The sequence below is a fragment of the Pseudomonas sp. KK4 genome (genome assembly GCF_001984065.1).
Classification (GTDB): domain Bacteria; phylum Pseudomonadota; class Gammaproteobacteria; order Pseudomonadales; family Pseudomonadaceae; genus Aquipseudomonas.
This window is the reverse complement of sequence record NZ_LYVP01000040.1, coordinates 1-47221: the sequence shown is the minus strand read 5'-3', so window position 1 is coordinate 47221 and position 47221 is coordinate 1. Positions and strand designations below refer to the sequence as shown.

56 protein-coding genes and 4 tRNA genes are annotated in these 47221 nt (G+C 56.3%); 52 read left to right on the top strand and 8 right to left on the bottom strand.

Annotation, left to right across the window (positions count from 1 at the left end; all coding sequences use genetic code 11):
- Positions 1-135 precede the first annotated feature (135 nt).
- The 49 genes from birA (at position 136) to bfr (ending at position 35518) form a co-directional block, all read left to right on the top strand.
- Positions 136-1095 carry a bifunctional biotin--[acetyl-CoA-carboxylase] ligase/biotin operon repressor BirA gene (gene birA / locus B0W55_RS15460; protein WP_077046807.1) on the top strand — a complete coding sequence of 320 codons (960 nt, stop codon included), beginning with the start codon at positions 136-138 and terminating at the stop codon, positions 1093-1095.
- Positions 1085-1834 carry a pantothenate kinase gene (locus tag B0W55_RS15455; RefSeq protein ID WP_077046806.1) on the top strand — a complete coding sequence of 250 codons (750 nt, stop codon included), beginning with the start codon at positions 1085-1087 and terminating at the stop codon, positions 1832-1834. The genes birA and B0W55_RS15455 overlap by 11 nt, the downstream gene beginning before the upstream one ends.
- A gap of 7 nt (positions 1835-1841) precedes the next feature.
- Positions 1842-2282 carry a hypothetical protein gene (locus B0W55_RS15450; protein ID WP_077046805.1) on the top strand — a complete coding sequence of 147 codons (441 nt, stop codon included), beginning with the start codon at positions 1842-1844 and terminating at the stop codon, positions 2280-2282.
- A gap of 142 nt (positions 2283-2424) precedes the next feature.
- Positions 2425-2509 (top strand) — tRNA-Tyr (locus B0W55_RS15445).
- 24 nt (positions 2510-2533) lie between these two features.
- Positions 2534-2607, top strand: a tRNA-Gly gene (locus B0W55_RS15440).
- A gap of 26 nt (positions 2608-2633) precedes the next feature.
- Positions 2634-2709, top strand: a tRNA-Thr gene (locus B0W55_RS15435).
- Between the two features lie 172 nt (positions 2710-2881).
- Positions 2882-2957 (top strand) — tRNA-Trp (locus B0W55_RS15430).
- Between the two features lie 45 nt (positions 2958-3002).
- Positions 3003-3371 carry a preprotein translocase subunit SecE gene (gene secE / locus B0W55_RS15425; protein WP_077046804.1) on the top strand — a complete coding sequence of 123 codons (369 nt, stop codon included), beginning with the start codon at positions 3003-3005 and terminating at the stop codon, positions 3369-3371.
- Between the two features lie 9 nt (positions 3372-3380).
- Positions 3381-3914 carry a transcription termination/antitermination protein NusG gene (gene nusG / locus B0W55_RS15420; protein WP_007957598.1) on the top strand — a complete coding sequence of 178 codons (534 nt, stop codon included), beginning with the start codon at positions 3381-3383 and terminating at the stop codon, positions 3912-3914.
- A gap of 117 nt (positions 3915-4031) precedes the next feature.
- Positions 4032-4463 (top strand): 50S ribosomal protein L11, encoded by a 432-nt coding sequence (gene rplK, locus B0W55_RS15415; RefSeq protein ID WP_007933726.1) that lies wholly within the window; start codon positions 4032-4034, stop codon positions 4461-4463.
- Entirely contained in the window at positions 4463-5158 is a 696-nt protein-coding gene (gene rplA / locus B0W55_RS15410; protein ID WP_077046803.1) for a 50S ribosomal protein L1, read from the top strand. The genes rplK and rplA overlap by 1 nt, the downstream gene beginning before the upstream one ends.
- Positions 5159-5356: 198 nt before the next feature.
- Positions 5357-5857 (top strand): 50S ribosomal protein L10, encoded by a 501-nt coding sequence (gene rplJ / locus B0W55_RS15405; protein ID WP_007970413.1) that lies wholly within the window; start codon positions 5357-5359, stop codon positions 5855-5857.
- 75 nt (positions 5858-5932) lie between these two features.
- On the top strand, positions 5933-6298 hold the full coding sequence (gene rplL, locus B0W55_RS15400; RefSeq protein ID WP_077046802.1) for a 50S ribosomal protein L7/L12: 366 nt from the start codon (positions 5933-5935) through the stop codon (positions 6296-6298).
- Between the two features lie 220 nt (positions 6299-6518).
- A complete protein-coding gene (gene rpoB, locus B0W55_RS15395) occupies positions 6519-10592 on the top strand; it encodes a DNA-directed RNA polymerase subunit beta (RefSeq protein WP_008018199.1) in 4074 nt (1357 codons plus the stop codon).
- Positions 10593-10656: 64 nt separating this feature from the next.
- Positions 10657-14856 carry a DNA-directed RNA polymerase subunit beta' gene (rpoC, locus tag B0W55_RS15390; protein ID WP_077046801.1) on the top strand — a complete coding sequence of 1400 codons (4200 nt, stop codon included), beginning with the start codon at positions 10657-10659 and terminating at the stop codon, positions 14854-14856.
- Positions 14857-15072: 216 nt separating this feature from the next.
- Positions 15073-15444 carry a 30S ribosomal protein S12 gene (rpsL, locus tag B0W55_RS15385; RefSeq protein WP_003186084.1) on the top strand — a complete coding sequence of 124 codons (372 nt, stop codon included), beginning with the start codon at positions 15073-15075 and terminating at the stop codon, positions 15442-15444.
- Positions 15445-15563: 119 nt separating this feature from the next.
- The gene (rpsG, locus tag B0W55_RS15380) at positions 15564-16034 is read left to right on the top strand and encodes a 30S ribosomal protein S7 (RefSeq protein WP_002555493.1); all 471 of its coding nucleotides are present in this window, start codon (positions 15564-15566) and stop codon (positions 16032-16034) included.
- Between the two features lie 30 nt (positions 16035-16064).
- Positions 16065-18170 carry an elongation factor G gene (gene fusA / locus B0W55_RS15375; RefSeq protein ID WP_046815908.1) on the top strand — a complete coding sequence of 702 codons (2106 nt, stop codon included), beginning with the start codon at positions 16065-16067 and terminating at the stop codon, positions 18168-18170.
- A 30-nt stretch (positions 18171-18200) separates the two neighbouring features.
- Complete coding sequence (gene tuf / locus B0W55_RS15370; RefSeq protein WP_008065716.1) at positions 18201-19394, top strand: elongation factor Tu; 1194 nt, start codon at positions 18201-18203, stop codon at positions 19392-19394.
- Between the two features lie 156 nt (positions 19395-19550).
- Positions 19551-19862, top strand: coding sequence for a 30S ribosomal protein S10 (rpsJ, locus tag B0W55_RS15365; RefSeq protein WP_003186070.1), 312 nt, complete (start codon positions 19551-19553; stop codon positions 19860-19862).
- 80 nt (positions 19863-19942) lie between these two features.
- Complete coding sequence (rplC, locus tag B0W55_RS15360; protein WP_003186059.1) at positions 19943-20578, top strand: 50S ribosomal protein L3; 636 nt, start codon at positions 19943-19945, stop codon at positions 20576-20578.
- A 12-nt stretch (positions 20579-20590) separates the two neighbouring features.
- Positions 20591-21193, top strand: a complete 603-nt coding sequence (gene rplD / locus B0W55_RS15355; RefSeq protein WP_007924200.1) for a 50S ribosomal protein L4 — start codon at positions 20591-20593, stop codon at positions 21191-21193.
- Positions 21190-21489, top strand: a complete 300-nt coding sequence (gene rplW / locus B0W55_RS15350) for a 50S ribosomal protein L23 (protein WP_002555488.1) — start codon at positions 21190-21192, stop codon at positions 21487-21489. The genes rplD and rplW overlap by 4 nt, the downstream gene beginning before the upstream one ends.
- A gap of 14 nt (positions 21490-21503) precedes the next feature.
- On the top strand, positions 21504-22328 hold the full coding sequence (rplB, locus tag B0W55_RS15345) for a 50S ribosomal protein L2 (protein ID WP_003186055.1): 825 nt from the start codon (positions 21504-21506) through the stop codon (positions 22326-22328).
- Positions 22329-22344: 16 nt separating this feature from the next.
- Positions 22345-22620, top strand: a complete 276-nt coding sequence (gene rpsS, locus B0W55_RS15340; protein ID WP_002555486.1) for a 30S ribosomal protein S19 — start codon at positions 22345-22347, stop codon at positions 22618-22620.
- 11 nt (positions 22621-22631) lie between these two features.
- The gene (gene rplV / locus B0W55_RS15335; protein WP_003103908.1) at positions 22632-22964 is read left to right on the top strand and encodes a 50S ribosomal protein L22; all 333 of its coding nucleotides are present in this window, start codon (positions 22632-22634) and stop codon (positions 22962-22964) included.
- Between the two features lie 13 nt (positions 22965-22977).
- On the top strand, positions 22978-23664 hold the full coding sequence (gene rpsC, locus B0W55_RS15330) for a 30S ribosomal protein S3 (RefSeq protein WP_003176422.1): 687 nt from the start codon (positions 22978-22980) through the stop codon (positions 23662-23664).
- A gap of 12 nt (positions 23665-23676) precedes the next feature.
- Positions 23677-24090: a 50S ribosomal protein L16 gene (rplP, locus tag B0W55_RS15325; RefSeq protein WP_003228729.1), complete on the top strand. Its 414-nt coding sequence runs from the start codon at positions 23677-23679 to the stop codon at positions 24088-24090.
- Positions 24090-24281: a 50S ribosomal protein L29 gene (rpmC, locus tag B0W55_RS15320; RefSeq protein WP_002555481.1), complete on the top strand. Its 192-nt coding sequence runs from the start codon at positions 24090-24092 to the stop codon at positions 24279-24281. The genes rplP and rpmC overlap by 1 nt, the downstream gene beginning before the upstream one ends.
- A gap of 2 nt (positions 24282-24283) precedes the next feature.
- Entirely contained in the window at positions 24284-24550 is a 267-nt protein-coding gene (gene rpsQ, locus B0W55_RS15315; protein ID WP_003176419.1) for a 30S ribosomal protein S17, read from the top strand.
- A 23-nt stretch (positions 24551-24573) separates the two neighbouring features.
- Positions 24574-24942, top strand: a complete 369-nt coding sequence (rplN, locus tag B0W55_RS15310; RefSeq protein ID WP_002555479.1) for a 50S ribosomal protein L14 — start codon at positions 24574-24576, stop codon at positions 24940-24942.
- An 11-nt stretch (positions 24943-24953) separates the two neighbouring features.
- Complete coding sequence (gene rplX / locus B0W55_RS15305; protein ID WP_003186046.1) at positions 24954-25268, top strand: 50S ribosomal protein L24; 315 nt, start codon at positions 24954-24956, stop codon at positions 25266-25268.
- Positions 25269-25288: 20 nt separating this feature from the next.
- A complete protein-coding gene (gene rplE, locus B0W55_RS15300) occupies positions 25289-25828 on the top strand; it encodes a 50S ribosomal protein L5 (RefSeq protein WP_003210069.1) in 540 nt (179 codons plus the stop codon).
- Between the two features lie 13 nt (positions 25829-25841).
- On the top strand, positions 25842-26147 hold the full coding sequence (gene rpsN / locus B0W55_RS15295) for a 30S ribosomal protein S14 (protein WP_003228726.1): 306 nt from the start codon (positions 25842-25844) through the stop codon (positions 26145-26147).
- Between the two features lie 209 nt (positions 26148-26356).
- The gene (rpsH, locus tag B0W55_RS15290; RefSeq protein WP_003228724.1) at positions 26357-26749 is read left to right on the top strand and encodes a 30S ribosomal protein S8; all 393 of its coding nucleotides are present in this window, start codon (positions 26357-26359) and stop codon (positions 26747-26749) included.
- A gap of 12 nt (positions 26750-26761) precedes the next feature.
- On the top strand, positions 26762-27295 hold the full coding sequence (rplF, locus tag B0W55_RS15285) for a 50S ribosomal protein L6 (protein WP_003176412.1): 534 nt from the start codon (positions 26762-26764) through the stop codon (positions 27293-27295).
- A 10-nt stretch (positions 27296-27305) separates the two neighbouring features.
- Positions 27306-27656: a 50S ribosomal protein L18 gene (gene rplR, locus B0W55_RS15280; RefSeq protein WP_003186037.1), complete on the top strand. Its 351-nt coding sequence runs from the start codon at positions 27306-27308 to the stop codon at positions 27654-27656.
- A 3-nt stretch (positions 27657-27659) separates the two neighbouring features.
- On the top strand, positions 27660-28160 hold the full coding sequence (gene rpsE, locus B0W55_RS15275; RefSeq protein ID WP_003186035.1) for a 30S ribosomal protein S5: 501 nt from the start codon (positions 27660-27662) through the stop codon (positions 28158-28160).
- A 2-nt stretch (positions 28161-28162) separates the two neighbouring features.
- The gene (gene rpmD / locus B0W55_RS15270) at positions 28163-28339 is read left to right on the top strand and encodes a 50S ribosomal protein L30 (protein WP_003176408.1); all 177 of its coding nucleotides are present in this window, start codon (positions 28163-28165) and stop codon (positions 28337-28339) included.
- A gap of 3 nt (positions 28340-28342) precedes the next feature.
- A complete protein-coding gene (rplO, locus tag B0W55_RS15265) occupies positions 28343-28780 on the top strand; it encodes a 50S ribosomal protein L15 (RefSeq protein WP_003228720.1) in 438 nt (145 codons plus the stop codon).
- Positions 28781-30109, top strand: a complete 1329-nt coding sequence (gene secY / locus B0W55_RS15260) for a preprotein translocase subunit SecY (RefSeq protein WP_003228718.1) — start codon at positions 28781-28783, stop codon at positions 30107-30109. It abuts the gene before it with no gap.
- 27 nt (positions 30110-30136) lie between these two features.
- Complete coding sequence (rpmJ, locus tag B0W55_RS15255; protein WP_002555468.1) at positions 30137-30253, top strand: 50S ribosomal protein L36; 117 nt, start codon at positions 30137-30139, stop codon at positions 30251-30253.
- A gap of 130 nt (positions 30254-30383) precedes the next feature.
- Positions 30384-30740 carry a 30S ribosomal protein S13 gene (gene rpsM, locus B0W55_RS15250; RefSeq protein ID WP_009045849.1) on the top strand — a complete coding sequence of 119 codons (357 nt, stop codon included), beginning with the start codon at positions 30384-30386 and terminating at the stop codon, positions 30738-30740.
- Positions 30741-30770: 30 nt separating this feature from the next.
- Positions 30771-31160, top strand: a complete 390-nt coding sequence (gene rpsK, locus B0W55_RS15245) for a 30S ribosomal protein S11 (protein ID WP_002555466.1) — start codon at positions 30771-30773, stop codon at positions 31158-31160.
- 18 nt (positions 31161-31178) lie between these two features.
- Positions 31179-31799, top strand: a complete 621-nt coding sequence (rpsD, locus tag B0W55_RS15240; protein ID WP_003176404.1) for a 30S ribosomal protein S4 — start codon at positions 31179-31181, stop codon at positions 31797-31799.
- 22 nt (positions 31800-31821) lie between these two features.
- Positions 31822-32823, top strand: a complete 1002-nt coding sequence (rpoA, locus tag B0W55_RS15235) for a DNA-directed RNA polymerase subunit alpha (protein ID WP_007924176.1) — start codon at positions 31822-31824, stop codon at positions 32821-32823.
- A 42-nt stretch (positions 32824-32865) separates the two neighbouring features.
- A complete protein-coding gene (gene rplQ, locus B0W55_RS15230) occupies positions 32866-33252 on the top strand; it encodes a 50S ribosomal protein L17 (protein WP_024778333.1) in 387 nt (128 codons plus the stop codon).
- A 196-nt stretch (positions 33253-33448) separates the two neighbouring features.
- A complete protein-coding gene (locus B0W55_RS15225) occupies positions 33449-34903 on the top strand; it encodes a catalase (protein WP_077046800.1) in 1455 nt (484 codons plus the stop codon).
- A gap of 150 nt (positions 34904-35053) precedes the next feature.
- Complete coding sequence (gene bfr, locus B0W55_RS15220; protein ID WP_077046799.1) at positions 35054-35518, top strand: bacterioferritin; 465 nt, start codon at positions 35054-35056, stop codon at positions 35516-35518.
- A gap of 104 nt (positions 35519-35622) precedes the next feature.
- Here bfr and uvrA read toward each other — a convergent pair whose 3' ends face one another.
- Complete coding sequence (uvrA, locus tag B0W55_RS15215; protein ID WP_077046798.1) at positions 35623-38457, bottom strand: excinuclease ABC subunit UvrA; 2835 nt, start codon at positions 38455-38457, stop codon at positions 35623-35625.
- A 191-nt stretch (positions 38458-38648) separates the two neighbouring features.
- Here uvrA and B0W55_RS15210 point away from each other — a divergent pair, with 191 nt between their 5' ends.
- Both B0W55_RS15210 and B0W55_RS15205 read left to right on the top strand, forming a co-directional pair.
- A complete protein-coding gene (locus B0W55_RS15210; protein ID WP_077046797.1) occupies positions 38649-40046 on the top strand; it encodes an MFS transporter in 1398 nt (465 codons plus the stop codon).
- A 9-nt stretch (positions 40047-40055) separates the two neighbouring features.
- Positions 40056-40574: a single-stranded DNA-binding protein gene (locus tag B0W55_RS15205; protein ID WP_077046796.1), complete on the top strand. Its 519-nt coding sequence runs from the start codon at positions 40056-40058 to the stop codon at positions 40572-40574.
- A gap of 83 nt (positions 40575-40657) precedes the next feature.
- Here the strand turns inward: B0W55_RS15205 and B0W55_RS15200 are convergent, their stop codons facing one another.
- From B0W55_RS15200 to B0W55_RS15170, 7 genes are all read right to left on the bottom strand, one after another.
- A complete protein-coding gene (locus tag B0W55_RS15200; protein ID WP_077046795.1) occupies positions 40658-41815 on the bottom strand; it encodes a glutathionylspermidine synthase family protein in 1158 nt (385 codons plus the stop codon).
- A 12-nt stretch (positions 41816-41827) separates the two neighbouring features.
- Entirely contained in the window at positions 41828-42538 is a 711-nt protein-coding gene (locus B0W55_RS15195; protein ID WP_077046794.1) for a DUF1190 domain-containing protein, read from the bottom strand.
- Between the two features lie 16 nt (positions 42539-42554).
- The gene (locus tag B0W55_RS15190) at positions 42555-42983 is read right to left on the bottom strand and encodes a DUF350 domain-containing protein (protein WP_077046793.1); all 429 of its coding nucleotides are present in this window, start codon (positions 42981-42983) and stop codon (positions 42555-42557) included.
- A 15-nt stretch (positions 42984-42998) separates the two neighbouring features.
- Positions 42999-43679 (bottom strand): DUF2491 family protein, encoded by a 681-nt coding sequence (locus B0W55_RS15185; protein WP_077046792.1) that lies wholly within the window; start codon positions 43677-43679, stop codon positions 42999-43001.
- A 244-nt stretch (positions 43680-43923) separates the two neighbouring features.
- Positions 43924-44622 carry a PspA/IM30 family protein gene (locus B0W55_RS15180; protein WP_077046791.1) on the bottom strand — a complete coding sequence of 233 codons (699 nt, stop codon included), beginning with the start codon at positions 44620-44622 and terminating at the stop codon, positions 43924-43926.
- A 27-nt stretch (positions 44623-44649) separates the two neighbouring features.
- Positions 44650-45240, bottom strand: coding sequence for a YjfI family protein (locus tag B0W55_RS15175; RefSeq protein WP_256576309.1), 591 nt, complete (start codon positions 45238-45240; stop codon positions 44650-44652).
- A gap of 267 nt (positions 45241-45507) precedes the next feature.
- Positions 45508-46056 carry a cysteine hydrolase family protein gene (locus B0W55_RS15170; protein WP_077046789.1) on the bottom strand — a complete coding sequence of 183 codons (549 nt, stop codon included), beginning with the start codon at positions 46054-46056 and terminating at the stop codon, positions 45508-45510.
- A gap of 101 nt (positions 46057-46157) precedes the next feature.
- On the opposite strand from B0W55_RS15170, the gene B0W55_RS15165 reads away from it, so the two are divergent.
- A complete protein-coding gene (locus B0W55_RS15165) occupies positions 46158-47144 on the top strand; it encodes a GlxA family transcriptional regulator (RefSeq protein WP_077046788.1) in 987 nt (328 codons plus the stop codon).
- Positions 47145-47221: the final 77 nt, after the last annotated feature.

Sequence of the window (47221 nt, the reverse complement as noted above, 5' to 3'; positions counted from 1 at the left end):
ATTAAATTCCGAAACCCCAATTGCGAAAGCAGTTGGGGTTTTGTTTTGTGCGCTAGAAAATCCACTTCATCGCGTTTCTATGCAACTGCTCGGAGCGTGGCTATCATGCGGGCCTCATTGTGAGGCGAGACTTGCATGCTGACGTTGTTAAAGCTTCTTAAAGATGGCCGATTTCATTCGGGTCAAGCACTGGGTGCTGCCCTGGGTGTGAGTCGCAGTGCGGTATGGAAGCAGCTTCAGCAATTAGAGGCTGAGCTGGGGTTATCCATTCATAAGGTTCGAGGGCGCGGTTATCAGTTGGCCGCACCGCTGACACTGCTGGATCCTGTAGAGATCAGGAGAATGGCAGGGGCTTGTGATTGGCCAGTCCTGGTGTTCGACTCGACCGACTCCACGAATGCCGAGGCGCTACGAATGATCGAGCAGCGTCAGGATGCACCCTTTGTCGTACTCGCCGAGCGGCAGACCGCCGGGCGGGGGCGGCGCGGTCGCAAGTGGGTAAGCCCATTCGCAGAAAACCTTTACTACAGCCTGGTTCTTCGTATTGAAGGCGGAATGCGCCAGCTTGAAGGTCTGAGTCTGGTTGTTGGTCTCGCTGTGATGCAGGCTCTGCAGCAGATTGGAGTACCAGGTGTAGGTTTAAAATGGCCTAACGACGTTCTCGTGGGTCGAAAGAAAATTGCTGGAATATTGCTCGAATTAGTTGGCGATCCTGCTGACGTGTGTCACGTGGTGCTTGGTATCGGTATTAACGTAAACATGCGAATGACCAGTGAGGTCGACCAGCAGTGGACGTCAATGCGTTTGGAGGCCGGTCAGGCATTTGATCGCAATCAATTGGCTGCGGAGCTTGGAGTGATGCTTCAGAAGTATTTGGAGCGACACCAGGTCGATGGGTTTTCGGCGATCCAGGCTGAGTGGGAGCGAAATCATCTGTGGCAGGGGCGTGCGGTGTCTTTGATTGCGGGTGTTAACCAAATAGATGGCGAAGTGCTGGGTATCGATAGCCAGGGTGCCTTGCGTTTGAAGGTGGATGGCGTGGAAAAAGTCTTCAGCGGTGGCGAGTTGAGTTTGAGGTTGCGTAATGATTCTTGAGCTCGACTGCGGGAACAGCTTTATCAAGTGGCGCGTGCTTGATGCAAATGCCCGGCTAGTGGTGGGTGAGGGGGTTGTTGATTCGGATCTCGCATTGCTTGAGGCTTTGAACGGATTTGATGGTCTTGCTCTGAATGCCTGCCGTTTGGTAAGTGTTAGGACTGCTGAAGAAACCGGAGCACTGATCTCTCTACTGAAAGATGGGTTCGATGTGGCGGTAGTCTGTGCGGCACCGGTGCGCGAGATGGCTGGAGTCCGTAATGGTTATGAGGAGTTTGAGCGGCTAGGGCTGGATCGCTGGCTAGCTTTGCTTGGAGGCTTCCATCTTGCTCCGGGCGCCTGTCTGGTACTGGATTTCGGCACTGCGGTGACTGCCGACTTCGTTGCGGCTGACGGTGAGCATTTGGGTGGGTTCATATGCCCTGGCATGCCGCTGATGCGTAATCAGCTTCGCACCCATACCCGCAAAATTCGTTACGGCGATCTTGCTGCCGAGCGTGCGCTGGAGAGTCTCATCCCGGGGCGTACCACGGTTGAGGCGGTAGAGCGCGGCTGCTCGCTTATGCTGCGAGGTTTCGTTCTGACTCAGCTCGAGTTGGCGCGTAGCTACTGGGGAAAGGATTTCACGGTATTTCTTACGGGCGGGGATGCGGGTCTGGTGTCGGAGATCGTGCCTGAAGCCAGGATGGTTCCTGACCTGGTGTTTGTTGGCTTGGCCATGGCCTGCCCTTTGTCCTGAGGTCTTTATGCGTTGGTTGTTTCTGCTGCTGGTTGTGCTCAATGTGTTTTATTACATCTGGCATCAACAGGAGGCGCCTCTGCGCGCAAAGGACGTCACTCCCCTGAGCTTGTATCGGGGATCTCAGCAGGACATTCGCCTGCTCAGCGAAGCTCCAGATGCGGCCAAAGACAAGACAAAGGTCGCCCAGGCAGATCCTGGCTGCCTTTTTTTGGGGGGCTTTAGCCGTCAGGATGTGGTTCAGGGGTTGGAGCGCAGATTGGTCGGCATGGACGTCAAGTTTCAGGTGGCATCCAAAGGAGGCCTTGATACAGGTGCCTACTGGGTGCGCATTGCCCCGGAAAGCAGGCGTTGGCTGGATGACACGCAGTTGCAAAACCTTTCTAAAGAATTCAATGAGTTAAAACATAAAATAATGCCTTGCGAGGGGGTTGCACCTGCCGAATAGTTTGCATAGAATGGCGCCCGCTCCACAGTGAAGACCTAAAACGGTAAACAGTGAGGAGTGAGGTCAACGCAGCTAAGCTCAGGTTTTTAATGAGAAAATGCTTGACAGAAGGCTGGCATAATATAGAATGCCGGCTCGCTTAGGAGGGGTTCCCGAGCGGCCAAAGGGATCAGACTGTAAATCTGACGTCTACGACTTCGAAGGTTCGAATCCTTCCCCCTCCACCATTTTAGCGAGAGCTGCAAGCGCTCGCGGGTATAGTTTAGTGGTAGAACCTCAGCCTTCCAAGCTGATGATGCGGGTTCGATTCCCGCTACCCGCTCCAAGTTTGCAGGTTTTGCACAGTGTTGCGCTCTTGTAGCTCAGTTGGTAGAGCACACCCTTGGTAAGGGTGAGGTCAGCGGTTCAAATCCGCTCAAGAGCTCCATATAACAAGGCAGATATGAAAATATCTGCCTTTGTTTTAATGGCCTGAAGTGGTGCTTCGTTATGCGAAAGAGTGTTTGTGAGCTCTGGAAGCAGGTGTGGTGCCAAGGTCATTGGGTAGGTGTTGTAAAGTCTTCTTCAGGCCGGCATAATGGTCGGCCTGATTTTGTTTTAGGTCAGTAGCTCAATTGGCAGAGCGACGGTCTCCAAAACCGTAGGTTGGGGGTTCGATTCCCTCCTGACCTGCCAGATTCACCAGGTGTGTCTGGCTTTCTTTTCACAGGATCTTCATAGATGACTCCTAAGGCTGAAGCTCAAGGCTCTCGCTTCGATCTGCTTAAGTGGCTGGTAGTAGTCGCTTTGGTGGTTGTTGGCGTTGTTGGCAATCAGTACTACTCTGCTTCGCCAATCCTGTATCGAGTGCTCGCTTTGCTTGTCATCGCTGCCTTAGCCGCCTTTGTAGGCTTGCAGACAGTGAAGGGCAAGTCTTTCTTTGTGCTGGTCAAAGAAGCGCGTACCGAGATTCGTAAAGTCGTTTGGCCAACTCGTCAAGAAACCACGCAGACCACGTTGATTGTTGTGGCTGTTGTGCTGGTTATGGCGTTGCTGTTGTGGGGGCTTGATTCCCTGCTCGGCTGGCTTGTTTCCTTGATTGTCGGTTAAGGGTGTCCCGTGGCTAAGCGTTGGTATGTTGTGCATGCTTACTCGGGTTACGAGAAGCATGTCATGCGCTCTTTGATCGAGCGTGTAAAGCTGGCTGGCATGGAAGATGGCTTCGGCGAAATTCTGGTTCCCACTGAAGAAGTGGTTGAAATGCGTAATGGCCAGAAGCGCAAAAGCGAGCGTAAATTCTTCCCGGGTTACGTGCTGGTTCAGATGGATATGAATGAGGGTACTTGGCACTTGGTCAAGGATACTCCTCGCGTGATGGGCTTCATTGGTGGAACCGCTGATAAGCCGGCACCAATTACGGACAAAGAGGCAGAAGCAATTCTGCGTCGTGTCGCTGATGGTAGCGATAAGCCGAAGCCGAAGACGCTGTTCGAGCCGGGCGAGACCGTGCGTGTCAACGATGGTCCATTCGCCGATTTCAATGGCGTTGTTGAAGAAGTTAACTACGAGAAGAGCCGGATCCAAGTGGCAGTGCTCATTTTCGGTCGCTCTACTCCAGTAGAGTTGGAGTTCAGTCAGGTCGAAAAGGTCTAGCTGAGCAAGCATCCCAACCCCGCAGCCCTGGGCTGTGGGGTTTTGTCGTCACTGGGATAAACGCGCAAGTAACCGGGGAGCCTTTCGAGGCGTTTGAACCCGTAATTGGAGTGCCTCATGGCCAAGAAGATTACCGCTTACATCAAGCTGCAAGTGAAGGCCGCTCAGGCTAACCCAAGCCCACCTGTTGGTCCTGCTCTGGGTCAGCACGGCGTGAACATCATGGAATTCTGCAAGGCTTTCAACGCCCGTACTCAGGGTCTTGAGCCAGGTCTGCCGACTCCAGTGATCATCACTGTCTACAGCGACCGTAGCTTCACGTTCGAAACCAAATCCACCCCTGCTTCGGTTCTGCTGAAGAAGGCGGCCGGTCTGACCAGCGGTTCCGCTCGTCCGAACACCGTTAAGGTTGGCACCGTAACCCGTGCTCAGCTGGAAGAAATCGCGAAAACCAAAAACGCGGATCTGACTGCAGCTGATATGGAAGCAGCCGTGCGTACTATCGCCGGTTCTGCTCGTAGCATGGGCCTTAACGTGGAGGGTGTGTAATGGCTAAGCTGACCAAGCGTCAAAAGGCTATCGCCGGCAAAATCGAAGCAGGCAAGGCCTACAACTTTGTAGATGCCGCCGCACTGCTGGCCGAGCTGTCGACTGTCAAGTTCAGCGAGTCCTTCGACGTTGCTGTAAACTTGGGTGTTGACCCGCGTAAATCGGACCAGGTTGTTCGTAGCGCTACTGTGCTGCCACACGGCACTGGCAAGACCGTTCGCGTTGCTGTGTTCACTCAGGGTCCGGCTGCTGAAGCCGCTCTGGCTGCCGGCGCTGACCGCGTAGGTATGGACGACCTGGCTGCCGAAATGAAAGGCGGCGACCTGAACTATGACGTAGTGATCGCATCCCCGGATGCCATGCGCGTTGTAGGTCAGCTGGGTCAGATCCTCGGTCCACGTGGCCTGATGCCAAACCCTAAAGTTGGCACCGTAACTCCAGACGTAGCTACCGCGGTTAAAAACGCCAAGGCTGGTCAGGTTCGTTATCGCACCGACAAAAACGGCATCATTCACACTTCCGTTGGCAAGATCGGCTTCGATGCCGTCAAGCTGAAGGAAAACGTTGAAGCTCTGATCGCTGATTTGAAGCGCATCAAGCCAGCTTCCTCGAAAGGTATCTACGTCAAGCGCGTTACCCTGAGCACCACTATGGGCCCAGGTCTGGTCATCGACCAGAGCACGCTGGACGCGTAAGACACAGATTGGCGCAAGTCATTGTGCCAATTGAAAAATTGGGGTCCCTGCCTGGCGGGGGCTATCCAAGACCGTAGGCGACGCAAGTCTTAAACCACAAGCCTACGCAGATGGTGCTCCCGGTTCCTTACCGAATCAGACACCAAAACGACATCCGGTTTCGACTGGATGAAACGGTAACAAGCAGGAGTTAAACCCGTGGCAATTAAACTCGAAGACAAGAAGGCCATCGTCGCTGAAGTCAACGAGGCTGCCAAAGTCGCTCTGTCCGCTGTCGTGGCTGATGCCCGTGGCGTAACAGTAGGCGCGATGACCGGACTCCGTAAAGAGGCTCGTGAAGCTGGCGTATACGTACGTGTCGTACGTAACACCCTGCTCAAGCGCGCTGTTGCTGACACTGAATTCAGTGTCCTCAACGACGTGTTCACTGGCCCTACCCTGATTGCTTTCTCCAAAGAACATCCAGGCGCTGCTGCCCGGATTTTCAAAGAGTTCGCAAAGGGTCAGGACAAGTTCGAGATCAAGGCAGCTGCGTTCGAGGGCAAGTTCCTCGCAGCTAACCAAATCGACGTACTGGCAACTCTGCCGACCCGTGACGAAGCAATTTCTCAGCTGATGAGCGTGATTCAAGGCGCAACCAGCAAATTGGCTCGTACTCTGGCGGCAATTCGCGACCAGAAAGAAGCTGCTGCAGCCTAAGGCTCGCCAACTTCTCGCGTTTTTTGTTTTTTTCGATGGTCGCGTAGGCCGTCCCCAATATCAGGAATTAGATTCATGTCTATCTCTCAGAACGATATCCTTGAAGCAGTTGGCAACATGTCCGTAATGGAAGTTGTTGAACTGATCAAAGCTTTCGAAGAAAAATTCGGTGTTACCGCTGCTGCTGCATCCGCTGGTCCAGCTGCTGCTGCCGCTGTTGTTGAAGAGCAAACTGAATTCAACGTCATGCTGACCGAAGCTGGCGAGAAGAAAGTTAACGTGATCAAGGCAGTACGTGAGCTGACCGGTCTGGGCCTGAAAGAAGCCAAGGCTGTAGTTGACGGTGCTCCTGCAATGGTTCTGGAAGGCGTTGCCAAAGACGCAGCTGACAAAGCCAAAGCAGCTCTGGAAGAAGCAGGCGCTAAAGTCGAGCTGAAGTAAGCATCGACTTTGCGTTTCCAGCCCGAGCGTTAAGCGAAAGGCTGATGGCTGGTGGCTCTTGCCACCGGCCTTTTTCCGTTATTGGCAGCCGACTGGGTCGGTGTCGATAGCGAGCTGTAACCACCCGATGTGGTGGCGCAAACCATGGGGTTTGCACGATTTTCTGGCCGCTCCCGTCGGGGGAGGCCAAACAAGCAGGTGACCAAGCTGGGGAACGCTGATGGCTTACTCATATACTGAGAAAAAACGTATCCGCAAGGACTTTAGCAAGTTGCCGGACGTCATGGATGTGCCTTACCTCCTGGCCATCCAGCTGGATTCGTATCGTGAATTCTTGCAAGCGGGAGCGACTAAAGATCAGTTCCGCGACGTGGGCCTGCATGCGGCCTTCAAATCCGTTTTCCCGATCATCAGCTACTCCGGCAATGCTGCGCTGGAGTACGTCGGTTATCGCCTGGGCGAACCGGCATTTGATGTCAAAGAATGCGTATTGCGCGGTGTAACTTACGCCGTACCTTTGCGGGTAAAAGTGCGCCTGATCATTTTCGACAAAGAATCGTCGAACAAAGCGATCAAGGACATCAAAGAGCAAGAAGTCTACATGGGTGAAATCCCCCTGATGACTGAGAACGGTACCTTCGTAATCAACGGTACCGAGCGTGTAATCGTTTCCCAGCTGCACCGTTCGCCGGGCGTGTTCTTCGACCACGACCGTGGCAAGACGCACAGTTCCGGTAAACTGCTGTACTCCGCGCGCATCATTCCTTACCGCGGTTCGTGGCTGGACTTCGAGTTCGACCCGAAAGACTGCGTATTCGTGCGTATCGACCGTCGCCGCAAGCTGCCTGCATCGGTACTGCTGCGCGCGCTCGGCTATACCACCGAAGAGGTGCTGGACGCGTTCTACACCACCAACGTATTCCACGTGAAGGGCGAGACCCTGAGCCTGGAGCTGGTGCCTCAGCGCCTGCGCGGTGAAATCGCTGTCCTCGATATTCAGGATGACAAAGGCAAGGTTATTGTCGAGCAGGGCCGTCGTATCACCGCTCGCCACATCAACCAGCTGGAAAAAGCCGGTATCAAAGAGTTGGATGTGCCTCTGGACTACGTCCTGGGTCGCACAACCGCCAAGGTCATCGTGCATCCGGCAACCGGCGAAATCCTGGCAGAGTGCAACACCGAGCTGAACACCGAGATCCTGGCGAAAATCGCCAAGGCCGGCGTTGTTCGCATCGAAACTCTGTACACCAACGATATCGACTGCGGTCCGTTCGTCTCCGACACGCTGAAGATCGACTCCACCAGCAACCAACTGGAAGCGCTGGTCGAGATCTATCGCATGATGCGTCCTGGCGAGCCGCCAACCAAAGACGCTGCCGAAACCCTGTTCAACAACCTGTTCTTCAGCCCTGAGCGCTATGACCTGTCTGCGGTCGGCCGGATGAAGTTCAACCGTCGTATCGGTCGCACCGAGATCGAAGGTTCGGGCGTGCTGTGCAAGGAAGACATCGTCGCGGTACTGAAGACCCTGGTCGACATCCGTAACGGTAAAGGCATCGTCGATGACATCGACCACCTGGGTAACCGTCGTGTTCGCTGCGTAGGCGAAATGGCCGAGAACCAGTTCCGCGTTGGCCTGGTACGTGTTGAGCGTGCGGTCAAAGAGCGTCTGTCGATGGCCGAAAGCGAAGGCCTGATGCCGCAAGACCTGATCAACGCCAAGCCAGTGGCTGCGGCGGTGAAAGAGTTCTTCGGTTCCAGCCAGCTGTCCCAGTTCATGGACCAGAACAACCCGCTGTCCGAGATCACCCACAAGCGTCGTGTTTCTGCACTCGGCCCTGGTGGTCTGACCCGTGAGCGTGCCGGCTTTGAAGTTCGTGACGTACACCCAACGCACTACGGTCGTGTTTGCCCGATCGAAACGCCGGAAGGTCCGAACATCGGTCTGATCAACTCCCTGGCGGCCTATGCGCGCACCAACCAGTACGGCTTCCTCGAGAGCCCGTACCGTGTGGTGAAAGACGCTCTGGTCACCGACGAGATCGTTTTCCTGTCCGCCATTGAAGAAGCTGATCACGTGATCGCTCAGGCTTCGGCCACGATGAACGACAAGAAAGTGCTGATCGACGAGCTGGTAGCTGTTCGTCACTTGAACGAGTTCACCGTCAAGGCGCCGGAAGACGTCACCTTGATGGACGTATCGCCGAAGCAGGTAGTTTCGGTTGCAGCGTCGCTGATCCCGTTCCTCGAGCACGACGACGCCAACCGTGCGTTGATGGGTTCGAACATGCAGCGTCAAGCTGTACCCACCCTGCGCGCTGACAAGCCGCTGGTCGGTACCGGCATGGAGCGTAACGTAGCCCGTGACTCCGGCGTTTGCGTCGTGGCTCGTCGTGGCGGCGTGATCGACTCCGTCGACGCCAGCCGTATCGTGGTTCGTGTTGCCGATGACGAAGTTGAAACCGGCGAAGCTGGTGTCGACATCTACAACCTGACCAAATACACCCGCTCCAACCAGAACACCTGCATCAACCAGCGTCCGCTGGTGCGTAAAGGTGATCGGGTTCAGCGTAGCGACATCATGGCCGACGGCCCGTCCACCGACATGGGTGAACTGGCTCTGGGTCAGAACATGCGCATCGCGTTCATGGCATGGAACGGCTTCAACTTCGAAGACTCCATCTGCCTGTCCGAGCGTGTTGTTCAGGAAGACCGCTTCACCACGATCCACATCCAGGAACTGACCTGTGTGGCCCGTGACACCAAGCTTGGCCCAGAGGAAATCACTGCGGACATCCCGAACGTGGGTGAAGCTGCGCTGAACAAGCTGGACGAAGCCGGTATCGTTTACGTAGGTGCTGAAGTTGGCGCAGGCGACATTCTGGTGGGTAAGGTCACTCCGAAAGGCGAGACCCAACTGACTCCGGAAGAGAAGCTGCTACGTGCAATCTTTGGTGAAAAAGCCAGCGACGTTAAAGACACTTCCCTGCGCGTACCAACCGGTACCAAAGGTACTGTCATCGATGTACAGGTCTTCACCCGCGACGGCGTTGAGCGTGATGCTCGTGCACTGTCGATCGAAAAGTCCCAGCTGGACGAGATCCGCAAGGACCTGAACGAAGAGTTCCGCATCGTTGAAGGTGCTACTTTCGAACGTCTGCGTTCCGCGCTGGTCGGCCACAAAGCCGAAGGCGGCGCCGGTCTGAAGAAAGGCCAGGACATCACCGATGAAGTTCTCGACGGTCTTGAGCACGGCCAGTGGTTCAAACTGCGCATGGCTGAAGATGCTCTGAACGAGCAGCTCGAGAAGGCTCAGGCCTACATCGTTGATCGTCGCCGTCTGCTGGACGACAAGTTCGAAGACAAGAAGCGCAAACTGCAGCAGGGCGATGACCTGGCTCCAGGCGTGCTGAAAATCGTCAAGGTTTACCTGGCAATCCGTCGTCGCATCCAGCCGGGCGACAAGATGGCCGGTCGTCACGGTAACAAAGGTGTGGTCTCCGTGATCATGCCGGTTGAAGACATGCCGCACGATGCCAATGGCACCCCGGTCGACGTCGTCCTCAACCCGTTGGGCGTACCTTCGCGTATGAACGTTGGTCAGATCCTTGAAACCCACCTGGGCCTCGCGGCCAAAGGTCTGGGTGAGAAGATCAACCGCATGGTCGAAGAGCAGCGTAAGGTTGCCGAGCTGCGTAAATTCCTGCACGAGATCTATAACGAGATCGGCGGTCGTCAGGAAAGCCTCGATGACTTCTCGGACCAGGAAATCCTGGATCTGGCTCAAAACCTGCGCGGCGGCGTACCGATGGCCACTCCGGTGTTCGACGGTGCCAAGGAAAGCGAAATCAAGGCCATGCTCAAACTGGCGGACCTGCCAGAAAGCGGCCAGATGCAGCTGACCGACGGCCGTACCGGCAACAAGTTCGAGCGCCCGGTTACCGTTGGCTACATGTACATGCTGAAGCTGAACCACTTGGTAGACGACAAGATGCACGCTCGTTCTACCGGTTCGTACAGCCTGGTTACCCAGCAGCCGTTGGGTGGTAAGGCGCAGTTCGGTGGTCAGCGTTTCGGGGAGATGGAGGTCTGGGCACTGGAAGCATACGGTGCTGCTTACACTCTGCAAGAAATGCTCACAGTGAAGTCGGACGATGTGAACGGTCGTACCAAGATGTACAAAAACATCGTGGACGGCGATCACCGTATGGAGCCGGGCATGCCCGAGTCCTTCAACGTGTTGATCAAGGAAATTCGTTCCCTCGGCATCGATATCGATCTGGAAACCGAATAACACGTGACGCGAATCGAGAGCGGGGCAGGATTGCCCGCTCTCTGCTCCGCCAGGAGGAAAGGCCTTGAAAGACCTACTGAATTTGCTGAAAAACCAGGGTCAAGTCGAAGAGTTCGACGCCATCCGTATCGGATTGGCATCGCCTGAGATGATCCGTTCGTGGTCGTTCGGTGAAGTTAAAAAGCCGGAAACCATCAACTACCGTACGTTCAAACCTGAGCGTGACGGCCTGTTCTGCGCCAAGATCTTTGGCCCGGTAAAGGATTACGAGTGCCTGTGCGGTAAGTACAAGCGCTTGAAGCATCGTGGTGTGATCTGCGAAAAGTGCGGCGTTGAAGTTGCGCTCGCAAAAGTTCGTCGTGAGCGTATGGCGCACATCGAACTGGCTTCGCCGGTTGCCCACATCTGGTTCCTGAAATCGCTGCCGTCCCGTATCGGCTTGCTGATGGACATGACCCTGCGTGATATCGAACGCGTTCTCTACTTCGAGAGCTACGTCGTTATCGATCCAGGCATGACCACCCTTGAAAAAGGTCAGCTGCTCAATGACGAGCAGTACTTCGAAGCGCTGGAAGAGTTCGGTGACGATTTCGATGCCCGCATGGGTGCCGAAGCTGTCCGCGAACTGCTGCACGCTATCGACCTGGAGCACGAGATTGGCCGTCTGCGTGAAGAAATTCCGCAAACCAACTCCGAAACCAAGATCAAGAAGCTGTCCAAGCGTCTGAAGTTGATGGAAGCCTTCCAGGGTTCCGGCAACCTGCCAGAGTGGATGGTGCTGACCGTTCTGCCGGTTCTGCCGCCAGATCTGCGTCCACTGGTCCCGCTCGATGGCGGTCGTTTCGCGACTTCCGACCTCAACGATCTGTATCGTCGAGTGATCAACCGTAACAACCGTTTGAAGCGCCTGCTGGATCTGTCCGCTCCGGACATCATCGTGCGCAACGAAAAGCGTATGTTGCAGGAAGCCGTCGACGCGCTGCTCGACAACGGTCGTCGTGGCCGCGCTATCACCGGTTCCAACAAGCGTCCTCTGAAATCCCTGGCTGACATGATCAAGGGTAAACAGGGTCGTTTCCGTCAGAACTTGCTCGGTAAGCGTGTTGACTACTCCGGTCGTTCGGTAATTACCGTAGGTCCGACCCTGCGTCTGCACCAGTGCGGTCTGCCGAAGAAAATGGCTCTCGAGCTGTTCAAACCGTTCATTTTCGGCAAGCTGGAAATGCGTGGTCTGGCGACCACCATCAAAGCAGCCAAGAAGATGGTCGAGCGTGAGCTGCCGGAAGTTTGGGACGTTCTCGCAGAAGTAATCCGTGAACACCCGGTTCTCCTCAACCGTGCACCGACCCTTCACCGTCTGGGTATCCAGGCGTTTGAACCGGTACTGATCGAAGGTAAGGCTATCCAGCTTCACCCGTTGGTCTGTGCTGCGTACAACGCCGACTTCGACGGCGACCAAATGGCCGTGCACGTACCGCTGACCCTGGAAGCCCAGTTGGAAGCGCGTGCGTTGATGATGTCGACCAACAACATCCTGTCGCCAGCCAACGGTGAGCCGATCATCGTTCCGTCGCAGGACGTTGTATTGGGTCTGTACTACATGACTCGTGAAGCGATCAACGCCAAGGGCGAGGGTCGTGTGTTCGCGGATCTGCAGGAAGTTGACCGTGTGTTCCGTGCCGGCGAAGCCGCACTGCACGCTAAAGTCAAAGTGCGGATCAACGAAACCGTCAACGATCGTGACGGCGGCAGCGTGACCAACACCCGTATCGTCGACACCACTGTCGGCCGTGCGCTGTTGTTCCAGGTTGTGCCAAAAGGTCTGTCCTTCGACGTCGTCAACTTGCCGATGAAGAAGAAAGCGATCTCCAAGCTGATCAACCAGTGCTATCGCGTTGTTGGTCTGAAAGAGACCGTGATCTTCGCTGACCAGTTGATGTACACCGGTTTTGCTTACTCGACCATTTCCGGCGTTTCCATCGGCGTTAACGACTTCGTTATCCCGGATGAAAAAGCCCGCATCATCGGTGCTGCCACCGACGAAGTGAAAGAGATCGAGAGCCAGTACGCGTCCGGCCTGGTAACCCAGGGCGAGAAGTACAACAAGGTGATCGACCTTTGGTCCAAGGCGAACGACGAAGTTTCCAAGGCGATGATGGCTAACCTCTCGAAAGAGAAAGTCATCGACCGTCATGGCGTCGAAGTCGATCAGGAATCCTTCAACTCGATGTACATGATGGCCGACTCGGGCGCACGGGGTTCTGCTGCGCAGATCCGTCAGCTCGCCGGTATGCGTGGCCTGATGGCCAAGCCGGACGGTTCTATCATCGAAACGCCGATTACTGCGAACTTCCGTGAAGGTTTGAGCGTACTTCAGTACTTCATCTCCACTCACGGTGCTCGTAAAGGTCTGGCGGATACCGCGTTGAAAACGGCGAACTCCGGTTACCTGACTCGTCGTCTGGTAGACGTGGCGCAGGATCTGGTTGTAACCGAGATCGATTGCGGCACCGAACACGGCCTGCTGATGACTCCGCACATTGAAGGCGGTGACGTTGTAGAACCGTTGGGTGAGCGCGTATTGGGTCGTGTTATCGCCCGTGACGTATTCAAGCCAGGTACCGAGGATGTCATCGTTCCTGCCGGCACCCTGGTAGACGAGAAGTGGGTCGAGTTCATCGAGCTGAACAGCATCGACGAAGTGATCGTGCGTTCGCCGATCAGCTGCGAAACCCGCTACGGCATTTGCGCCAAGTGCTACGGCCGTGACCTGGCTCGTGGTCACCAGGTGAACATCGGTGAAGCGGTCGGCGTTATCGCTGCCCAGTCCATCGGTGAGCCGGGTACCCAGCTGACGATGCGTACGTTCCACATCGGTGGTGCGGCAAGCCGGACCTCCGCAGCCGACAGCGTTCAGGTGAAGAATGGCGGTACTGTCCGCCTGCATAACCTGAAGCACGTTGAGCGAGTGGATGGTCACCTGGTTGCCGTTTCCCGTTCCGGTGAGCTGGCTATCGCGGATGACTTCGGTCGTGAGCGCGAGCGTTACAAGCTGCCGTACGGTGCTGTGATTTCGGTTAAGGAAGGTGACAAGGTCGACGCTGGCGCAATCGTTGCCAAGTGGGATCCGCACACTCACCCGATCGTTACCGAAATGAAAGGTACCGTGACCTACGTGGGCATGGAAGAAGGCATCACGATCAAGCGTCAGACTGACGAATTGACCGGTATGACCAACATTGAAGTACTCGATGCCAAAGACCGTCCAGCTGCTGGTAAAGACATTCGTCCAGCCGTGAAGATGGTTGATGACAACGGCAAGGATCTGTTGCTGCCAGGCACTGACGTTATCGCTCAGTACTTCCTGCCCGCGAACGCCCTGGTCGGTGTTGCGGACGGTGCGAAGATTGCGATCGGTGATGTTATCGCTCGTATTCCGCAAGAAACTTCGAAGACCCGTGACATCACCGGTGGTCTGCCGCGTGTTGCCGACTTGTTCGAAGCCCGTCGTCCGAAAGAAGCGTCGATTCTGGCTGAAGTCAGCGGCACCATTGCGTTCGGTAAAGAGACCAAGGGCAAGCGCCGTCTGGTTATCACGCCGAACGACGGCAGCGATCCGTATGAAGAGCTGATTCCGAAGTGGCGTCACCTCAACGTCTTCGAAGGCGAACAGGTAAACCGCGGCGAAGTTATCTCCGACGGCCCGAGCGATCCACACGACATCCTGCGTCTGCTGGGTGTGAGTGCGCTGGCCAAGTACATTGTTAACGAGATTCAGGACGTTTACCGTCTGCAGGGCGTTAAGATCAACGATAAGCACATCGAGACCATCCTGCGTCAGATGTTGCGTAAAGTTGAAATCGCTGAATCCGGCGATTCGAGTTTCATCAAGGGCGACCAGATGGAATTGACTCACGTGCTGGTAGAGAACGAGCGTTTGAGCAACGAAGACAAGTTTGTCTCCAAGTTCACTCGCGTTCTCCTGGGTATCACCAAGGCGTCGTTGTCCACCGAATCGTTCATCTCGGCGGCTTCCTTCCAGGAAACCACCCGCGTACTGACCGAAGCGGCGGTAACCGGCAAGCGCGATTATCTGCGCGGCCTGAAAGAAAACGTGGTCGTGGGTCGTCTGATCCCGGCTGGTACCGGTCTGGCGTATCACAGCGAGCGTAAGCGTCGCCGTGATGCAGACAAGCCGTTGCGCGTGAGCGCCAGTGAAGTGGAAGCTGCACTGACCGAAGCGCTGAACTCGAGCGGTAACTGAGTTCCGCGGTAAATGAGCGTGAGGCCCTGGTCGCTCCGCTCATCGAATCGAGACAATTTGTCGAGGTTGGATGAGCGGGGAGGGCGGGGCCTTGCCTTGACTGGGGGCAAGATCCTCTTTAGACTCTTGTACCCCTAAATTTGGCGGGGATTCGTTCCTGCCATTTTGCTTTTCTTGCAAGACAATAGCGTCGCAAGACAACAGTGGAGCTAGTAGATGGCAACTATCAACCAGCTGGTACGTCAGCCGCGTAAGCGTATCGTCGAGAAATCCGACGTGCCTGCGCTGCAGAACTGCCCGCAACGTCGTGGCGTGTGCACCCGTGTGTACACCACTACGCCGAAAAAACCTAACTCGGCACTGCGTAAAGTATGCCGTGTGCGTCTGACCAACGGTTTCGAGGTTTCCTCGTACATCGGCGGTGAAGGCCACAACCTGCAAGAGCACAGCGTGGTGCTGATCCGCGGCGGTCGTGTAAAAGACTTGCCAGGTGTTCGTTACCACACCGTTCGCGGTTCTTTGGATACCTCCGGCGTTAAAGGTCGTAACCAGGGTCGTTCGAAGTACGGTACCAAGCGTCCGAAGTAATAGTCGCTTGCTGCAAAAAACTGATTTCTATTTTTCTGAGTCGATAAGAGTAAGGTCGGAGGCGTCCCTTGAAGGGCACCAATTCCGAGCGAACCTGAAGACCGTTTGAGGGCTTATCCATGCCAAGAAGACGCGTAGCAGCCAAGCGCGAAGTGCTTGACGATCCAAAATACGGAAGCCAAATCCTGGCCAAGTTCATGAACCACGTAATGGAAAGCGGCAAGAAAGCCGTTGCCGAGCGTATCGTTTATGGCGCGCTGGAAAAGGTTAAAGAACGCAAGAACAGCGACCCCCTGGAAATCTTCGAGAAAGCTCTCGACGCCATCGCTCCGCTGGTCGAAGTGAAGTCGCGCCGTGTTGGCGGTGCTACTTACCAGGTTCCGGTTGAAGTTCGTCCGTCCCGTCGTAACGCTCTGGCAATGCGCTGGTTGGTAGACTTCGCCCGTAAGCGCGGCGAGAAGTCTATGGCTCTGCGTTTGGCTGGCGAACTGTTGGACGCTGCCGAAGGTAAAGGTGCTGCAGTTAAGAAGCGTGAAGACGTGCACCGTATGGCTGAAGCTAACAAAGCTTTCTCGCACTACCGCTTCTAATTTTAGCGTCACTAATTTTGCGAGGGCTTTATGGCTCGTACTACACCGATTAATCGCTACCGTAACATTGGTATCGTAGCTCACGTGGATGCTGGTAAAACCACCACCACCGAGCGCGTCCTTTTTTACACTGGCAAAAGTCACAAAATGGGCGAGGTGCATGACGGCGCCGCGACCACAGACTGGATGGTGCAGGAGCAGGAGCGTGGTATTACCATTACTTCTGCTGCTATTACCGCCTTCTGGCAGGGTTCTGCGAAGCAGCACAAAGACCAATACCGCTTCAACGTCATTGACACCCCGGGTCACGTAGACTTCACCATTGAAGTTGAGCGTTCCTTGCGTGTACTCGACGGCGCGGTCGTTGTTTTCTGTGGTACTTCGGGTGTTGAGCCTCAGTCCGAAACCGTATGGCGTCAAGCCAACAAGTACGGTGTTCCACGTATTGTCTACGTGAACAAAATGGACCGTGCTGGCGCCAACTTCCTGCGCGTGATCGCTCAGATCAAGCAGCGCTTGGGCCACACGCCGGTGCCGATTCAGTTGGCCATTGGTTCCGAAGACAACTTCCAGGGTCAGATCGATCTGATGACCATGGAAGCGGTTTACTGGAACGATGCTGACAAGGGCATGACTCCGCGTCGCGAAGCTATCCCTGCTGAACTGCAGGAATTGGCTGAAGAGTGGCGCAGCAACATGGTTGAGGCTGCGGCTGAAGCCAGCGAAGAGCTGATGAACAAGTACCTCGAAGGCGAAGAGCTCTCCATCGAGGAAATCAAGGCCGCTCTGCGTCAGCGTACTATCGCTGGTGAGATCGTTCTGGCTGTTTGCGGTTCTTCCTTCAAGAACAAGGGTGTTCCCCTGGTTCTCGACGCCGTTATCGACTACCTGCCTGCTCCCACCGACATTCCTGCCATCAAGGGTACTGACCCGGATGACGAGGAAAAGCAAATGGAGCGTCATGCAGACGACAACGAGCCGTTCTCGGCTCTGGCGTTCAAGATCGCTACCGACCCATTCGTGGGTACCTTGACCTTCGTCCGCGTTTACTCGGGCGTGTTGGCATCCGGCGACGGCGTGATCAACTCGGTTAAAGGCAAGAAAGAGCGTGTGGGTCGTATGGTGCAAATGCACGCAAACGCCCGTGAAGAAATCAAGGAAGTGCGCGCTGGCGACATCGCGGCCTTGATCGGCATGAAGGACGTCACCACTGGTGAGACTTTGTGCAACGCTGACAAGCCAATCATCCTGGTTCGCATGGACTTCCCGGAGCCGGTTATTTCGGTTGCCGTTGAGCCTAAGACCAAGGATGACCAGGAAAAAATGGGTATCGCTCTGGGCAAACTTGCTCAGGAAGACCCGTCTTTCCGCGTCAAGACTGATGAAGAGACTGGTCAAACGATCATCTCTGGCATGGGCGAGCTGCACCTGGACATCCTGGTTGACCGGATGCGCCGTGAGTTCAACGTCGAAGCCAACATCGGTAAGCCTCAGGTTTCCTATCGTGAGCGCATCACGAAGAGCTGCGAAATCGAAGGCAAGTTCGTTCGTCAGTCCGGCGGTCGTGGCCAGTTCGGTCACTGCTGGATTCGTTTTGCACCTGCTGACGAAGGTCAGGAAGGTCTGCAATTCCTGAACGAAGTAGTGGGTGGTGTGGTTCCTAAGGAATACATCCCGGCTATCCAGAAGGGTATCGAAGAGCAGATGAAGAACGGTGTTGTTGCCGGCTATCCGCTGATCGGCCTGAAGGCTACCGTGTTTGATGGTTCTTACCACGACGTCGACTCGAACGAGATGGCGTTTAAGGTGGCTGCTTCCATGGCGACCAAGCAACTGGCCCAGAAGGGCGGTGGTGAGTTGCTCGAGCCGATCATGGCAGTAGAGGTTGTTACGCCTGAAGACTATATGGGTGACGTGATGGGCGACCTTAACCGTCGTCGCGGCATGATTCTGGGTATGGAAGATACGGTTTCCGGTAAGGTTATCCGTGCTGAAGTTCCGTTGGGCGAGATGTTCGGTTATGCGACCGACGTTCGTTCGATGTCCCAGGGTCGCGCAAGCTACTCTATGGAATTCAAAAAATACAATACGGCTCCGTCGCACATCGTCGAAACCGTTACCAAAAAACAAGGCTGATTCAGTCCTTTAGGCAAGGAGTTAATTGTCGTGGCTAAAGAAAAATTTGATCGTTCCCTACCGCACGTAAACGTTGGCACCATCGGCCACGTTGACCACGGTAAAACCACTCTGACCGCTGCTCTGACTCGCGTCTGCTCCGAAGTTTTCGGTTCGGCCGTAGTTGAATTCGACAAGATCGACAGCGCACCAGAAGAAAAAGCTCGCGGTATCACCATTAACACCGCGCACGTCGAGTACAACTCGAACATTCGTCACTACGCTCACGTTGACTGCCCAGGTCACGCTGACTACGTGAAGAACATGATCACCGGTGCTGCTCAGATGGACGGCGCGATCCTGGTTTGCTCGGCCGCTGATGGTCCGATGCCACAAACCCGTGAGCACATCCTGCTGTCCCGTCAGGTAGGCGTTCCGTACATCGTGGTTTTCCTGAACAAGGCAGACCTGGTAGACGACGCTGAGCTGCTGGAACTGGTTGAGATGGAAGTTCGCGACCTGCTGTCCACCTATGACTTCCCAGGCGACGACACTCCGATCATCATCGGTTCTGCTCGTATGGCGCTGGAAGGCAAAGACGACAACGAAATGGGCACCACTGCCGTTCGTAAGCTGGTTGAGACTCTGGATACCTACATCCCAGAGCCAGAGCGTGCTATCGACAAGCCATTCCTGATGCCAATCGAAGACGTATTCTCGATCTCCGGTCGCGGTACTGTTGTGACTGGTCGTATCGAGCGCGGTATCGTTCGCGTTCAAGATGCACTGGAAATCGTTGGTCTGCGTGACACTACCACCACCACCTGCACCGGTGTTGAGATGTTCCGCAAGCTGCTCGACGAAGGTCGTGCTGGCGAGAACTGCGGCGTTCTGCTGCGCGGCACCAAGCGTGACGACGTTGAGCGTGGTCAGGTTCTGGTTAAGCCAGGTTCGGTTAAGCCGCACACCAAGTTCACCGCAGAAGTTTACGTTCTGAGCAAGGAAGAAGGCGGTCGTCACACTCCGTTCTTCAAAGGCTACCGTCCACAGTTCTACTTCCGTACTACTGACGTGACCGGTAACTGCGAGCTGCCAGAAGGCGTTGAAATGGTAATGCCAGGTGACAACATTCAAATGACTGTTACCCTGATCAAAACCATCGCAATGGAAGACGGTCTGCGCTTCGCAATCCGTGAAGGCGGCCGTACCGTAGGTGCTGGCGTTGTAGCAAAAATCATCGAGTAAGCTCTTTTTGAGTTAGCTTCGATGCTTTGAAAAAGCCCCCGCTCAGCGGGGGCTTTTTTATTGGGTTGACACCTATCTGGGGCGTCTATAGAATTGCGCCTCCTTTTAACGGGCGTATTGCGCCCGGTGGGAATAGCAGCCGGAGTCTGAAATCCAATGCAAAATCAGCAAATCCGTATCAGGTTGAAGGCTTTCGACCATCGCCTGATCGACCAATCAACCCAGGAAATCGTGGAAACCGCGAAACGTACTGGTGCTCAAGTGCGTGGTCCAATTCCACTGCCTACCCGTAAAGAGCGGTTCACCGTTCTGGTCTCCCCGCACGTCAACAAAGACGCGCGTGACCAGTACGAGATCCGTACTCATAAGCGCGTTCTGGACATCGTTCAGCCAACGGATAAAACCGTTGATGCACTTATGAAGCTCGATCTTGCGGCCGGTGTGGAAGTGCAGATCAGCCTCGGCTAAGACTCGGTCTTAGTCGTGTAACGCTCTGAAATGGGCGGCCATAGCGGGTGAAAGCCCCGTACACTCATGAGGTTTACAACATGACTATTGGTGTAGTCGGTCGTAAATGCGGTATGACCCGTATTTTCACCGAAGAAGGTGTCTCCATTCCGGTCACGGTCATTGAGATCGAGCCGAATCGCGTCACCCAGTTCAAAACTGAAGAGACCGATGGCTATCGTGCAGTGCAAGTCACTGTCGGCGAGCGTCGCGCTTCGCGTGTAACAGCAGCTCAGGCTGGCCACTTCGCCAAGGCGAACGTTGCCGCTGGTCGTACCGTAATGGAATTCCGCCTTGAAGAAGGCGAGTACCAGGCCGGCGATCTGATCAATGCTGAAATCTTCGCCGCTGGTCAACTGGTTGATGTAACCGGTCAGTCCAAGGGTAAAGGCTTCCAGGGTACGATCAAGCGTTGGAACTTCCGCGGGCAAGATAACACCCACGGTAACTCCGTATCCCACCGCGTTCCAGGCTCTATCGGCCAGTGCCAGACTCCTGGTCGTGTATTCAAGGGCAAAAAAATGTCCGGTCATATGGGCGCTGAGCGCGTGACCGTGCAGTCCCTCGAAGTAGTGCGCGTGGACGCTGAACGCAATCTGTTGTTGGTCAAGGGCGCTGTTCCTGGCGCTACTGGCGGCAACTTGGTTGTACGTCCAGCAGCCAAGGCTCGCGGTTAAGGGGAAGCTGACATGCAATTAAATGTAAATGACGCTCAAGCGATCGAAGTTTCCGAACTGACATTTGGCGGCGAATTCAACGAGACGCTGGTTCACCAAGCAGTCGTGGCCTACATGGCTGGCGGCCGTCAGGGTAGCAAGCAGCAAAAGACCCGTTCCGACGTTTCTGGTGGCGGTAAGCGCCCATGGCGTCAGAAAGGTACTGGCCGTGCTCGTGCCGGTACTATCCGTAGCCCAATCTGGCGTGGCGGCGGTACCACTTTCGCAGCTCGTCCTCAGGATCACTCCCAGAAGCTGAACAAGAAAATGTATCGCGCAGCAATGCGTTCCATCCTTGCTGAGCTGGTGCGTACTGATCGTCTGGTTGTGGTTCAGGATTTCGCTGTTGAAACGCCGAAAACCAAAGACCTGCTGGGCAAGCTGAACAACATGAGCCTGACCGACGTTCTGATCGTGTCGGACGCTGTTGATCAGAACCTGTACCTGGCTGCTCGCAACCTGCCGCACGTAGATGTACGTGATGTGCAAGGTTCCGATCCAGTTAGTCTGATCGCATACGACAAGGTGTTGATCACCGTGTCGGCCGTGAAGAAATTCGAGGAGCTGCTGGGATGAACCAGGAACGCGTATTTAAAGTTCTGCTTGGCCCGCACGTTTCCGAGAAGGCTACGGTTCTGGCAGACAAGAAAGGCCAGTTCGTTTTCAAGGTTGCTACTGACGCAACCAAGCTGGAAATCAAGAAGGCCGTCGAAAGCCTGTTCAGCGTGAAAGTAGAGCGTGTTACTACCCTGAATGTTCTGGGTAAGAGCAAGCGCACTGCTCGCGGTCTGGGCAAGCGTAATGACTGGAAGAAGGCAGTTATCTCCCTTCAGCCAGGCCAAGATCTCGATTTCAGCAGCAGTGCTGAGTAAGGAAGGGGTGCATCATGGCAATCGTTAAATGCAAACCGACTTCCCCTGGCCGCCGTTTTGTGGTCAAGGTGGTCAACCAGGAGCTGCATAAAGGCGCTCCTCACGCACCGCTGCTCGAGAAGAAATCGAAGTCTGGTGGTCGTAACAACAATGGCCGTATTACCACTCGTCACATCGGTGGTGGTCATAAGCAGCATTATCGTCTGGTCGATTTCCGTCGTAACGACAAAGATGGCATCGCTGCCACTGTCGAGCGTATCGAATACGATCCAAACCGTACTGCTCACATCGCTCTGCTGCTGTACGCAGATGGCGAGCGTCGCTACATCATCGCCCCTAAAGGCGTGAGTGCTGGCGACCAGCTGATCGCAGGTGCTCTGGCACCGATCAAGCCGGGCAACGCTCTGCAACTGCGTAACATTCCAGTTGGTAGCACCGTACACGGCATCGAATTGAAGCCAGGTAAAGGCGCTCAGATCGCTCGTTCCGCTGGTGCTTCGGCTCAGCTGATCGCTCGTGAAGGTGTCTACGTGACCCTGCGTCTGCGTTCTGGTGAGATGCGTAAAGTGCTGGCTGAATGCCGCGCGACCCTGGGTGAAGTCTCGAACTCCGAGCACAGCCTGCGTTCGCTGGGTAAAGCTGGTGCCAAACGCTGGCGTGGCGTTCGCCCAACCGTTCGTGGTGTTGCCATGAACCCGGTTGACCACCCACATGGTGGTGGTGAAGGTCGTACCTCTGGTGGTCGTCATCCGGTATCGCCATGGGGCTTCCCGACTAAGGGCGCGAAGACTCGTGGTAATAAGCGTACCGACAAAATGATCGTCCGTCGTCGCAAGTAAATAGAGGGATACGACAGTGCCACGTTCTCTGAAAAAAGGTCCTTTTATCGATCTTCACCTACTGAAGAAGATCGAAGTGGCGGCGGAAAAGAACGATCGCAAACCAGTGAAAACCTGGTCGCGCCGTTCGATGATCCTGCCACAAATGGTCGGTCTGACCATCGCAGTACACAACGGTCGTCAGCACGTCCCAGTTCTCGTGAACGAAGACATGGTCGGCCACAAACTGGGCGAGTTCGCCGGTACCCGCACTTATCGCGGGCACGTGGCAGACAAGAAAGCCAAGCGTTAAGGGGTTAGGAAATGGAAGTAGCCGCTAAGTTGTCGGGCGCTCGAATCTCCGCCCAGAAAGCCCGCTTGGTCGCCGACCAGATCCGCGGGAAGAAGGTGGGCGAGGCGCTCAACCTGTTGGCTTTCAGCAGTAAGAAAGCCGCCGAGATCATGAAGAAAGTGCTGGAGTCGGCCGTAGCCAACGCCGAGCATAACGAAGGCGCAGACGTTGATGACCTCAAGGTCAGCACCGTTTTCGTCAACGAAGGGCGTTCGCTGAAGCGCATCATGCCACGTGCCAAAGGCCGTGCTGATCGCATCGTCAAGCGGTCTTGCCATATCACTGTCAAGGTTGCTGACAAGTAACGGAGTCGAAGAGATGGGTCAGAAAGTACATCCCATTGGCATTCGCCTGGGAATCGTCAAGGAGCACACCTCCGTCTGGTACGCAGACGGTCGGACTTATGCGGACTACTTGTTCGCTGATCTGAAGGTGCGTGAGTATCTCCAAGACAAACTAAAAAGCGCGTCCGTAAGCCGTATCGATATCCATCGTCCGGCCCAAACTGCACGTATCACCATCCACACCGCTCGCCCAGGTATCGTTATCGGGAAGAAAGGTGAAGATGTTGAGAAACTGCGTCAGGACCTGACCAAGCAAATGGGTGTGCCTGTGCACATCAATATCGAAGAGATCCGCAAGCCGGAGCTCGACGGTATGCTGGTTGCGCAGAGCGTAGCTCAGCAGCTGGAGCGTCGCGTAATGTTCCGTCGCGCTATGAAGCGCGCTGTACAGAACGCAATGCGCATTGGTGCCAAAGGCATCAAAATCCAAGTGAGCGGTCGTCTCGGCGGTGCTGAAATCGCACGTACTGAATGGTATCGCGAAGGTCGTGTGCCACTGCACACCCTGCGTGCCGACATCGACTATGCCAACTACGAAGCTCACACCACCTACGGTGTGATCGGTGTAAAGGTTTGGATCTTCAAAGGCGAAGTAATTGGTGGTCGCCAAGAAGAACTGAAACCACAAGCACCAGCGCCTCGTAAAAAAGCTGCTAAGTAAGGGGTACGCCAAATGTTGCAACCAAAGCGTACGAAGTTCCGCAAGCAAATGACTGGTCACAACCGTGGCCTGGCATTGCGCGGTAGCAAAGTCAGCTTCGGCGAGTTCGCGCTGAAGTCTGTTGCTCGTGGTCGTCTCACCGCTCGTCAGATCGAGTCAGCGCGTCGTGCTCTGACCCGTCACGTAAAACGTGGCGGCAAGATCTGGATCCGTGTATTCCCGGACAAGCCTATTTCCAAAAAGCCACTCGAAGTTCGGATGGGTAAAGGTAAAGGTAACGTCGAATACTGGGTTGCCCAGATTCAGCCAGGCAAAGTCCTGTATGAAATCGAGGGTGTTTCTGAAGAGCTGGCGCGTGAGGCTTTCGCCCTGGCTGCTGCAAAGCTGCCGCTCGCCACCTCCTTTGTTAAACGGACGGTGATGTGATGAAAGCGAATGAACTTCGTGAAAAATCCGCACAGCAGCTGAACGAGCAACTGCTCGGCTTGCTGCGCGACCAGTTCAATCTGCGTATGCAGAAAGCAACTGGCCAGTTGGGGCAGTCTCATCTGCTCTCGCAAGTTAAGCGTGACATCGCTCGCGTGAAGACTGTGCTCAACCAGCAGGCAGGTAAGTAATCATGGCTGAAGCCGAAAAGACTGTCCGTACGCTGACTGGCCGTGTTGTCAGCGACAAGATGGACAAAACCATCACCGTTTTGATCGAGCGTCGCGTAAAGCACCCGATCTACGGTAAATACGTTAAGCGTTCGACTAAGCTGCACGCGCACGACGAAACCAATCAGTGCCACATCGGCGACAAAGTCACTATTCGTGAAACTCGTCCTTTGGCCAAGACCAAGTCTTGGGCGCTGGTTGATGTTCTCGAACGCGCTGTGGAAGTCTAAGGACTAGGGGTCGGAGAAATTATATGATTCAGACTCAATCCATGCTCGATGTGGCCGATAACAGCGGCGCTCGCCGCGTTATGTGCATCAAGGTGCTGGGTGGCTCCCATCGTCGTTACGCTGGTATCGGTGACATCATCAAAGTAACCGTCAAGGAAGCAATTCCTCGCGGTAAAGTGAAAAAAGGCCAAGTGATGACTGCTGTTGTAGTCCGCACTCGTCACGGCGTACGTCGTGCCGATGGCTCCATTATCCGCTTTGATGGCAACGCTGCTGTTCTTCTGAACAACAAGCAAGAGCCGATCGGCACCCGTATCTTTGGGCCAGTGACCCGTGAACTTCGTACTGAGAAGTTCATGAAGATCGTCTCGCTCGCCCCAGAAGTGCTGTAAGGAGATCCGACATGCAAAAGATTCGTCGTGACGACGAGATCATCGTGATCGCCGGCAAAGACAAAGGTAAGCGCGGTAAGGTGCTGAAGGTTCTTGCTGACAACCGTCTGGTTGTTGGTGGTCTGAACCTGGTCAAGCGCCATACCAAGCCTAACCCGATGTCGGGCGTACAAGGCGGTATCGTCGAAAAAGAAGCGCCACTGCACGCTTCCAACGTCGCCATCTTCAACGGCGAAACCAACAAGGCTGACCGCGTTGGTTTCAAAGTAGAAGACGGTAAGAAAATTCGTGTCTTCAAGTCGACCCAAAAAGCGGTTGATGCTTGAACACTGCTAGGTAGAAGACCATGGCACGACTAAAAGAGATTTATCGGAAGGAAATCGCTCCGAAGCTTAAGGAAGAACTTAAGCTTTCGAACGTGATGGAAGTTCCGCGCGTTACCAAGATCACCCTGAACATGGGTCTGGGCGAAGCGATCGGCGACAAAAAAGTCATCGAGCACGCTGTTGCTGACCTGGAAAAGATCACCGGCCAGAAAGTCGTTGTGACCTACGCTCGTAAATCCATCGCAGGCTTTAAAGTCCGTGAAGGTTGGCCGATCGGCGTCAAAGTGACCCTGCGTCGTGAGCGTATGTACGAGTTCCTGGATCGTCTGCTGTCGATCTCCCTGCCTCGGGTTCGCGACTTCCGCGGCCTGAATGCCAAGTCCTTCGATGGTCGTGGCAACTACAGCATGGGCGTGAAAGAGCAGATCATTTTCCCGGAAATCGACTACGACAAGATCGATGCTCTCCGCGGTCTGGACATTACCCTGACCACCACTGCCAAGAACGATGACGAAGGCCGCGCTCTGTTGCGTGCTTTCAAATTCCCGTTCCGCAACTGATTGGAGTAGGAAAATGGCCAAGAAGAGCATGAAAAACCGTGAGCTGAAGCGTCAGCTCACTGTTGCCAAGTACGCCACCAAGCGTGCAGCGCTGAAAGCTATCATCGTCGATCTGAACGCAAGTCCAGAAGCGCGTTGGGAAGCTACCGTAGCTCTGCAGAAGCAACCACGTGACGCAAGTGCCTCGCGCATGCGTAACCGTTGCCGCCTGACTGGTCGTCCGCACGGCGTTTACCGCAAGTTCGGCCTGGGCCGTAACAAACTGCGTGAAGCGGCAATGCGTGGTGACGTACCAGGCCTGGTTAAAGCCAGCTGGTAAGTACTGTCAAAGTCTCGGCGGTCAGGTTCGAAAGATTCTGACCGTCGGTGGCCTTGAATCTGAATCAAGCCCCTTATGGGGCTTGATTCATTTCCGGGGTGTGTCTAGAATACCCGGCTCGCCTGAGCCCGTGTTTTCTATGCTCGGAGATTCTCGGCGACACGTAGTAGCCGCAAGGCTAATTTTTCTGTATTAGGAGCGTCTAGCCCATGAGTATGCAGGACCCGTTAGCGGACATGCTAACTCGAATCCGTAATGCCCAGATGGCTGAAAAGTCCGTCGTAAGCATGCCATCTTCCACGTTGAAGGTAGCTGTTGCCAAAGTCCTGAAGGACGAAGGTTACATCGCGGGTTATCAGATCAGCAGCGAAACCAAACCGCTGCTGTCTATCGAGCTGAAATATTTCGAAGGCCGTCCGGTTATCGAAGAAGTGAAGCGCGTTAGCCGTCCAGGCCTGCGTCAGTACAAGTCCGTCGAAGATCTGCCGAAAGTTCGTGGCGGTCTCGGTGTGTCTATCGTCTCCACCAACAAAGGTGTGATGACTGATCGTGCTGCGCGCGCTGCCGGTGTCGGCGGCGAAGTTCTTTGCACTGTGTTCTAAGGGGGGATAAGCATGTCTCGCGTCGCTAAGAACCCCGTTAAGCTGCCAGCCGGTGTCGAAGTAAAATTCGCAGGCCAACAGCTTTCGGTGAAGGGTGCCAAGGGCACTCTCGAACTGAACATCCATTCGTCCGTTGAGATCGTTGAAGAAGCCGGTGAGCTGCGTTTTGCTGCTCGCAATGGCGATCAACAGACTCGCGCAATGGCTGGTACCACTCGTGCGTTGGTTAACAACATGGTCCAAGGCGTAAGCCAAGGCTTCGAGCGCAAGCTCCAGCTGGTCGGTGTTGGTTACAAAGCGCAAGCAAAAGGCACAGTGCTGAACCTGGCTCTTGGCTTCTCGCATCCAGTGGATTACGAACTGCCGGAAGGCATCACCGCTGAGACTCCTAGCCAGACCGATATCCTGATCAAGGGCATCGACAAGCAGCTGGTAGGTCAAGTGGCCGCCGAGATCCGCGACTTCCGTCCACCAGAGCCGTACAAAGGCAAAGGTGTGCGCTACGCGGACGAAGTCGTCCGTCGTAAAGAAGCCAAGAAGAAGTAGGGCATAGCAAATGACCGACAAAAAAGTTACTCGACTGCGTCGCGCTCGCAAAGCACGCCTGAAAATGCACGAACTCGAAGTCGTGCGTCTCTGCGTGTTCCGCTCTTCGCAGCACATCTACGCCCAGGTCATTTCGGCCGACGGCAACAAAGTCCTGGCAAGTGCCTCGACTTTGGATAAAGAACTGCGTGATGGCGCCACTGGCAACATCGACGCGGCCACTAAGGTTGGCCAGCTGGTCGCTACGCGTGCTAAGGCCGCTGGCGTCTCGCAGGTGGCTTTCGACCGCTCTGGCTTCAAGTACCACGGCCGCGTTAAAGCGCTGGCTGATGCTGCTCGTGAAGCTGGGCTGGAGTTCTAAGTTATGTCAAATAACGACCAAAAGCGCGACGAAGGCTACATCGAGAAGCTGGTTCAAGTTAACCGCGTAGCCAAAACCGTTAAAGGCGGCCGTATCTTCACTTTCACCGCGTTGACCGTGGTTGGTGATGGTAAAGGGCGCGTTGGCTTCGGCCGTGGCAAGTCGCGTGAAGTGCCTGCTGCGATCCAGAAGGCAATGGAAGCTGCTCGCCGCAACATGATCCAGGTTGATCTGAACGGCACCACTCTGCAGTACGCAATGAAGTCCGCTCACGGCGCTTCGAAGGTGTACATGCAGCCTGCTTCTGAAGGTACCGGTATCATCGCTGGCGGCGCAATGCGTGCTGTCCTCGAAGTTGCTGGCGTTCAGAACGTTCTGGCCAAATGCTACGGCTCGACTAACCCTGTAAACGTGGTTCACGCCACTTTCAAGGGTTTGAAAGCAATGCAGTCTCCTGAATCCATTGCCGCCAAGCGTGGCAAAAGCGTCAAGGAGATCTTCTGATCATGGCTACCGTTAAAGTTACGCTGATCAAAAGCATGACCGGCCGCATCCCTAACCACAAACTGTGCGTTAAGGGTCTGGGTCTGCGTCGCATCGGTCACACTGTAGAAGTCCAGGATACTCCCGAGAATCGCGGGATGATCAACAAGGCTTACTACATGCTGCGTGTCGAGGGTTAATCGATGAAACTCAATGATCTGAGTCCAGCGCCGGGTTCCCGTCGCGAAAAGCATCGTCCGGGCCGTGGTATCGGTAGTGGTTTGGGTAAGACTGGTGGCCGTGGTCACAAAGGTCAGACTTCCCGCTCCGGTGGCACCATTGCTCCAGGCTTTGAAGGCGGTCAACAGCCGCTGCATCGTCGCCTGCCGAAGTTCGGTTTCGTGTCCCTGAAAGCCATGGATCGCGCAGAAGTGCGTTTGTCCGAGCTGGCTAAAGTGGAAGGCGACATCGTCACCGTGCAGTCCTTGAAAGATGCCAACGTGATCAACGTCAACGTTCAGCGTGTGAAAATCATGCTGTCCGGCGAAGTGACTCGCGCTGTTACCATCGGAAAGGGAATCGGCGCCACCAAAGGTGCGCGTGCGGCTATCGAAGCAGCTGGCGGCAAGTTCGAGGAATAAATGGCTAAGCAAGGTGCTCTCTCTGCGCTCGGCAAAGGCGGTATGTCTGAACTCTGGGCTCGTCTGCGTTTTCTGTTCCTGGCGATTATCGTCTACCGAATAGGCGCACACATCCCGGTTCCAGGTATCAACCCGGACCGTCTCGCGGACCTGTTTCGACAGAATGAGGGGACCATTCTTAGCTTGTTCAACATGTTTTCCGGCGGCGCGCTGGAACGGATGAGCATCTTTGCGTTGGGGATCATGCCGTACATTTCGGCATCGATCATCATGCAGCTGATGACCGCCGTCAGCCCGCAGCTGGAGCAGTTGAAGAAGGAAGGTGAAGCTGGCCGTCGCAAGATCAGCCAGTACACCCGCTACGGCACTGTCGTCCTCGCTCTGGTTCAGGCTATTGGCATGTCCATTGGTTTGGCGGGGCAGGGCGTAGCGTTCACTGGTGACTTTGGCTTCCATTTCGTCGCGGTATCCACGTTTGTGGCTGGTGCGATGTTCATGATGTGGCTGGGTGAGCAGATTACTGAGCGTGGTGTTGGCAACGGTATCTCGATGTTGATTTTTTCGGGTATCGTCGCCGGTCTTCCGAGAGCGATCGGGCAGTCTTTCGAGTCTGCGCGTCAGGGTGATATCAACATCTTCGCCCTGGTTGCCATCGGTTTGCTGGCAGTAGCGATTATCGGTTTCGTGGTGTTCATTGAGCGTGGCCAGCGTCGTATTGCTGTTCATTACGCCAAGCGTCAGCAAGGCCGCAAGGTTTTCGCTGCGCAGACCAGCCACTTGCCGTTGAAGGTGAACATGGCCGGTGTTATTCCGGCCATTTTCGCGAGCAGCATCTTGCTGTTCCCGGCTTCGTTGGGTGCCTGGTTCGGCCAGTCTGAAGGTATGGGCTGGTTGCAGGACATCTCGCAGTCGATCGCTCCTGGTCAGCCGTTGAATATTCTGCTGTTTAGTGCAGGGATTATTTTCTTCTGCTTCTTCTATACGGCGTTGATGTTCAATCCGAAAGACGTAGCGGAAAACCTGAAGAAGTCCGGTGCCTTTATTCCGGGCATCCGTCCAGGTGAGCAGTCTGCGCGCTATATTGATGGCGTTCTGACTCGCTTGACCATGTTCGGTGCTCTTTACATGACGGCCGTCTGCCTGTTGCCCCAGTTCCTGGTGGTTGCAGCCAACGTTCCGTTCTACCTTGGCGGGACCTCGTTGCTGATCGTGGTCGTGGTTGTGATGGACTTCATGTCCCAAGTACAATCGCACCTCGTTTCGCACCAGTACGAATCCCTGATGAAGAAAGCCAACCTGAAGGGTTACGGCAGCGGCATGTTGCGCTGAGTACCCATAAGGTTCGAGGAGTTGGTGATGAAAGTTCGTGCATCGGTGAAAAAGCTGTGCCGTAACTGCAAGATTATTCGCCGCGAAGGTGTTGTTCGAGTAATTTGCAGCGCGGAACCGCGTCACAAACAGCGCCAAGGCTGAGTGTGATTGTGCTTCAAGCCCGGCAGCTAGTGCGCTGCCGGGTTGATTATTTGTTATTACAGCGATATTATCTCGCGCCCTATTTCTTGGCTTCCGGGGCGTAGGTAGCTGTCAATTGGAGTCCCACTGAATGGCCCGTATTGCAGGCGTTAACATTCCAGATAACAAGCATACTGTTATCTCGCTGACCTACATCTATGGTGTTGGTCGCACTACTGCACAGAAAATTTGTGCAGAGACTGGGGTAAACCCAGCAGCAAAGATCAAGGATCTGAGCGACGAGCAAATTGAACAGCTGCGTGGCGAAGTGGCGAAGTTCACCACTGAAGGTGATCTGCGTCGCGAAATCAACATGAAAATCAAGCGCTTGATGGACCTCGGTTGCTATCGCGGTCTGCGTCATCGTCGTGGTCTGCCAGTACGCGGTCAGCGTACCAAGACCAACGCGCGTACCCGTAAAGGTCCGCGTAAGCCGATCCGCAAGTAATCGCCCCAGCGAATCGACAGGAATTTAATCATGGCAAAACCTGCTGCTCGTCCTCGTAAAAAAGTTAAAAAGACAGTGGTTGATGGCATCGCCCACATCCATGCATCTTTTAACAACACCATCGTGACCATCACCGACCGTCAAGGTAACGCTCTTTCCTGGGCTACCTCCGGTGGTTCGGGTTTCCGCGGTTCCCGCAAGTCCACTCCGTTTGCTGCTCAAGTAGCTGCTGAACGTGCTGGTCAAGCTGCGCTGGAATACGGCCTGAAAAACCTCGACGTAAACGTCAAAGGTCCAGGTCCAGGTCGTGAATCTGCAGTCCGCGCTTTGAACGGCTGTGGCTACAAGATCGCCAGCATCACCGACGTGACGCCAATCCCGCACAACGGGTGCCGTCCGCCGAAGAAGCGCCGCGTGTAATCCAGGAGATTGTAAAGAATGGCTCGTTACATTGGTCCAAAATGCAAACTCGCTCGTCGCGAAGGCACCGATCTCTTCCTGAAGAGCGGCGTGCGCGCGATCGAATCGAAGTGCAACATTGAAGCAGCACCTGGTATCCACGGCCAACGCCGCGGTCGCCAGTCCGATTACGGCACCCAACTGCGTGAAAAGCAGAAGGTTCGTCGTATCTACGGCGTTCTCGAGCGTCAATTCAGCGGCTACTACAAAGAAGCTGCTGGCAAGAAAGGCGCAACCGGCGAAAACCTGTTGCAACTGCTCGAATGCCGTCTGGACAACGTTGTATACCGTATGGGCTTTGGTTCGACTCGTGCCGAATCCCGTCAGCTGGTATCGCACAAGTCGATCAGCGTAAACGGTCAAACCGTTAACGTTCCGTCCTACCAGGTTCGTGCTGGTGACGTGGTTGCTGTTCGCGAGAAAGCAAAAAACCAACTTCGCATTGTCCAAGCTCTCGATCTGTGTGCCCAACGTGGCCGCGTAGAATGGGTAGAAGTAGACACTGAGAAGAAGTCGGGCGTTTTCAAGAACGTTCCAGCTCGCAGTGATCTGTCCGCCGACATCAACGAAAGCCTGATTGTCGAGCTCTACTCCAAGTAAGGGCTAGAAAATAGGTGCATCCATGCAGATTTCGGTAAATGAGTTCCTGACACCCCGCCATATTGACGTGCAGGTTGTCAGTCCAACCCGCGCCAAGATCACTCTCGAGCCTCTCGAGCGTGGCTTTGGCCACACCCTGGGCAACGCGCTGCGCCGCATCCTGTTGTCCTCAATGCCCGGCTGTGCAGTAGTCGAGGCCGAGATTGACGGTGTGCTCCACGAGTACAGCGCCATCGAAGGTGTACAGGAAGACGTAATTGAAATCCTGTTGAACCTTAAAGGTCTGGCTATCAAGCTGCACGGCCGTGACGAAGTTACGCTGACCTTGTCGAAGAAGGGTTCGGGGGTGGTTACCGCTGCCGATATTCAGCTGGATCATGATGTCGAGATCGTTAACCCCGATCACGTAATCGCTAACCTGGCGTCTAACGGCGCCCTGAACATGAAGCTCGTAGTAGCTCGTGGTCGTGGTTATGAACCGGCAGACTCGCGTCAGAGCGATGAAGACGAAAGCCGCAGCATCGGTCGCTTGCAGCTCGACTCTTCGTTCAGCCCGGTTCGCCGTATCGCATACGTGGTGGAAAACGCCCGTGTCGAGCAGCGTACTAACCTGGACAAGCTGGTTATTGATCTGGAAACCAACGGTACCCTGGATCCTGAAGAGGCAATCCGTCGCGCTGCAACCATCCTGCAACAGCAGTTGGCTGCGTTCGTCGACCTCAAAGGTGACAGCGAACCAGTGGTAATCGAGCAGGAAGACGAGATCGATCCGATCCTGCTTCGCCCGGTTGACGATCTGGAACTGACTGTACGTTCGGCTAACTGCCTTAAGGCGGAAAACATCTACTACATCGGCGACCTGATTCAGCGTACCGAAGTAGAGCTGTTGAAGACTCCGAACCTTGGCAAGAAATCCTTGACTGAAATCAAGGACGTTCTGGCCTCCCGCGGTCTGTCCCTCGGCATGCGCCTCGACAACTGGCCGCCTGCAAGTCTTAAGAAGGACGACAAGGCGACTGCCTGATCGTCGTAATCACCGAACGTAGTGTTTGGTAAGGAATGAACCATGCGTCATCGTAAAAGTGGTCGTCACCTCAGCCGCACCAGCTCGCACCGCAAGGCCATGTTCCAAAACATGGCGGTGTCGCTGTTCGAGCACGAGCTGATCAAAACTACTCTGCCAAAAGCTAAAGAACTGCGTCGCGTTGCTGAGCCGCTGATCACTTTGGCCAAGACAGACAGCCTGGCTAACCGCCGTCTGGCTTTCGACCGTACTCGTTCGAAAGCTATCGTTGGCAAGCTCTTCAACGACCTGGGCAAGCGTTACGCTACCCGTGAGGGTGGCTACCTGCGCATCCTCAAGTGCGGTTTCCGCGCTGGCGACAACGCGCCTATGGCGTACGTCGAGTTGGTTGATCGTGCTACCGGCGGTGAAGCTGTATCCGCTGAGTAAGACGTCAGTCTGAAACAAGAAACCGGGCCTTGCGCCCGGTTTTTTGTGGGCGTTTGAAAAGTATGGGCGTCTCTTTTGTGTATTGCTTATTTCTATCGATTGGCAATATCTAATGAATTTGAGTGTGTAATATTCATCGTCGATACTTCCTTACAGCCGACTAGCCGGCAGTTGATTCGAAAGAGGAAGAGATCGCATGAGCCAGAATAAAATACTCACCACTGCCAGTGGCGCGCCTGTCGCTGATAACCAGAATTCCCGTTCAGCAGGCCCTCGTGGGCCGCTGTTGCTTGATGACTTCCACCTGATGGAGAAGTTGGCTCACTTCAACCGTGAAAACATTCCCGAGCGCCGCGTACACGCCAAAGGCTCGGGTGCATACGGTACGTTCACCGTCACCCGCGACATCACCCAGTACACTAGCGCCAAGCTGTTTGAGGCAGTCGGTAAACAAACGCCAACCTTCCTGCGTTTTTCCACTGTGGGCGGCGAACGCGGTTCAGCGGATACCGAGCGTGATCCGCGCGGCTTTGCTTTGAAGTTCTACACCGAAGAAGGTAACTGGGACATTGTGGGTAACAACACTCCTGTGTTCTTCATTCGCGACCCTTTGAAATTCCCGGACTTTATCCACACCCAAAAGCGCCTGCCACAAAGCAACCTGAAAAGTGCGCAAGCGATGTGGGACTTCTGGTCGCATTCTCCCGAGGCGCTGCACCAAGTCACGATTCTGTTCTCCGATCGCGGTATCCCAGACGGCTACCGCCACATGCACGGCTTCGGTAGCCACACCTACAGCCTGATTAACGCCACCGGCGAACGCTATTGGGTGAAATGGCATTACAAGACCAAACAAGGGATCAAGAACCTTGCGCCAGCCGACGCAGCGCGTCTGGCGGGTACAGATCCGGATTACGCCCAGCGCGATTTGTTCGAGGCGATCGAGCGCGGTGATTTCCCGAAATGGAGCGTTTGCATCCAGGTCATGACCGAAGCTCAGGCGGCGGCGCATTATGAAAATCCGTTCGACGTGACCAAGACCTGGTCACAAAAAGAGTTTCCACTCATCGAAGTCGGCGAGCTGGAGTTGAACCGCAACCCGCTCAATTACTTTGCTGAAGTCGAACAGGCGGCCTTCGGCCCAAGCAACATGGTGCCAGGTGTCGGCCTGTCGCCCGATCGCATGCTGCAAGGTCGGGTGTTCGCCTATGCAGATGCCCACCGCTACCGCGTAGGTACCAATCACCAGCAACTTCCGGTGAATGCGCCGCGCAGTCCCGTCAATAGTTACCAGCGCGATGGTTCCATGGCCTTTGGCAGCAATGGCGGTGCAGCACCGAACTACGAGCCCAACAGCTATGTCGATTCGCCAAAGCAGGCCCCTCGTTACGCCGAACCTGCGTTGGCCCTGAGCGGCGTTGCTGATCGCTACGATCACCGCGAAGACACTGATTACTACAGTCACGCGGGTGCGCTGTTTCGTCTGATGAGTGACGAGCAAAAAGCTCTGCTGGTCGGCAACATCGCCGGCGCGATGGCCGGGGTATCAAGCGACGTGGTCGATCGCCAGTTGCAGCATTTCTACAGGGCCGATCTGGCGTATGGAGAGGCAATTGCAAAGCGGCTCAACGTACAGCTTAACGAAGTCTAAATGAGAAGCAGAACCGCCCTTATTGGGGCGGTTTTTTGCGTTATTTAACCTGCTTTTCTCAGAATATCTTCGCTTTTATTGCGTCATCGGCGTGACGATATCGCCATGTTGGTTCAAACTACATACTTTGAAGCAGGGAGATGTAGGGCGATGCAAGGCCACCCAGACGTTATCGATTACCTCAACACGTTGCTGACCGGCGAACTGGCCGCGCGTGACCAATATTTCGTTCACTCGCGGATGTATGAGGACTGGGGATTCACCAAGCTCTACGAACGAATCAACCACGAAATGGAAGAAGAAGCCGGCCACGCTGACGCGCTGATGCGCCGTATCCTGATGCTTGAAGGTACGCCACGCATGCGCCCGGACGATCTTGATGTCGGCACCACGGTACCTGAGATGCTCGAGGCGGATCTGCGTCTGGAGTACAAGGTTCGCGCTGCTTTGTGCAAAGGCATCGAACTCTGCGAGCAGCACAAGGATTATGTTAGCCGTGAGATGCTGAGAATTCAGCTGAACGATACCGAAGAGGATCACACTTACTGGCTCGAGAAGCAGTTGGGTCTGATCAAGTTGATCGGTCTCGAGAACTACCTGCAATCCCACGCTTGAAGTAGCGATCGGGAGGCCGCAAGCGCGAGCAAGCTTTGCTCCTGAACAGAAAGAAAAAGCCCCTGTCACCGAATAGATGACAGGGGCTTTTTCATGGGCCGTATTCAGGCCCGATCGCGTTCGAGCAAAGGTTTCAGGTAGTAACCGGTGTGAGATTGTTTCATCTCGGCGACTTGCTCCGGCGTACCCACAGCAATGATCTGGCCGCCTTTGGAACCGCCCTCCGGCCCCAGATCCACCAGCCAGTCTGCTGTCTTGATCACGTCCAGGTTGTGCTCGATCACCACCACGGTATTACCGTGGTCACGCAATCGATGCAACACATCAAGCAATTGCTGAATGTCCGCGAAGTGCAGGCCTGTGGTCGGCTCATCCAGGATGTACAGGGTCTTGCCGGTATCACGCTTGGACAGCTCACGGGACAGCTTGACCCGCTGAGCCTCGCCACCGGACAGCGTGGTCGCCGATTGTCCCAGCTTGATATATGACAGGCCCACGTCCATCAGCGTCTGCAGCTTGCGCGCCAAGGCCGGTACCGCATCAAAGAACTCCCGGGCTTCCTCGATCGTCATCTCGAGGGTCTCGTGAATGCTCTTGCCTTTGTACTTGATCTCCAGCGTCTCGCGGTTGTAGCGCTTGCTCTTGCAGACGTCGCACGGCACATAGATGTCCGGCAGGAAGTGCATCTCCACTTTGATCAAGCCGTCGCCTTGGCAGGCTTCACAGCGCCCACCCTTGACGTTGAAAGAGAAGCGCCCCGGACCATAACCCCGGGAGCGTGATTCCGGCACGCCGGCGAACAACTCTCGAATCGGCGTGAACAACCCGGTGTAGGTTGCGGGGTTGGAACGTGGCGTTCGCCCGATCGGGCTCTGGTCGATGTCGACGACCTTGTCCAGGTGTTCCAGCCCCTTGATGCTGTCGTGAGGGGCCGCTTCAAGGGTGGTCGCACCGTTCAGCGCCGTGGCGCTCAGTGGGAACAGTGTGTTGTTGATCAGCGTCGACTTGCCTGAGCCGGACACGCCGGTCACGCAGGTCAGCAGGCCGATCGGAATTTCCAGGTCGACATTGCGCAAGTTGTTGCCGCGGGCGCCCTTGAGCGTCAGCGACAGCTTCTTGTTGCGCGGCGTGCGCTTGGCCGGTACTTCGATTTTCACCCGGCCCGACAGATACTTGCCAGTGAGGGAGTCCGGATGCGCCATCACCTCGGCGGGCGTGCCCTCAGCGACGATATGTCCACCGTGAACGCCAGCGCCCGGACCGATATCCACCACGTAGTCAGCCAGGCGAATTGCATCTTCGTCATGCTCGACCACGATCACGGTGTTACCGATGTCACGCAGGTGTTTGAGGGTGCCAAGCAAGCGGTCGTTATCGCGCTGGTGCAAGCCAATCGATGGTTCATCGAGGATGTACAGAACGCCGACCAGGCCGGCGCCGATCTGGCTGGCCAGACGAATACGCTGAGCCTCACCGCCGGACAGGGTGTCGGCGCTGCGATCCAGCGACAGGTAGTCGAGGCCGACGTTGACCAGAAACTGCAGGCGCTCGCGGATTTCCTTGAGGATCTTGTCGGCAATCTCGCCCCGGCGGCCGGTCAGTTTCAGCCCACCGAAATAGTCGCAGGCGTCGCCGATCGGCAGATTGGTCACCGCCGGCAGGTTCTTTTCGCCCACCCACACGTGCCGCGCCTCACGACGCAATCGAGTACCGCGGCAGTCCGGGCAGGATTGGGTGCTGAGGAACTTGGCCAGTTCTTCGCGCACCGAAGCCGACTCAGTTTCGCGATAGCGACGTTCCAGGTTCGGCACGATGCCTTCGAACGGATGCGAGCGTTTGACGATGTCGCCGCGGTCGTTCAGGTATTTGAAATCGACATTCTGCGAGCCGCTGCCATGCAGGATTTGCTTCTGCTGGTCGGCCGGCAGTTCGTTGAACGGCACTTCCAGGCTGAACTTGAAATGAGAGGCCAACGAACCGAGCATCTGGAAGTAGTAGACGTTGCGCCGGTCCCAGCCGCGAATCGCGCCTTCGGCCAGGGTCAGTTCACCGTTGACCAGTCGCTTGATGTCGAAGAACTGCTTCACGCCCAGGCCATCGCAGGTCGGGCAGGCACCGGCCGGGTTGTTGAAGGAGAACAGCTTTGGCTCTAGCTCGCTGATGGCATGCCCGCAAATCGGGCAGGCGAAGCGTGCGGAGAAGATCATCTCTTCGCCGGGTTCGTCGTCCATCGGCGCCACCAGAGCGATGCCATCGGCCAGCTTCAGTGCCGTCTCGAAGGATTCGGCGAGGCGCTGTTGCAGATCGGCACGTACCTTGAAGCGGTCCACCACCACATCGATGGTGTGTTTTTTCTGCTTGTCGAGTTTCGGCGCTTCGTCCAGCTCATAGAGCTTGCCGTTGATCCGGGCGCGGACGAAGCCCTGGGCGCGCAGCTCTTCGAAGACCGACAGGTGTTCGCCCTTGCGTTCACGGATCACCGGCGCCAGCAGCATCAGCTTGCTGCCTTCCGGCTCGGCCAGGACCAGGTCGACCATCTGGCTGACGGTCTGCGCCTCCAGCGGGATGTCGTGATCCGGGCAGCGCGGGATGCCCACGCGTGCATACAGCAAGCGCAGGTAGTCGTAGATTTCGGTAATGGTGCCGACGGTCGAGCGCGGGTTGTGCGAAGTCGACTTCTGTTCAATGGAGATGGCCGGCGAGAGGCCTTCGATGGTGTCGACGTCGGGCTTTTCCATCATCGAAAGGAACTGGCGGGCATAGGCCGACAGCGATTCAACGTAGCGGCGCTGGCCTTCGGCGTACAGTGTGTCGAAAGCCAGTGATGACTTGCCTGAGCCAGACAGGCCGGTGATGACGATCAGCTTGTCCCGCGGCAGGGTCAGGTCGATGTTCTTCAGGTTGTGGGTTCGAGCCCCACGAATCAGGATCTTGTCCAAGGTGGCCTCGCTCGGCGGGCGTCGAAAACGTAGGAGTATACGGCCAAATACTGGATGGATGCACACTATCGAATGATGTCATTGCAGCCTTACATGAAAGCTCTTTCATCTACACGCGGCAAAGCGTCGCGATATACCCTGCCAATCGATGGGACTGGTAGAATCGCCGCCGGTTCACATGAGGTTTTTCCATGCACGATCCCCACAGCGAACGCATGAGTGGCAGCGAGACCCGCGCGGCGAGTGGTCTGGCCCTGGTGTTCGCCTTCCGTATGCTTGGCATGTTCATGGTGTTGCCGGTTTTGGCGACCTATGGCATGGACCTGGCGGGAGCGACCCCGGCCCTGATCGGGCTGGCGATTGGCGCTTATGGCCTGACCCAGGCGATTTTCCAGATTCCATTCGGCTTCATTTCCGATCGCATTGGCCGCCGCCCGGTGATTTACCTGGGGCTGGTCGTGTTCGCCCTCGGCAGCGTATTGGCAGCCAACGCCGATTCGATCTGGGGCGTGATCGCCGGACGGGTCCTACAGGGTGCCGGGGCGATTTCCGCCGCGGTCATGGCGCTGCTGTCGGACCTGACCCGCGAACAGCATCGGACCAAGGCCATGGCCATGATCGGCATGACCATCGGCCTGTCGTTTGCCGTGGCGATGGTGGTCGGCCCCTTGCTGACCCGTGCTTTCGGCCTGTCGGGGCTGTTCCTTGCGACCGGTGGCATGGCGCTGCTCGGTATCGTGATCGTGATGTTCATGGTGCCGCGCTCCACTGGCCCATTGCAGCATCGAGAGTCCGGCGTCGCGCGCCAGGCGTTGATACCGACGCTCAAGCACCCTGACCTGCTGCGGCTGGACCTGGGCATCTTTGTGTTGCACGCCATGTTGATGTCGAGCTTCGTCGCGCTGCCGCTGGCGCTGGTGGAAAAAGCCGGCCTGCCGAAGGAGCAGCACTGGTGGGTGTACCTGACCGCGCTGCTGATTTCGTTCTTCGCCATGATCCCGTTCATTATCTACGGCGAGAAACGACGCAAAATGAAACGAGTTTTGCTCGGCGCCGTCGTGACGCTGATGCTCACTGAGCTATTCTTCTGGCAGTTCGGCGACAGCTTGCGGGCTCTGGTGATCGGAACGGTGGTGTTCTTTACCGCCTTCAATCTGCTGGAAGCTTCACTGCCGTCGCTGATCAGCAAGGTTTCACCGGCCGGCGGCAAAGGCACGGCAATGGGCGTCTATTCCACCAGTCAGTTCCTCGGATCGGCACTGGGCGGGATACTCGGCGGATGGTTGTTCCAGCATGGCGGTTTGTCGGTTGTATTCCTGGGATGCGCGGCGCTGGCTGCACTCTGGCTGGCCTTTGCTGTTACCATGCGTGAACCTCCCTACGTGACAAGCCTGCGCTTGCCGTTGTCGCCCGAGGCGATCCGCGAAGCGGGTCTGGTAGAGCGCCTGAAGGCCGTCGTAGGGGTAACAGATGCAGTAATAGTCGCTGATGAAGCGGCCATTTACATCAAATTGGACACCGAACTATTGGATCGCACCACCCTGGAAAACCTGGTGAACAACCCGGCCGGGGCAGCGTGCGTAGCCTAGGAGAACGTAATGGCCCGTGGGGTTAACAAAGTCATATTGGTCGGCACTTGCGGCCAGGATCCTGAAGTTCGCTACCTGCCGAACGGCAACGCCGTGACCAACCTGAGTCTGGCGACCAGCGAACAATGGACCGACAAGCAAACCGGTCAGAAAGTCGAAAAGACCGAATGGCACCGTGTGTCGATGTTCGGCAAAGTGGCGGAAATCGCCGGCGAATACCTGCGTAAAGGTTCGCAAGTCTACATCGAAGGCAAGCTGCAGACTCGCGAGTGGGAAAAAGACGGTATCAAGCGTTACACCACCGAGATCGTGGTCGACATGCAAGGCACCATGCAACTGCTGGGCGGCCGTCCACAACAGGGCGACCAACAAGGCGGGGGCAACTACCAGCAGTCCGCCCCGGCTCCACGCCAGCAGGCACCGCGCCCGCAGCAGTCGGCTCCACAGCAGTCGCGTCCGGCTCCACAGCAGGCCGCTCCGCAGCCGGCTCCGGATTTCGACAGCTTTGATGACGACATCCCGTTCTAGGCCATAGCGCCGAACTGAAAGCGCCGAACTGAAAAAGCCCGGCATCCCCTGAGGATGCCGGGCTTTTTGTTGTCCGGAATTTCTCAGTCCAATATCAGGTGCGGCAAAAACCGGCTTGAATCCTTGGTGATCAGGCTGTTGTCTTCCCGCACACCGATCCCCGCCGCCTGATCGCCGATGACCCAGGAACCGATCAGCGTGTAGCTGTCGTCGAACTTCGGCAACGGCGCGAACTCCTGCAGGATGAACGGCGCATCCGTGTACGGTCCGTCCTCTCTCACGATCAGCCCGTCGGCGGTCTGCAATTCGATGTTGGCCCCTTCCCGGGAGAAGAACGGCTTGCGCACCCAGCCCTTGGGCACCGCTTTGCCGGGGTCGGTATCCAGATGAGCCGCGAGCAGGTTCGGGTGACCTTTGTTGAACTCCCACAGCAGCGGCAGGATGCCCTTGTTGGATATGACCGATTTCCACGCGGGCTCGAAAAACTGTGTGTCACTCTGGGCGATCGCCGTACCGAAGGGCTCATGGAAGATGAACTCCCAGGCATGCAGCTTGAACAGGTGAGGAATCCAGCGATCTTCGAGGTCTACGAAGCGTCCATCGCTGGTGAGCCCGATGTCTTCGATATCGATGTGCCGAGATTCGATGCCGACTTTTTCCGCGATCAGACGCAAGTAATCAGTAGTGCCTTTGTCTTCGACCGAGTCTTTCATCGACGCGAAGTAAAAGGGCTGTTTGAGCTGCAGTTGCGCGAAAGCCTGATGCAGTTTGGTATCGATGCTGTTGAACTGATCGGCCTCCTTGGGCAGCAAGCCGCGCTCGATGCATTGCTCCAGCCAGCCCCATTGAAAGGCCGCCGCTTCGTACAGACTGGTGGGTGTGTCGTAGTTCAGCTCCAACAGCTTGGCGGGGCCGGTGCCGTTGTAGGAGAAATCCATGCGTCCGTACAGATGCGGATGACCTTCGAGCCACGAGGTACGGATCAGGTCGTAGAACGGCGCAGGAATGCTCAGGCGCTCCAGCAACTCTTCGCTCTGTACCACGCGGGCCACCAGGTCCATGCACATGTCATGGATCTCGGTGGTCGGGTCTTCGAGATCGTTCTCGATCTGCTTGAGCGTGAACTGGTAGTACGCGCTCTCGTCCCAATAGGGCTCATCGTCGATGGTGTGAAACAGAAAGCCGAGGCTGTCGGCCGTCTGTTTCCAGTCATGCCGTTCCGCGCAGTGGATTTTCTTCATGGCCGTGTTTCCTTAACTGCTCGAACCGCCGCCCCAGCCGCTGCGGGCACTGGCCTTGCTGCCAAAGCCGCCACGGGAAGTGGAGGAGGCCACTGAAATCGGTTTGCTGGTTGAACGGGTCGACGCAGTGCTGTAGCCGCTGCCGTATTTCGCCTGGTTGGACCGGGTAAAGGTCGTGCCTTTGGAGATGCGCTGGCTGAGCGTCGAGGAGCCGTAGCTGCCGCGATCATCGCGATAGCGGTACACCGGCTCGGAGTAGTAGCTGTTGCGGTTATTGCTCAGCATGTTGCCGATCAGCAAACCGGTCAGCAGGCTGCCGGTCGAGAACCCCGAACCGCCATTATTGGCTTCCGAGGCTGGCAATTGCGCCCGCGCAGCGTCCACCTGGGACTGAGTGACCTGGCCATCGGCGGTCAACTCAAAGCCGCCCAGTCTCGGCACAAACTTGCCGGCAGAATCCTGCTGGCACCAGTCGGCGACGAAGTCGGCATCGCAATCGGCCTGGTTGTCGTACACCGGTGCGATTCGGCGATGCTCGGCCAGGGCGGTCATGTAGGCGTCCGAGCAAACATCGACCGGCAGTTTTTCGTCGGCGCACTGCTGAACGGACTGGAAGTTGTACTTCTTCTGCACCGCGTAGGTTTTTTCCGTTGGCCCACAGCCCGAGATCGCCATGGCGACCGACGCGGCCAGCGAGAGCTGTACGTACTTGCTTCGTTTCATCCGGATCTCCGCGGGCTCAGTTCTGGGAAGGGGTCATGCACGCGGCGTTCAACATGCCGACGCTGATGGCCACTGCCGCCACATAGATACCTGCGGCGATTTCACCGTTTTGAATGCGTAGCGACGCGCCCTTGAGCACCAGGCTGGTCATCAGGAACGCCAGCAGCTGGACGAAGGCGGCGATCACTGCCCACACGACGAAGTCCAGGATGTTGATCGAGTAGGCGATGACATTGCTCGCCGGAATCGCAAAACCGACGATCGCGCCACCCAGCGCAATCGCGGCAGCCACATTGCCGGCGCGGATCAGCTCGAATTCCTTGTGCGGTGTAAGCCGGGTGTAGATGAACTGGAACAGTGCGAACAAGACGGCCGCACCGACAATGTACAAAACAAATCCGAGTACGGCGGCTTTGTTCAGGGAGATGGAGAGTGCTTCAAGCATGGATCAACTTCCTGTTTAACAAATGGTCAGGTCGGTGGTGTAGAGCGAAATGCCCAGTGACGTACTCAGGCTGATGGTGCCTTCAGCGTCTTCTTCCACGGAAAACAGCAGAAATTCCCGGCGATCGGTCAGGCCCGTTTCCCGGGCGTAGAGCATCGAATGGTGCTCGATACGGTAAGTCTCATCCGGGTTGCTCAAGTGTTCGCTCAGCGCCACCAGTTCCGTCTGGCCGGCCTCGGTGCCCCATTCGCGGCTGTATTCGACGCCGTTATGGGTGTAGGTCGGCAACCCGATCAGGCTGTCGGGGCCGGCCAGACGGCGCAGTTCCGCCTCACTGTTGATGGTGATGTAGTCGAGGTAATTGAACAGGATCACCGACTCGACCTGCCCGGCAATGTCACCGCTGGTGTGGACCTGCAGCCAATGGTCTTCGTCGTTCAGGTAAAAACGCGACAGCCAGTTCGATTGGCCGAGCTCGATGGTGCCGGCGCTCCAGATCGGCTGCGAGTCTGGGATGACCAGGCTGGTTTTGCCGTCGAGCAGCAATTTCAGCGTGGAATCGAACATCACGCCCTTACCGAATGCCAGCCCCAGCGGCCCGGCAGGCGGCTCATTCAGTGGCGCATTGTCAGTGGCGATCCACTTGGAGTCCGAGTTCGGGGCTTCAAGCCCCATAAACTTTTTAAACCATCCCATGAAGACTTCCTTGAGGGGAGTAGAGGTGATGCACGCAAGTTTGCCCGCCACAGAGCCGCGTCACCACAGTGGCCGCCGGCCCTTGAGGGCGTCCATCCTTGATCTCGATCGAACAACCGCCATTTGCGCGCTTTCAATGTGGGAGCGGGCTCGCTCGCGAAGTCGTAGCGTCAGTTGATTCCATCGTGCTGACACACCGCTTTCGCGAGCAAGCCCGCTGTCACAGGTTCGGCGTCTCGCTCAGTTACTCGGCCGACTGTTTCTTCAGGCGCTCGAGAATGGCGTTGGCGCTGCCCGCATCCGGCGTGATGCCGGCCTCGCGCAGCTTGCGCTCCAGATCGTTACCGGTCGAAGCCTCGGCCAGTTCTTCCTGGGCGCTGAGCTCGGCCGCGCGTTGCTGTTGCTTGGCCTGCAGGCGATTGAGGGTGCCGACCGCGGTTTCCAGCTTGCCGTTGGCGCCGCCACTGGCGATCGATGCGCTGACCTGGGCTTTCTGCACGCTCTCACGGGCCTTGGCCATGTCCACTTGCTGGCGCAGGCTCTTGATGCGCGCTTCGGCCTTGTTGATGTCCTTACGCATGTTGTCGGCATAGGTGCCGAATTCGGCGGCCTGCTTTTGCTCGACATCCAGCTCATTGGTCAGGGTCGAAATCGCTTCGGCCACTTCCAGCGCCAAGTCTTCGCGCTTGGCCTGGATCGCGGCCATGGCCTTGGATTCCAGGTCCTTGATCTTGGCGTTGTACTCGCTCACCCGGTCAGCCGACAGTTTGTGCTTGGCCATGATGGTGACCAACTCGCGCCGGGCGCTGGCCAGGGCGCTGTCGGCTTCGCGGATTTCCTGGTCGAGGATGCGCAGGGCCTGCTGGTCGACGATGGCTTCGCCGACTTCGCTGGCGCCGCCGCGCAATGCGGTGAACAACTTGCTCCAGATGGACTGAGTCATTGGATATTCCCTGTTTGCGAATGGCTTTTAAGTGGATGACTTGAAGAAGTGTTCGAAGGCTTCGCTGGCGCGATGCACATTGTCGACCAGGGTTTTGATCTCGGTGACCACGTTGGTCAGGCTCGAATCGGAGCTCAGCGCGCCGAACATGTTGTAGACGGTCTGCCCGTTGGGCATGGATTCGATGCCGATCGAGGACAGGGGGAACAGCTCACGGCTGCGCAGCACCGCGTCGTTGAAGGCGCCTACATCGCTGATCGAGTCGATGTCGACCAGTACGGTGTCGACGATGATTTGCTCGCCGACTACGGCGACGTAGATCGGCAGGCCGCCGAACTCGTTCATCTCCAGCTTGATGCTGGATTCGGAGCCTTGAACGAGGGAAAGGGTGATTTCTTGCGACACCACTTCGTCCAGCGCCCGAAGGGCGGTGAACAGGCGATCGATGGTCCAGTTGTTACCTGCGCTCATGTAATTCTCCGACATGAATGAGCCAGCCAGAATCGGTTGGCGTAGCTGTTGCTCCATCTGCTTGAGCAGGCTTCGGTTTTCGGGAAGCACCCAAGTCTCGTGTTTCACATAACCGGCCGCCGCAAGGCCTGCGCGCATCTGCTTCATGTAAAAGCTCGACGGCTTTTTCGTCGACGGTTTCGAGCGCTCTGCCTTGCGGCTTGCCGTTGGGTTTTCAAGCCCGGCGGACGAACCTGGTGGAGAGCTGTTTTTCATGGTGCCGACCCCGTTGTGAAACTCACGCGGGGAAACAGTACAGCCAATTTTTGCAACTCACAATGACTCACGCGTGAGATTTTTGGACACACAAAAACGCCCGCGATGGCGATCCCCAGGGACCCCATCGCGGGCGAGCCATGCTCCGGCGAGAGCGAGTTACGCAGTCAGAAATTCATCCGTAGAGATCACCTTGGCATAGGCGAACCCCAGAGCCGACATGAATGCCGCATGCACATGCGCCGCCGGCACGGTCACCCCGTTGAACTCCAGATCGCGCGAGGCACAGGCGTCGTGGATCACCGTGACGCTATAGCCCAGGTCGTTGGCGGCGCGGGTGATGCCGTCGACGCACATGTGGCTCATGCTGCCGACCACCACCAACTCCTTGATGCCCTGTTCGTCGAGGATCGACTGCAGTTCGGTTTCGCGGAACGAGTTGACGAAGTGCTTGAGCACCACTGGCTCGTTGCCCTGGTTGAGGACTTTGGGGTGCAGCTTGGCGCCTTCGGAGCCAGGGGTGAAAAACGGGGCGTCGTGGGAGGTGAACTCGTGGCGGATGTGCACCACCGAGTCACCGGCTTCGCGGAACGACTTGAGCAGACGGACTGCATTGTCTGCAGCGGCATCGGCGCCGACCAGCGGCCACTTGCCCTGTGGGAAATAGTCGTTCTGGATATCGACTACGATGAGTGCTTGCTTGGCCATGACTGTTCCCTCGAAGTGTTGTTTGGTGTGGAATGAAGTATTGGCGCTGGTGCGTCCTTCGGGGATTGGCCGCACCGACAATAGAAGGGGCAAAACTGACAATGGACGCACAAAGGGCAATCGTCGAACTGGGCGTGTTGATCTATCCCGGCGCGCAAATGGCGGCGGTGCATGGCTTGACCGACCTGTTCGGGGTGGCCAACCGGATCGCTGCCGATCATCAGGCGGTGCAGTTGCCGTTGCTGCGCGTCAGCCATTGGCAAGTCGAGGGCGAGCAGTCGCCCACGCGCATCTTCGACAGTCATCCTGGGGCGCAAGGCGCAATGGTCGCGGTGTTGATTCCGCCGTCAATTGCCGGGTTCACCGAAGGCCAGGCACCCAAGGCACTGCTGCAATGGCTGCGCCATCAACATGCCAACGGCGCGACCCTCGGCGGTGTTTGCGTCGGTTCGCTGCTGATGGCCGAAAGCGGGTTGCTCGATGGCCGTAGCGCCACGACCCATTGGACCTCGGCCAAGACGTTCGCCGAGCGTTACCCGGCGATCAAGCTCAAGGCCGATACGCCCATCGTCGATGACGGCGACCTGATCACCACCGCCGGGCTGATGGCCTGGTCCGAATTGGGCCTGCGCATGGTCGATCGCCTGTTGGGGCCGAGCATTGCCACCGGCACGGCGCGTTTTCTGGTGGTGGAGCACAGCGACAGTGCCAGCGAGTGCGGCAGCAACTTTGCGCCGATCCTCAGTCACGGCGATGCATCGATTCTCAAAGTGCAGCACTGGCTGCAAAGCACCGGCGCCACCGACGTGTCGCTGACGGCCATGGCCGAGCGCGCAGGGCTGGAGGAGCGCACATTCCTGCGCCGCTTCCGCGCGGCGACCGGGCTCAAGCCCACCGAATACTGCCAGCACCTGCGGGTGGGCAAGGCGCGGGAAATGCTCGAGTTCACCAACGGCACCATCGATCACATTGCCTGGACCGTGGGCTATCAGGACCCGAGTGCGTTTCGCTCCACGTTCAAGAAAATCACCGGGTTGGCGCCGAGTGATTACCGCTCGCGGTTCGGCGTGACCCCGTCGCCACGCTAGTCGCCACGCCGAGGATCCACTTGTGGGAGCGGGCTTGCTCGCGAAGGCGGCTTAACAGTGAGCAGATGTGTTCAATG

Excerpts from the sequence above, each read along its gene's own strand:
- rpsH (WP_003228724.1), top strand. The coding sequence starts at position 26,357 with ATGAGTATGCAGGACCCGTTAGCGGACATGCTAACTCGAATCCGTAAT.
- B0W55_RS15205 (WP_077046796.1), top strand. The coding sequence starts at position 40,056 with ATGGCCCGTGGGGTTAACAAAGTCATATTGGTCGGCACTTGCGGCCAG.
- B0W55_RS15455 (WP_077046806.1), top strand. The coding sequence starts at position 1,085 with ATGATTCTTGAGCTCGACTGCGGGAACAGCTTTATCAAGTGGCGCGTG.
- rpoB (WP_008018199.1), top strand. The coding sequence starts at position 6,519 with ATGGCTTACTCATATACTGAGAAAAAACGTATCCGCAAGGACTTTAGC.
- B0W55_RS15450 (WP_077046805.1), top strand. The coding sequence starts at position 1,842 with ATGCGTTGGTTGTTTCTGCTGCTGGTTGTGCTCAATGTGTTTTATTAC.
- rplA (WP_077046803.1), top strand. The coding sequence starts at position 4,463 with ATGGCTAAGCTGACCAAGCGTCAAAAGGCTATCGCCGGCAAAATCGAA.
- rpsN (WP_003228726.1), top strand. The coding sequence starts at position 25,842 with ATGGCCAAGAAGAGCATGAAAAACCGTGAGCTGAAGCGTCAGCTCACT.
- rplL (WP_077046802.1), top strand. The coding sequence starts at position 5,933 with ATGTCTATCTCTCAGAACGATATCCTTGAAGCAGTTGGCAACATGTCC.
- rplC (WP_003186059.1), top strand. The coding sequence starts at position 19,943 with ATGACTATTGGTGTAGTCGGTCGTAAATGCGGTATGACCCGTATTTTC.
- B0W55_RS15200 (WP_077046795.1), bottom strand. The coding sequence starts at position 41,815 with ATGAAGAAAATCCACTGCGCGGAACGGCATGACTGGAAACAGACGGCC.
- rpsD (WP_003176404.1), top strand. The coding sequence starts at position 31,179 with ATGGCTCGTTACATTGGTCCAAAATGCAAACTCGCTCGTCGCGAAGGC.
- B0W55_RS15210 (WP_077046797.1), top strand. The coding sequence starts at position 38,649 with ATGCACGATCCCCACAGCGAACGCATGAGTGGCAGCGAGACCCGCGCG.
- secE (WP_077046804.1), top strand. The coding sequence starts at position 3,003 with ATGACTCCTAAGGCTGAAGCTCAAGGCTCTCGCTTCGATCTGCTTAAG.
- rpsC (WP_003176422.1), top strand. The coding sequence starts at position 22,978 with ATGGGTCAGAAAGTACATCCCATTGGCATTCGCCTGGGAATCGTCAAG.
- rpmD (WP_003176408.1), top strand. The coding sequence starts at position 28,163 with ATGGCTACCGTTAAAGTTACGCTGATCAAAAGCATGACCGGCCGCATC.
- rpsL (WP_003186084.1), top strand. The coding sequence starts at position 15,073 with ATGGCAACTATCAACCAGCTGGTACGTCAGCCGCGTAAGCGTATCGTC.
- rplX (WP_003186046.1), top strand. The coding sequence starts at position 24,954 with ATGCAAAAGATTCGTCGTGACGACGAGATCATCGTGATCGCCGGCAAA.
- rplR (WP_003186037.1), top strand. The coding sequence starts at position 27,306 with ATGACCGACAAAAAAGTTACTCGACTGCGTCGCGCTCGCAAAGCACGC.
- B0W55_RS15190 (WP_077046793.1), bottom strand. The coding sequence starts at position 42,983 with ATGCTTGAAGCACTCTCCATCTCCCTGAACAAAGCCGCCGTACTCGGA.
- B0W55_RS15175 (WP_256576309.1), bottom strand. The coding sequence starts at position 45,240 with ATGAAGCAGATGCGCGCAGGCCTTGCGGCGGCCGGTTATGTGAAACAC.
- rpsK (WP_002555466.1), top strand. The coding sequence starts at position 30,771 with ATGGCAAAACCTGCTGCTCGTCCTCGTAAAAAAGTTAAAAAGACAGTG.
- rpsJ (WP_003186070.1), top strand. The coding sequence starts at position 19,551 with ATGCAAAATCAGCAAATCCGTATCAGGTTGAAGGCTTTCGACCATCGC.
- rplO (WP_003228720.1), top strand. The coding sequence starts at position 28,343 with ATGAAACTCAATGATCTGAGTCCAGCGCCGGGTTCCCGTCGCGAAAAG.
- rplB (WP_003186055.1), top strand. The coding sequence starts at position 21,504 with ATGGCAATCGTTAAATGCAAACCGACTTCCCCTGGCCGCCGTTTTGTG.
- rplK (WP_007933726.1), top strand. The coding sequence starts at position 4,032 with ATGGCCAAGAAGATTACCGCTTACATCAAGCTGCAAGTGAAGGCCGCT.
- rplF (WP_003176412.1), top strand. The coding sequence starts at position 26,762 with ATGTCTCGCGTCGCTAAGAACCCCGTTAAGCTGCCAGCCGGTGTCGAA.
- rplN (WP_002555479.1), top strand. The coding sequence starts at position 24,574 with ATGATTCAGACTCAATCCATGCTCGATGTGGCCGATAACAGCGGCGCT.
- rplV (WP_003103908.1), top strand. The coding sequence starts at position 22,632 with ATGGAAGTAGCCGCTAAGTTGTCGGGCGCTCGAATCTCCGCCCAGAAA.
- rpsG (WP_002555493.1), top strand. The coding sequence starts at position 15,564 with ATGCCAAGAAGACGCGTAGCAGCCAAGCGCGAAGTGCTTGACGATCCA.
- rplP (WP_003228729.1), top strand. The coding sequence starts at position 23,677 with ATGTTGCAACCAAAGCGTACGAAGTTCCGCAAGCAAATGACTGGTCAC.
- rpmJ (WP_002555468.1), top strand. The coding sequence starts at position 30,137 with ATGAAAGTTCGTGCATCGGTGAAAAAGCTGTGCCGTAACTGCAAGATT.
- rplW (WP_002555488.1), top strand. The coding sequence starts at position 21,190 with ATGAACCAGGAACGCGTATTTAAAGTTCTGCTTGGCCCGCACGTTTCC.
- B0W55_RS15170 (WP_077046789.1), bottom strand. The coding sequence starts at position 46,056 with ATGGCCAAGCAAGCACTCATCGTAGTCGATATCCAGAACGACTATTTC.
- rpsQ (WP_003176419.1), top strand. The coding sequence starts at position 24,284 with ATGGCTGAAGCCGAAAAGACTGTCCGTACGCTGACTGGCCGTGTTGTC.
- fusA (WP_046815908.1), top strand. The coding sequence starts at position 16,065 with ATGGCTCGTACTACACCGATTAATCGCTACCGTAACATTGGTATCGTA.
- B0W55_RS15180 (WP_077046791.1), bottom strand. The coding sequence starts at position 44,622 with ATGACTCAGTCCATCTGGAGCAAGTTGTTCACCGCATTGCGCGGCGGC.
- rplD (WP_007924200.1), top strand. The coding sequence starts at position 20,591 with ATGCAATTAAATGTAAATGACGCTCAAGCGATCGAAGTTTCCGAACTG.
- B0W55_RS15225 (WP_077046800.1), top strand. The coding sequence starts at position 33,449 with ATGAGCCAGAATAAAATACTCACCACTGCCAGTGGCGCGCCTGTCGCT.
- rplQ (WP_024778333.1), top strand. The coding sequence starts at position 32,866 with ATGCGTCATCGTAAAAGTGGTCGTCACCTCAGCCGCACCAGCTCGCAC.
- rpsE (WP_003186035.1), top strand. The coding sequence starts at position 27,660 with ATGTCAAATAACGACCAAAAGCGCGACGAAGGCTACATCGAGAAGCTG.
- birA (WP_077046807.1), top strand. The coding sequence starts at position 136 with ATGCTGACGTTGTTAAAGCTTCTTAAAGATGGCCGATTTCATTCGGGT.
- rpsM (WP_009045849.1), top strand. The coding sequence starts at position 30,384 with ATGGCCCGTATTGCAGGCGTTAACATTCCAGATAACAAGCATACTGTT.
- B0W55_RS15165 (WP_077046788.1), top strand. The coding sequence starts at position 46,158 with ATGGACGCACAAAGGGCAATCGTCGAACTGGGCGTGTTGATCTATCCC.
- B0W55_RS15185 (WP_077046792.1), bottom strand. The coding sequence starts at position 43,679 with ATGGGATGGTTTAAAAAGTTTATGGGGCTTGAAGCCCCGAACTCGGAC.
- bfr (WP_077046799.1), top strand. The coding sequence starts at position 35,054 with ATGCAAGGCCACCCAGACGTTATCGATTACCTCAACACGTTGCTGACC.
- rplE (WP_003210069.1), top strand. The coding sequence starts at position 25,289 with ATGGCACGACTAAAAGAGATTTATCGGAAGGAAATCGCTCCGAAGCTT.
- rpmC (WP_002555481.1), top strand. The coding sequence starts at position 24,090 with ATGAAAGCGAATGAACTTCGTGAAAAATCCGCACAGCAGCTGAACGAG.
- secY (WP_003228718.1), top strand. The coding sequence starts at position 28,781 with ATGGCTAAGCAAGGTGCTCTCTCTGCGCTCGGCAAAGGCGGTATGTCT.
- rpoA (WP_007924176.1), top strand. The coding sequence starts at position 31,822 with ATGCAGATTTCGGTAAATGAGTTCCTGACACCCCGCCATATTGACGTG.
- B0W55_RS15195 (WP_077046794.1), bottom strand. The coding sequence starts at position 42,538 with ATGAAACGAAGCAAGTACGTACAGCTCTCGCTGGCCGCGTCGGTCGCC.